The sequence below is a fragment of the Aliivibrio sp. S4MY1 genome, from assembly GCF_028765545.1.
Classification (GTDB): Bacteria; Pseudomonadota; Gammaproteobacteria; order Enterobacterales; family Vibrionaceae; genus Aliivibrio.
Map to the genome: position 1 here is coordinate 170,803 of NZ_JARACP010000001.1, position 57,671 is coordinate 228,473.

Below are 57,671 nucleotides of genomic sequence, written 5' to 3' on the forward strand. Positions count from 1 at the left end.
AATGGCTTTGGTTTGTTCGCCTTGGTTAAGGATTGCTTGGTCGAATATTTTTAATAGCATGCTATTAAGTTCTGCAACACGTCGTAAAGTACGGTAGAACTCTTTCATCATGCGTTCGACACCACGATTGCCTTCACCGATAAAACCTAAATGTTCAGCGACAGAAGCTTGGTGGCCAAAGGTGAGTCGATTATCGTAACGTTTTAGCTCAATATGTAAAGCAAAGCGAACGCGCCATAAGAACTCTTGGCATTCTAATAACTCTCGATACTCCGCGTCTGTTAAGAAACCAGCTTGGCTCATCTCAAGTAGAGACGTTGCTCCAAAATGACGTCGAGCAATCCAACTCAGGGTGTGAATGTCTCTTAACCCTCCTGGGCTTGATTTAATATCGGGCTCTAAGTTGTAAGTGGTGTCGTGATAGCGGCTGTGACGTTTTTTTTGCTCATCAATTTTAGCTTGATAGAAGGATTCACTTGGCCAGAAACTATCAGAGTGAATATTCAATTTTAATTGATGAGCAAGTTCTTTATCGCCGCAGATATAACGTGATTCTTGTAAGTTTGTCGCTACGGTTAAGTCGCTTTTCCCAATCTCTATACATTCAGACAAAGTTCGGACACTGTGGCCGACTTCTAGCTTTAAATCCCAAAGTAATGTAACGAAATGACTGACTTTTTGACAAGATTTTTCATCAGTATTTCCTTTGGTAAGCAATAGAATATCAATGTCAGACAAAGGGTGAAGTTCGCTGCGCCCATAACCACCAACGGCAATGAGCGAGGTGTTTGAGGTGTCATTAAATGCAAAGAAAGTCCAAAGGCGAGACAGTAATTGGTCAAAATAATCAGCACGTTGTAGCACTAAGTCTGACACCGGTAAGCTTTGATGGAAACAATCAATTTGATATTGAGAGAAAAGTGTTAGCTGTTTTTTTAGCTCTGTAATCGTGAGTTGCTGATCAGATAAAGCAAGAGGAGATGTATAGTTCATAGCAATCCCTGCCGATGTAAAAACAGAAGACCGGAGCCTTCTGTTTATTTTAATGTTTGATTATTTATTGTTCATGTGGCGAGGTATGGTTTCTTCAGCACGAAGTGTTAATACTTCGCAACCAGTTTCTGTAACCAAAATAGTATGTTCCCACTGAGCGGTATTCTTACCGTCGCCTGTATAAACCGTCCAACCATCATTATCGTCTTGTAGGCAACCAAATTTACCTAGGTTGATCATTGGTTCGATAGTGAAGGTCATTCCTTCTTTTAAAATGGTTCGGTCATTATTTTTATAATGAACAATTTGTGGTTCTTCATGGAATTCAGAGCCAATGCCATGACCGCAATAATCACGAACAATTGAACATTTAGGTGTTGTACCTTTAATGTATTTTTGGATAGCGGTACCAATCTCACCAAGTTTTACACCAGGTTTCACTTTACGCATACCGACATATAAGCTTTCTTGAGCAATTAAACATAGACGTTTATCGGTAGCGCTAACGTCACCAATTAAAAACATCTTAGAAGTATCGCCATGATAACCATCTTTAATTACAGTTATGTCGATATTAAGAATATCACCGTCTTTTAAAACCGCAGGTTTTACGAAGCCATTGTATTGCTCATCTTGTGTTGCTGGAATGCCGTGACACACAATATGGTTGATTGATGTACAAATAGATTTAGGGAAACCATGGTAGTTCAGTGGTGCAGGGATAGCCCCTTGAACTTCAGTAATATGTTTATGGCAAATTTGGTCAAGTTCCTCAGTGGTAACCCCAGCTTTTACATAAGGTTCAATCATCTCGAGTACTTCTGCGGCCAGTTGACCGGCTATGCGCATTTTTTCAATTTCAGCGGCGTTTTTAATTTTTACTGACATGGGCTTTTCTCTATCTAAAAATAAATCGTACTAAACGATAATTGTTCTTAGTTTACCTAGCCAATCTTTATCTTTCAATTATAAGGTGAACTGAGAGCGTGGATCAGTCAAATGTTCGTTTAATCGTAGTGAATTATGTGAAAAGGGTAGATTTTAGCAGCGTTTTTATGGTATAAAGCGCGCCGGATTGGTGAACAATTTGTTCTCAATACCGACTATACTTTAATTTTAAATCACACACATACCGTCACGCTGTCCGGGGTGCTCAACTTTTTTGATTTTTTATCAAATGGTTAGGGTCGGATTACAAGCGGGGTATGTGGAGGCTTAACCCCATTTAATAGAGGAATTCTCAAATGGCAACTGTATCAATGCGCGATATGCTTAAAGCTGGTGTTCACTTCGGTCACCAAACTCGTTACTGGAACCCAAAAATGAAGCCATTCATCTTTGGTGCTCGTAACAAAGTTCATATCATCAACTTAGAAAAAACTGTACCAATGTTCAACGAAGCTTTAGCAGAACTTGCTAAAATCGGTAACAAAAAAGGTAAAGTTCTTTTCGTTGGTACTAAGCGCGCTGCATCTGAAGCTGTTAAAGAAGCTGCAATCAACAGTGACCAGTACTACGTGAACAACCGTTGGTTAGGCGGCATGCTTACTAACTTTAAAACTGTTCGCCAGTCTATCAAACGTTTAAAAGAATTCGAAGTTCAAGCTCAAGACGGTACTTTTGAGAAGATTACTAAGAAAGAAGCGCTAATGCGTACACGTAGCATGGAAAAACTAGAGAAATCTCTAGGCGGTATCAAAAACATGAACGGTCTTCCAGACGCGTTATTTGTTATCGATGCTGATCACGAGCACATTGCAGTTAAAGAAGCAAACAACCTAGGTATCCCAGTATTTGCTGTTGTTGATACTAACTCAAACCCAGATGGCGTTGACTACATTATCCCAGGTAACGATGACGCAATCCGCGCTATCCAACTTTACCTAAACGCTGCTGCTGATTCTGTAAAGTCTGGTCGTAACCAAGACGTTGCAGCTGTAGCTGAAAAAGACGGTTTCGTAGAAGCTGAGTAATATTTCGATTCGTCGAAAATATTATTTGCTCCTAGTGAGTCTTTTGGTTTCGTAGTAAACTAAAAATAGTTAGCAGGGGCCCAATTTGGCCCCTGATTTTTAACTTTATACCTATTTATATTGAGGAATTGAGAATGGCAACTGTAACTGCTGCTCTAGTTAAAGAACTTCGTGAACGTACTGCTGCTGGTATGATGGAATGTAAGAAAGCACTTGTTGAAGCTGAAGGCGACATCGAGCTAGCGATCGAAAACATGCGTAAATCTGGCGCAGCAAAAGCGGCTAAAAAAGCAGGCAACATCGCTGCTGAAGGCACAATCATCATTAAAGAAGAAGCTGGCGTTGCTGTTCTTCTTGAAGTTAACTGTCAAACAGACTTCGTTGCTAAAGACTCAGGCTTCCTAGCATTTGCTAATGAAGTTGCTGAAGCTGCTCTAGCTGAACGTCTAGAGATCGAAGCTCTTCAAGCTAAATTTGAAGATGCTCGTATCGCTCTAGTAACTAAAATCGGCGAAAACATCAGCATCCGTCGCGTTCAACTAGTTGAAGGCGTTGCTTTGGCTGCTTACCGTCACGGTGAGAAAATTGGTGTTGTTGTTGCTGGTGAAGGCGAAGCTGAAACGCTTAAGCACATCGCTATGCACGTTGCTGCTTCTAAGCCTGATTACGTTAACCCATCTGACGTACCTGCTGAAGTAGTAGCAAAAGAGCAAGCTGTTCAAGTTGAAATCGCTATGAACGAAGGCAAGCCTCAAGAAATCGCAGAGAAAATGGTTATCGGCCGTATGAAGAAATTCACGGGCGAAGTTTCTCTAACAGGTCAAGCTTTCATCATGGAACCTAAGAAAACTGTTGCTGAAATTCTTAAAGAAAAAGGCGCATCAGTATCTAACTTCGTACGTCTAGAAGTTGGTGAAGGTATCGAGAAAGCGGCTGAAATGAGCTTTGCTGACGAAGTAGCTGCAGTACAAAAAGGTTAATCCTTTCGTATTGTTGATAAAAAAGACCGTGGCCATGCTGCGGTCTTTTTGTGAATACTCAATAAATAGCAAGTTATGATGATAATTGTGCCCTTTTGTGTATTTAAGTTCTAATATCAAAAGGCTACAGTTATTTCGACAACTCTTAGTGAAAAGGTAAGAACCATGACGACGAACCCGAAACCAGTATATCAGCGTATTCTATTAAAACTTAGTGGTGAAGCACTTCAAGGCGAAGAGGGTTTTGGTATCGACCCTGCAACACTTGAGCGTATGGCTCAAGAAGTAAAAGAACTGATTGAACTTGGCGTACAAGTTGGTGTTGTAATCGGCGGTGGTAACCTTTTCCGTGGTGCTGGCCTTGCAGAAGCAGGTATGAACCGTGTTGTAGGTGATCACATGGGTATGCTAGCAACGGTAATGAATGGCCTTGCAATGCGTGATGCGCTTCACCGTGCTTACGTGAATGCCCGTGTTATGTCTGCAATCCCTTTAAAAGGTGTATGTGACGATTACAACTGGGCGGATGCAATCGCTCAACTTCGTCAAGGTCGTGTAGTGATCTTCTCTGCAGGTACTGGTAACCCATTTTTTACGACAGATTCAGCTGCGTGTTTACGTGGTATTGAAATTGAAGCTGACGTAGTATTAAAAGCAACGAAAGTAGACGGTGTATTCACTGCTGATCCAGTATCTAACCCAGACGCTGAATTGTATGATAAACTGGATTACAGCACAGTTCTTGAAAAAGAATTAAAAGTTATGGACTTAGCTGCATTTACTCTAGCTCGCGATCACGAAATGCCAATTCGTGTGTTCAATATGAACAAACCTGGTGCATTACGTCGCGTTGTTATGGGTGAAACTGAAGGTACTCTAATCAGTAACGCTAAATAATAGTCTGAAATAAAAATAACAATTAAGGTGAAGTTGTGATTAACGAAATCAAAAAAGACGCTCAAGAGCGCATGGAAAAAAGTGTAGAAGCACTGAAAAACAATCTATTAAAGATTCGCACAGGCCGTGCTCACCCAAGTCTTCTTGCTGGTCTTTCAGTAGAATACTACGGTGCTAAAACACCTATTAATCAAGTTGCTAACATCATTGCTGAGGATTCTCGTACTCTTGCAATTACTGTTTTCGATAAAGAACTTGCTGGCCTTGTTGAAAAAGCAATCATGATGTCAGATCTTGGCCTAAACCCAATGTCTGCTGGTACAGTAATTCGTGTACCACTTCCACCGTTAACTGAAGAGCGTCGTAAAGACCTAGTTAAAATCGTTCGTGGTGAAGCTGAAAATGGTCGTGTTGCTGTTCGTAACATTCGTCGTGACGCTAACGGTGACGTTAAAGCGCTTCTAAAAGAGAAAGAAATCTCAGAAGATGACGATCGTAAAGCACAAGATGAGATCCAAAAATTAACTGATGCTGCCGTTAAGAGTATTGATGAAGTACTGGCTGTTAAAGAAAAAGAGTTAATGGAAGTATAATTTACTTTCATTACTCATTGTTCAGACTGATGTTTTTATTTAAATAATGATATGATATCCGTGATGAACACGATAAGAAGCGCTATGTGTAGACATTAGCGCTTTTATTTTTAAGGGAGTTATATGGCCAGTCAAATGAATAACGAGCCTCTATCATTAGAAGTATTACCCAAGCATATTGCGGTAATTATGGATGGTAATGGACGCTGGGCGAAAGCTCAGGGAAAGCCTCGTGTATTTGGTCATAAAGCGGGTGTTGATGCGGTAAGAAAAACCATATCAGCAGCCAGTAAATTAGGAATCCATGCCATAACGCTTTTTGCTTTTAGTAGTGAAAATTGGCGTCGTCCTAAAGAAGAAGTTAGTGTTCTTATGGAGTTGTTTATCACGGTTCTTTCACGTGAAGTAAAACGTCTTCATAAAAATAATATTCAATTACGTGTTATAGGTGATACTTCTCAATTTAGTTCTCGTCTTCAGAAGAAGATCCTAGAGGCTGAAGCTGTAACTGCTGAAAATACAGGTTTAGTGCTAAATGTTGCTGCGAATTATGGCGGCAAATGGGATATCACCCAAGCAGTAAAACGTCTTGCTTACCAAGTAGAGCAAGGCAACTTACAGGCAGACAATATTGATGAAGCTGCGATTGCATCTAAATTAATGATGTCAGATTTGCCTGATGTGGATTTGATGGTAAGAACCAGTGGTGAGTGCCGTATAAGTAATTTTATGTTGTGGCAAATGGCATACGCTGAGTTCTATTTCACTGACCAATATTGGCCTGACTTCAATGAGCAAAGCTTAGCTGATGCTGTAGCTTGGTTTGTGAGTCGAGAAAGACGATTTGGGTGTACCGGTGAACAAATCCAAGCTCTAATGAACGAAAAGGATCAATAAAGTTTGAAACAGCGTATTATTACCGCTCTTATCTTAGCCCCTTTGGTTATTGCTGGCATTTTTATGTTACCAATGCAGGGCTTTCTTATTGCTATTGCTGCAATTACCTTAGTAGGATTTTGGGAGTGGACTCAGTTTACTGAATCAAAATCTCGTTATATAGCTTTAATTCCTTCTGTTACGGTCTTAGCGGTATCTCTTTTCTTATTGCCTACCTCTACACTAGAACTTGCAATGCCAAGTGATGGCCACCAAGCAGTGCTGCTTATTGGTTCAATTTGGTGGTTAATTGCATCAGGGTTAGTACTTACTTTTCCCAAAAGTAAAGCATTGTGGCAAAACAACCTTCCTTTAAAATACATTTTTGGTTGGCTAACCATGATCCCGTTTTTATGGAGTATTTTATTACTTCGCGCGGATCACTATATGTTAGATAGCTATTATGGCGCTAAACTTGTCTTACTCGTTTGTTTATTAGTATGGGCAGCAGATAGTGGTGCTTATTTTGCTGGTAAGTCATTTGGTAAACGTAAAATGTCACCATCAGTGAGTCCAAACAAAACCATTGAAGGGTTAATTGGTGGTATTATTACGGCTATTATTATTGGCTGGACTGCAGCATCTGCATTTGATATTCGTTTTGAAAGCACCGCGGCGATGCTAGGTATTTTTATAGCAACCATCATTATTTCGGTCTTAGGCGATCTTGTTGAAAGTATGTTTAAGCGCGCATCTGGGATCAAGGACAGCGGAACCATTATCCCTGGTCATGGCGGCATTTTAGATCGTATAGATAGCCTAACAGCTGCATTCCCAGTATTTGCTTTCTTGTATTTTCTATAGGTCAATAGCTCTTCTTTAATGAAGAGTGAAATTAAGGTCACGGTAATTTATGCGGTAGATATTATAATCTACCGTTTTTCTATTTTTTCAATGGCAAATTATTATGCGAAAGTTAACCATTTTAGGAGCAACAGGCTCCATTGGCAGTAGTACACTTTCAGTCGCAAAACATAACGCCGAACAATTTGAAGTTGTGGCTTTAGGTGCAGGCTCTAATGTTGAGAAGATGCTGGAACTTTGTTGTGAATGGCAACCAAAATACGTTGCAATGGCATGTCAATCTGCAGCTGATGAATTAAAAGAACAATTAAAAGTACATCAGATCGCAGCAGAAGTATTCTCCGGTGAAGAGGGTTTGTGCCATATTGCCCAGCTTGATGAGATTGATACCGTAATGGCAGCGATTGTCGGTGCGGCAGGTTTACTTCCAACTATGTCAGCAGTTAAAGCGGGTAAGCGTATTTTACTTGCAAATAAAGAAGCTTTAGTGATGTCGGGCCAATTATTTATTGATGCGGTTGAACAATATGGTGCCGAGTTACTGCCTGTAGATAGTGAACATAACGCTATTTTTCAATGCCTTCCGGAATCTATTCAAACCAATTTAGGCCGCTGTGATCTTGATGCTCATGGTGTGAGGTCTATTTTGTTGACAGGCTCAGGCGGTCCCTTCCGTTATACCGATGTCGCTGAGCTTGATGCGGTTACGCCTGAAATGGCAATTGCGCATCCAAACTGGTCAATGGGGCCTAAAATTTCGGTTGATTCAGCAACCATGATGAATAAAGGTCTCGAGTATATTGAAGCTCGTTGGTTGTTTAACGCGAATAAAGAACAATTAAAAGTCGTTATTCATCCGCAATCAGTCATTCATTCAATGGTGCAATATAAAGATGGTTCCGTTCTCGCGCAAATGGGACTACCAGATATGAGAACACCCATTGCATGTACCATGTCTTACCCTAAAAGAGTAAATGCAGGTGTTGAGCCATTAGATTTTACCAAAGTTGGTGAGTTTAGTTTTATTGCTCCTGATTTTTCTCGTTATCCATGTTTAAAGTTGGCGATTGATGCTTGTTACTTAGGTCAGCATGCGACTACTGGATTAAACGCAGCAAACGAACAGTCGGTTGCTGCTTTTTTGAACGGTGAAATTAAATTTACCGATATCGCTCGAATTAATGAGTTGGTTTTGAACAAAGTATGCGCAAACTTCCAAAACCTTGAGCTAGATAGCTTGGAAAGCCTGATTGACCTAGATAGAATGGCGCGTCATTATGCCGATGAGGCAATTAAAAAGGTTTAACTATGTCAGAACTTCTATGGAATTTAGCATCATTTATTATTGCACTAGGTATTCTTGTTGCCGTGCATGAATACGGCCATTTTTGGGTTGCGCGCCGTTGTGGTGTCATTGTTGAGAAGTTTTCCATTGGTTTCGGTAAAGCGCTTTGGAGCAAAAAAGGCAAAGACGGCACTGAATACAGTATCTCAATGATCCCGCTTGGTGGTTATGTGAAAATGCTGGATGAACGTGTTGATGAAGTTCCAGAAGAGTTAAAAAACCACGCATTTAATAATCGTCCATTATGGCAGCGCAGTGCCATTGTTGCCGCTGGGCCAGTAGCAAATTTCTTATTTGCAATTGTGGCATGTTGGTTAGCATTCATGATTGGTGTGACCGCGCTTAAACCCGTCGTTGGTCATGTCGATAATGGATCTATATTTTCTCAAGCAGGAATTGCACCTGGTGTGGAACTAAAAGCCATTTCAGGAATCCAAACCTCCGATTGGGAAGCTGTGAATATGGCCATTGTTTCTCATATTGGTGATGAATCAATGACGGTGACTTACAGCGATAAAGAGAATATCGGTGTTGATGTGACAAAGCGTCTTGATTTAACTAACTGGGCGTTTGACCCAGAAAAAGACTCTCCAATGTTGTCACTTGGTTTTCTTCCATACCGCCCAGCGTTAACTCTTGATGTTGCAAATGTTAGTAGTAACAGTGCTGCTGAAAAATCGGGTTTATTAGTTGGTGACCGCTTACTTTCAGCCAATGGTCAAACGTTAACTGAATGGCAAGGTATGGTCGATGTGATACAAGCAAATCCAAATAAAGCCGTTACTATCGCCGTTATGCGTGATGGTAAAGAGATGGCTTTAACTCTGACCCCAGACAGCAAAGAAATGGCTACGGGAGAGGTAATAGGCTTTGCTGGTGTTTCTCCGATATTTGAAGAGTGGCCAGAAGGCTACCGCTATGAGAAACAGTATGGCCCAATCGTTGCTTTTGGGAAAGCGATTGAAAAAACAGGCAATATTATTGATTTAACGTTAACGATGACAAAGAAATTGTTCACCGGTGACGTCGCTTTAAATAACTTAAGTGGCCCTATTTCTATTGCTAAAGGAGCAGGGACAACAGCCGAATATGGGTTAGTATCATTTTTAGGATTTTTAGCCCTAATTAGTGTTAATTTAGGTATCATTAACTTATTACCTCTTCCGGTTCTGGATGGCGGACATTTACTCTTTTTTGCTATTGAAGGCATTACGCGTAAACCAGTACCAGAGCGAGTTCAAGAGATTGGTTATAAAGTAGGTACAGTAATGATTATGTCATTAATGGCTGTCGCTTTATTTAACGACTTTATGCGCCTTTAAGTAGTAGCAGGGAATTATAAAACGTATTATGGCGATGAAAAAATTGTTGATTGCTTCACTGCTGTTTAGCAGTGTAGCAGCGCAGAGCGCAGAAACATTTGTAGTGGATGATATACGCTTCGAGGGATTACAGCGTGTCGCATTAGGTGCAGCATTACTTAAAACTCCAGTTCGAATTGGCGACTCAATGAGTCAGCAAGACGTATCTCAAGTCATTCAAGCTTTATTTGCTTCAGGTAATTTTGAAGATGTAAAAGTATACCGTGATGGTAATGCATTACTAATCAAGGTTACTGAGCGTCCGACGATCGCGAATATCTCCTTTTCTGGCAACAAAGCCATTAAAGAAGAGCAGATGCAGCAGAACTTAGAAGCGTCATCGATTCGTGTTGGTGAAGCACTTGATAGAACAACCTTAAGTAATATTGAAAAAGGGTTAGAAGATTTCTATTACAGTGTTGGTAAGTATAACGCGACGGTTCACGCGGTTGTTACTCCACTTCCACGTAATCGTGCTGACTTAAAGTTTGTTTTTACTGAAGGTGTTTCGGCAAAAATCCAGCAAATTAACTTTATTGGTAATGAAGTATTTACCGATGATGAGTTATTGGGACGGTTTAATCTAAACGTAGATGTGGCTTGGTGGAACTTCTTAGCTGATGAAAAATATCAGAAACAAGTTCTTGCTGGTGATATTGAAGCGTTACGTTCATATTATCTCGATCGTGGTTATTTAAAGTTTCAAGTTGATTCAACTCAAGTATCTATCTCTCCGGATAAAAAAGGCGTTTATATCACACTGACGATAAAAGAGGGTGAACCTTATACTGTTAGTGGCGTTAAATTCCAAGGCGAGTTAATCGGTAAAGAAAAAGAGTTTCAAGAACTGGTTCCTTTTGAAGATGGCGACGTTTATAACGGTTCTGCAGTTACTCGTTTAGAAGAAAATATTAAACGTATTTTAGGTGAAGCAGGTTACGCTTATCCTCAAGTTCGTACCATGCCTGAATTTGACGATGAGAACCAAACGGTATCTTTAGTAATTAATGTCGAAGCGGGCAACCGTATGTATGTTCGCGATATTAAATTTGTCGGTAACACCTCGACTAAAGATGAAGTATTGCGTCGTGAAATGCGTCAAATGGAAAGTGCTTGGTTAAACTCAAAGTCGATTGAGACAGGTAAAAATCGTTTGAATCGTCTAGGTTTCTTTGAAACGGTTGATGTACAGACTATTCGTGTTCCTGGCTCTGATGATCAAGTAGATCTGGTTTATTCTGTAAAAGAAGCCAACTCAGGTAGCGTAAACTTTGGTGTCGGCTACGGTACTGAGTCAGGAGTCAGCTTCCAAGTCGGTCTTCAACAAGATAACTTTATTGGTTCTGGTAACCGTGTTGGTATCAATGCGATGATGAACGATTACCAAAAGAACATCAGTTTAGATTATCGTGACCCTTACTGGAACCTTGATGGTGTCAGTTTAGGTGGTAAGATCTTCTATAACGAATTTGAAGCGTCTGATGCAGGTATTGTTGACTATACCAACCAAAGTTACGGTGGTAATTTAACATGGGGTTTCCCATTTGATGAGCTGAACTATTTTGAGATTGGTGTTGGCTATACTCATAATAAAATCGGTAACCTGGATGAGAATGAACAAGTAAGTAAGTTTAAAGAGTCGGTTGGTGATGCTTATGATGATAAAAACAACGAATTAAACTTAAATGATTTTGATGTCACCTTATCGTGGACGCGTAATAACCTGAACAAAGGCTACTTCCCAACGGCAGGTAACTATCAACGTGCATCATATAAAATATCAACACCAAATTCTGATGCTAAATACTTTAAAGCGCAGTATGAAGTGCGCCAATACTTCCCATTAACCAAAAAGCATGAGTTTGCTTTATTAATGCGTGGTAAGGCGGGTTATGGTAACGGTTATGGACAAACGGATGGCAATGATAATCTGTATCCATTCTACGAGAACTTTTATGCCGGTGGTTTTACAACCTTACGTGGTTTTGGTTCAAACTCAGTAGGTCCTAGAGCGGTATACGCTCAAGGTTCAGGTTCTGCTGGAGGTAATAATCCTGAATATATCGTAACGGATGATTCGACGGGTGGTAATGCGACAGCGTTAGCGAGTGTTGAATTGATTGTACCAACCCCATTTGCTGGTGAAGAAACTCAAAGTCAAATTCGAACTAGTGTGTTCTTTGATATGGCAAGTGTGTGGGATACAGAAGCGCAATATGACGGTAAAATCGCAAGCGGTAGTCAATATTATTACGATTATTCAGATCCAAGCAACTTCCGTTCTTCATACGGTGCTGCGTTGCAATGGATGTCTCCAATGGGACCTTTGGTATTCTCAGTAGCAAAACCGGTGAAAATTTATGAAGGTGATGATGAAGAATTCTTCAGTTTCACCATCGGTCGAACTTTCTAAGCATTGATAGCTCTAATAGAAAAGTGTTAATGTAAACGGTATTAGTTTATATATGATAATAATTAAGTAAGGATATGATTTTGAAAAAATTAGTGAAAGCAGCCGCTTTAGGCGCAGTACTGGTAAGTGGTTCTTTTTTTGCTAATGCAGCAGAAGCAGCAACTAAAATTGGTTATGTGAACATGGCTCAAATCGTTCAACAAATGCCACAGCGTGAAGCAATTTCTGAAAAACTTCGTGCTGAGTTTAAAGATCGTATCGATGAGTTGCGTAGCCTTGAATCTAAAATCAAAGATAAAGTTGAAACGATCAAGCGTGATGGTGAATTACTTGGTGCATCAGGTCAAACTAAACTAGAGCGTGAAATCGCGTCACTTCAATCTGATTACAAACTAAAAGCACAAGCTTTAGATGAAGATAACCGTCGTCGTCAGGGCGAAGAGCGTCAAAAACTGATTATGCAAGTTCAACAAACCGTTGAAAAAGTAGCAAATAAAGAAGGTTACGATATGGTTGTTGATGCAGCGACACTGCTTTGGGCAAAACCAGAAGACAACCTATCAGAAAAAGTTATTAAAGCAATTAAATAAGGTTCACCATGACACGTATTACGCTTGCTGAATTGGCAGAAAAACTTGGTGCAACAGTTCATGGAAATGGAGATGTTGTTGTTCACTCTATCGCTTCAATGAGTAAAGCTTCTGAAGGGGATATTACATTTCTTTCAGATGCTAAATACCGCAAGCACTTAGCAGAATGCAAAGCATCTGCGGTGATAGTAAAAGAAGCCGATATTGCATTTTGCCAATCAAACGCATTAATAATGAAGGACCCGTACCTAGGGTTTGCATTAGCGGCGCAAGCGTTAGATACAACACCTGCACCAGCAACAAACATTGCCGCATCAGCTTACATCGCTGATGATGCCATTATTGGTGAAGGCGTTGCTATTGGACATAATGCAGTGATTGAATCAAAAGCAGTGATTGCTGATGGTGCAATTATCGGTGCGGGTTGCTTTATTGGACAAGAAGCTAAAATTGGTAAAAATACGAAATTATGGGCAAATGTCTCTATTTACCACCGTGTTGAACTTGGTGAATCGTGTCTTGTGCAATCAGGAACCGTGATTGGTTCAGATGGTTTTGGTTATGCGAATGACCGCGGTACTTGGGTTAAAATCCCACAGTTAGGAACAGTGATCATTGGCGACAATGTTGAAATTGGAGCTAACACAGCGATTGACCGTGGTGCGATTGATAATACGGTAATAGAAAGCAATGTAATCATTGATAACCAAATTCAAATTGCCCATAACGTACAAATCGGATCTGGTTCAGCAATGGCTGGTGGTACTATAGTTGCTGGCAGTACTAAAATTGGTAAGCACTGTATTATTGGCGGTGGCTCTGTAATTAATGGTCATATCGAAATTACTGATGGTGTTACTATCACCGGTATGGGTATGGTGATGAGAGGCATTGATGAAAAAGGCATGTATTCATCAGGCATTCCACTGCAAACCAATAAAGAATGGCGTAAAACAGCGGCTCGAGTTCATAAAATTGATGAAATGAACAAGCGACTAAAAGCCGTTGAGAAAAAGCTAGTTGATTAATATTGGCTTTACTACATTCTAATTAATAAGTATTGGTCTGCATTTTGCAGACCTTTTTCTATCTATTATTACTCTATTTGAGCTACACTATTGTTCAGATACGATATTGTTTTACAGGAATACTATTTTGACTCGTGAAAATAAAACATTAAATATTACTGAAATCCAAGAGTTACTACCTCACCGTTACCCATTTCTATTGGTTGACCGAGTGACTGATTTCGAAGAAGAGAAATACTTACACGCGATCAAGAATGTGTCTGTGAATGAACCTCAATTTACAGGTCACTTCCCACAAATGCCTATTTTTCCTGGTGTATTAATTCTTGAAGCGATGGCTCAAGCAACCGGTTTATTGGCGTTTAAATCATTCGGCGCACCTGCTGAAAATGAACTGTATTACTTTGCAAGTATCGATAAAGCAAAATTCCGTAAGCCAGTAGTACCTGGTGACCAATTAGTTCTTGAAGTTGAATTCATTAAAGACCGTCGTGGCATCGCACTATTTAACGGCGTGGCTAAAGTTGACGGTGATGTTGTTTGTTCTGCTGAACTTAAGTGTGCAAGACGAGAGTTTTAATTATGATTCATGAAAGCGCTAACATTCATCCATCAGCCGTTATTGAAGGTAATGTAACGATTGAAGCTAATGTATCTATTGGCCCATTTACTTACATTTCAGGCAATGTAACGATTGGTGAAGGCACAGAAGTGATGTCTCATGTTGTTATCAAAGGCGATACAACAATAGGCAAAGAAAACCGAATTTTTGCTTTTGCAATTATTGGTGAAGAAAGCCAAGATAAAAAATACAGTGGCGAACCAACAACGGTTGTCATTGGTGATCGTAACGTTATCCGTGAAAGTGTTCAAATTCATCGTGGTACGGTTCAAGATCGTGGTGTAACAACAATTGGTAGCGATAACCTACTTTGCGTAAATGTTCATATTGCGCATGACTGTATTGTTGGTGACAACATCATCATGGGCAACAATGCGACATTAGCTGGTCATGTAACAATTGAAGATTACGCGATTGTTTCTGCGCTATCTCCAGTTCATCAGTTCTGTACTGTTGGTGCTCATAGCTTTATTGGCGGTGCTTCTGTTGTTGTTCAAGATGTACCTCCATTTGTTATGGCACAAGGTAACCATTGTAAGCCGTTTGGTATTAATATCGAAGGCCTAAAGCGTCGTGGTTTTGAGAAGCCAGAAATTCACGCTATTCGCCGAGCTTATAAAGCCCTTTACCGTAATGGTAATACGCTTGAAGAAGCGAAAGTAGAAATAAACAAAGAAATTGAAGCATTTCCAGTGCTTCAAGGCTTCTTAGATTTGTTTGAGAAATCAACGCGCGGTATTATTCGTTAATCACGGCGTTTAGAAAAATATAAGCATATTATAAAGGCCTATCAATGTAGGCCTTTTTTATTTTGGAGCAAAAATGACCAAACCATTACGAATCGGTATTGTCGCTGGTGAGCTTTCAGGTGATACGCTAGGCGAAGGCTTTATTAAGTCAATTAAAGCACAATACCCAGATGCTGAGTTTGTTGGGATCGGCGGACCAAAAATGATAGCTCAAGGCTGTAATTCTTTATTTGATATGGAAGAGTTAGCCGTAATGGGATTGGTTGAAGTGCTTGGCCGTTTACTTCGTCTATTGAAAGTAAAAGCAGAGTTAGTGCGCTACTTTACTCAAAATCCACCCGATGTATTTATTGGTATTGATGCCCCTGATTTTAACCTTCGTCTTGAAAAAACGCTAAAAGACAACGGAATTAAAACAGTTCATTACGTTAGTCCATCGGTATGGGCGTGGCGTCCAAAGCGTATTTTTAAAATTGATGCGGCAACGGACTTAGTGTTGGCTTTTCTGCCATTTGAAAAAGCATTCTATGATAAATACAATGTGGCTTGTGAATTTATTGGTCATACCCTTGCTGATGCCATTCCAATGCACAATGACAAAATAGCGGCAAGAGATCTTCTTGGGCTAGAGCAAGATCGCCAATGGCTTGCAGTTTTGCCGGGGAGCCGAGGTGGTGAAGTCGCATTAATTGCCAAACCATTTATTGAAACCTGCCAGCGTATTCATAAACAACACCCTAAAATGGGATTTGTTGTGGCAGCGGTAAATGAAAAACGCCGTGAGCAATTTGAGACAATTTGGAAAGAAACAGCGCCAGAATTAGAATTTACTATTATTCAAGATACCGCTCGTAACGTAATGACTGCAGCTGATGCCGTATTGCTTGCTTCTGGTACGGTTGCTCTTGAATGCATGCTCGTTAAACGCCCAATGGTGGTTGGCTATCAAGTAAATAAACTGACTGGTTGGATCGCTCAAAAACTATCGATTACAGAGTTTGTGTCATTACCGAATGTACTCGCAGGTAAAGAGTTAGTTCAGGAGTTTATTCAAGAAGAGTGTCACCCTGATTTTCTTTATCCGGCAATGGAAAAAGTATTAAGCGGTGATAATCATGAACTGATTGAAAAGTTTACCGAGATGCATCAGTGGATTCAAAAAGATGCGGATAAACAGGCAGCTAATGCTGTTTTACGTTTAATTAATAAAGAAATTACAGAATAACCTCATGACAAAAAAAACAGACTCAAAAGAATTACCACTATTTGAATACCCTGAAGGATACCAGTTATTTGCCGGTGTTGATGAAGTCGGGCGTGGGCCATTAGTTGGTGCTGTTGTTACTGCGGCTGTAATTTTAGATCCAAATAATCCGATAGAAGGGTTAACAGATTCAAAGAAACTGACAGATAAAAAACGAGAACTACTGTTTCCTGAAATTCAAGAAAAAGCCTTAGCATGGTCACTAGGCCGTTGTGAGGCACATGAAATTGATGAGTTGAATATTCTGCAAGCGACAATGGTTGCGATGCAAAGGGCTATTGCTGGGTTGAAGATAACGCCTGATTTTGCCTTAATTGATGGCAATAAAGTCCCTGATTTACCAATGGCAGGTTTAGCGGTTGTTAAAGGTGATTTACGGGTTCAAGAAATCAGTGCTGCATCTATTATTGCAAAAGTAACTCGTGACAGAGAGATGGAAGAGCTAGATAAAGAATTCCCTCAATATGGATTTGCCAAGCACAAAGGTTATCCAACTAAAGCACACTTTGCCGCGATTGAAGAGCATGGTGTGATTGCTGAACATCGCCGCAGCTTTAAACCCGTTAAGCGTGTGTTAGGAATTGAATAATGTCTGAACCTAAATTCGTACACCTTAGAGTACACAGTGATTTCTCATTAGTGGATGGACTTTCAAAAGTACCCCCATTAGTGAAAAAAGTGGCTGAGCTAGGAATGCCAGCAATGGCATTAACAGATTTCACCAATTTATGTGGCTTAGTTAAGTATTATTTTGCTGCACATGGTGCTGGTGTTAAACCTATTATTGGGGCCGATTTTAAAGTTCAGTCACCAGAGCTTGGTAAGGAACTGTTTAATTTAACCATCTTAGCTAAAAATAATGAAGGGTATAAAAACCTAACATTATTGATCTCAAAAGCGTATTTACGCGGACATGTTCAGCATACACCGGTAATAGATAAAGAGTGGTTAATCGAGCATAAAGAAGGCTTAATACTTCTCTCTGGTGGTAAAAGCGGTGATATTGGAAAAGCCTTATTAAAGGGCAATAAAGATCTCGCTCGTGACTGTGTCGCGTTTTATCAAGAACACTTTTCAGAACATTACTATTTAGAGTTAACGCGAACAGGCCGACCTGACGAAGAGAGTTACTTGCACTTCGCTGTTGAGTTAGCCGAAAATGAAGGCCTACCAGTTGTTGCCACCAATGATGTTCGTTTTATTAAAGCCGATGACTTTGATGCGCATGAAATACGCGTGGCAATTCATGATGGTTTTACTTTAGAAGATCCTCGCCGCCCAAAACTCTACAGTGAACAACAATACCTGCGATCAGAAGAAGAGATGTGTGAACTCTTTTCTGACATACCAGAAGCACTAGAAAACAGCGTTGAAATAGCAAAGCGCTGTAACGTAACGGTACGTCTGGGTGAATACTTTCTGCCTAACTTCCCAACAGAAGGGATGAAGATTGAAGATTTCCTCGTTAAGAAATCTCAAGAAGGTTTAGAAAGACGTTTGGCCTTTTTATTTCCTGATGAGAAAGTGCGTTTAGAGCGTCGACCTGAATATGATGAACGTCTACAGATAGAGCTTGATGTTATTAACCAAATGGGATTCCCGGGTTACTTCTTGATCGTAATGGAATTTATCCAGTGGTCAAAAGATAACGATATTCCAGTTGGTCCCGGTCGTGGCTCAGGTGCGGGTTCTTTGGTTGCTTATGCTTTAGACATTACCGATCTTGATCCTCTTGAATACGACTTACTGTTCGAACGTTTCTTAAACCCTGAACGTGTATCCATGCCCGATTTTGATATCGATTTCTGTATGGATAAACGTGATCAAGTTATTGATCACGTAGCGGAAATGTATGGCCGTGATGCGGTATCTCAGATCATCACTTTTGGTACTATGGCTGCTAAAGCGGTAATTCGAGATGTAGGTCGAGTACTTGGACATCCTTATGGTTTTGTTGACCGTATTTCTAAGTTAGTACCGCCAGATCCAGGAATGACGCTAGCCAAAGCGTTTGATGCTGAACCACAACTGCCCGAACTCTATGAGGCGGATGAGGAAGTTAAAGCGCTGATCGATATGTGTCGTATCCTTGAAGGGTGTACACGAAATGCAGGTAAGCATGCGGGTGGCGTTGTTATTTCACCAACGACGATTACAGATTTTGCACCATTATATTGTGATGCAGATGGTAATTTCCCTGTAACGCAATTTGATAAAAATGACGTTGAAACCGCTGGATTAGTTAAGTTTGACTTCTTGGGTTTAAGAACGTTGACCATTATTGACTGGGCGCTAGGCCTAGTTAACCCAAAGCTAGCAAAAGAAGGAAAAGATCCAATTCGAATCGAATCGATTCCTTTGGATGATCAGGCGTCATTTAATGTATTACAAAACTCGGAAACGACCGCGGTATTCCAACTAGAATCCCGTGGTATGAAAGATCTTATCAAACGTCTACAACCAGACTGTTTTGAAGATATTATCGCATTGGTGGCACTATTCCGTCCGGGGCCATTGCAATCAGGCATGGTAGATAACTTTATTGACCGTAAGCATGGTCGAGAAGAGGTTTCATATCCGGATGCAACGTGGCAGCACGAGTCGTTAAAAGAAACGTTAGAGCCAACTTACGGCATTATCTTGTATCAAGAGCAAGTAATGCAGATTGCACAGATCTTAGCGGGCTATACGCTAGGTGGCGCGGATATGCTTCGTCGTGCAATGGGTAAGAAAAAGCCAGAAGAGATGGCAAAGCAACGTGGTACCTTTAAAGAAGGTGCAATTGCAAATGGCGTTGATGGCGAGTTGTCGATGAAAATCTTCGACTTGGTAGAGAAGTTTGCAGGTTATGGCTTTAACAAATCTCACTCTGCGGCTTATGCACTCGTTTCTTATCAAACCTTATGGTTAAAAACGCATTATCCAGCGGAATTTATGGCTGCAGTAATGACGGCTGATATGGATAATACGGAAAAAGTCATCGGCTTGGTTGATGAATGTTTCCGTATGAAGTTGAAAGTATTGCCACCAGATGTGAATGCGGGTTTATATCGTTTCAATGTCGATGAAGATGGTGCCATCGTTTATGGTATTGGTGCAATCAAAGGCGTTGGTGAAGGCCCAATTGAAAATATCATTGAAGCACGAAATAAAGGCGGGCATTTCCGTGATTTATTCGATTTTTGTGCTCGCATTGATACAAAGAAAACCAATAAGCGTGTTGTAGAAAAATTGATCCGCTCAGGCGCATTAGATCGACTTGGACCGCATCGTGCAGCATTAATGGCTTCATTAGAGGATGCCATGAAAGCGGCAGGCCAGCATCATCAAGCTGAAGCTTTTGGTCAATCGGATATGTTCGGGGTGTTAACTCAAGCGCCAGAAGAAGTAGAGCAAGCGTATATTCATGTACCAAGGTGGCCTGAAAAAGTATGGCTTGAGGGAGAGCGTGAAACATTAGGTCTTTATTTAACTGGACACCCTGTGAATGCCTATATTAAAGAGTTGTCTCGATATACTACTTGGCGATTGAATGATGCTCACGTTACGAGACGCGATCAAACAGTAACAGTTGCAGGTTTAGTTATTGCTGCTAGAGTAATGACCACTAAACGAGGTAATCGTATTGGTTTGATGACATTAGATGACAGATCTGGCCGAATGGAAGTGATGTTGTTCTCAGATGCGCTTGATCGATACGCTGATTTACTAGAAACTGATAAAATAGTGCTCGTTTCGGGACAGGTCAGCTTTGATGATTTCAATGGTGGGCTTAAAATGTCAGCCCGTGAAGTGATGTCATTGGGAGATGCACGAGAAAAATACGCTCGTGGGCTATCCGTTTCTGTTACCGATGCGCAAATTAACAACCAATTTTTTGAACGCTTTAGTCAAATACTAGAGCCGAACCGGGCAGGGACTGTTCCGGTAAATGTATATTATCAGCGAGCGGATGCTCGTGTTAAGTTGGTCTTAGGAACAGAATGGCGAGTGACGCCGACAGACCAACTGATGGATGATTTGAAATCGTTGCTTGGCGAACAGCAAGTCGAGCTTGAATTTAACTAGAATAAATAAGGCTACTAATTTGAGTAGCCTAGAACTAACAAGGATTCTTTAATGAGCCTAAATTTTCTTGAATTTGAAAAACCAATTGCAGAACTAGAAGCTAAGATTGAAGCGCTGCGTGATATTTCTCGTCGTGGTGGAGATAATACGCTTGATCTAGAAAAAGAAATTAAGCAATTAGAAGATAAATGTTTAGAGCTTAAAAAGAAAACATTTAGTGACCTAGGTGCATGGGAAGTTGCTCAACTTGCTCGTCACCCAGAGCGCCCATATGTATTAGATTACATCGAACATATGTTTACCGAGTTTGACGAATTAGCTGGTGATCGTGCTTTTGCTGATGATAAAGCGCTTGTCGGTGGTATTGCTCGTTTAGATGGCCGCCCAGTGATGGTTATTGGTCATCAAAAAGGCCGTGGCACAAAAGAAAAGGTAATACGCAATTTCGGTATGCCAAAACCAGAAGGCTACCGTAAAGCAAAACGATTAATGCAAATGGCAGAGCGCTTTAAAATGCCTATCATTACGTTCATCGATACCGCTGGTGCTTATCCAGGTGTTGGCGCGGAAGAGCGTGGCCAATCTGAAGCGATTGCAATGAACTTAAAAATCATGTCTGAGCTAAGCGTTCCAGTTATTTGTAACGTGGTTGGTGAAGGTGGTTCAGGCGGTGCACTAGCCATTGGTGTAGGTGATTATGTGAACATGCTCCAGTATTCTACTTACTCTGTAATTTCTCCAGAAGGTTGTGCTTCAATCTTATGGCGTGATTCAGATAAAGCGCCACAAGCTGCTGAAGCGATGGGCCTTGTCGCTCCTCGTCTAAAAGAGCTAGAGTTGATTGATACGATTATCGATGAGCCACTAGGTGGTGCGCACCGAGATCATAAAACGACCGCTGCAAATATTAAGGCTCGTTTGATTGAACAATTGAATGAGCTTGAAGGTTTTGATGAAGAGGCATTGCTTGATCGTCGTTACCAACGCTTAATGAGTTACGGTTACTGCTGATAATTTTTGTCAGATAGAGTAAAGTGAAAGCGAGCCTGAGTGCTCGCTTTTTTATTATCTGGATATACTGTTTATGCTTTATTCTCAATTCTCATCTCAATTAGCTTCTTATCCTGTCGCTACACCACTTCTTGTTGTTGCCTTAAGTGGTGGTATTGATTCTATGGTGCTTCTTCGGTTGGCATCTATTTATGCTAAAGATAAGCAATTAGAGTGCATTGCCGTTCATGTTAATCATGGTTTAAGTCAGCATGCATTTGATTGGGAAGCCGTATGCCAAGCGCATTGTGATTCGTTATCAATCCCATTGTATATTGAGCGAGTGCAGCTTGTTGTTAGTGCTCAAGATAGTTTGGAAGAGGTAGCAAGAAAAGCACGCTATAAAGCATTAGATAAGCATATGCAGGCCAATAGCTTATTACTTACGGGTCAACATCAAGATGACCAAGCCGAAACCTTTTTTTTGGCACTAAAAAGAGGCAGTGGACCGGCTGGATTATCCTCTATGCCATCAATCACGCCTTTATCTCAAGGTTATAAGTGTCGGCCATTACTTTCTGTTTCTCGAACTGAGATTGAGCAGTACGCACAAGAAAACCAACTTGAATGGGTTGAAGATGAAAGTAATAACGATACGCGGTTCGACCGTAATTTTTTACGTCATGATGTTGTGCCTAATTTAGTCCAACGTTGGCCAAGTTTTACTTCAGCGGTATCTCGTAGTGCTCAGTTGTGTGCCGAGCAAGAAAGTCTGCTAAATGAATTACTTTCCCCAAAGCTGGTAGAGTTTCAAAATGCGTATCAAGGTATTTCTATTTTACGATTGATCCATGAATCACCATTAGCTCGTAATATGTTATTAAGATTATGGTTAAAGCAGTTTGCTATTCCTTTGCCAAGCCAAGTACAACTTGGTGTGCTATGGAACGAAGTGGCACAAGCAAAAGAAGATGCGAACCCTACATTAGCGCTTGGTTCTGTTCAACTTAGACGCTCTCAAGGTTATTTATATTGTTTGCCTCATTATGAAGAACTGTCTGGGTGGAGGAGTGAGCTAAAGGATAAGTTACTATTACCAGACGCCCTTGGGAAACTGACATTGTTACCAGTAGCGGCAGAGGATAAAGCCGCTACCATTACCTCTTCAAATCAAGAGGGTTTGTTATTAAGAGCACCTTCAGAAAACGAGAAAGTTGAAGTACGTTTTAATGTGGTAGGTTTAACGCCTCATCCTGAAGCTCGTCAGCACAGTCGAAAAATGAAAAAATTATATCAAGAGTATGAAGTACCCAGTTGGCAAAGAACTCGAATGCCGATGGTTTTTTATAATGATGAACTGGCTGCTGTTGCGGGCCTATTTGTTTGTCAAAAATTTTCAGGCGAAGAATGTGAGCTACACTGGCATAAAACTGAATTTGAATAGACATTGATGACTAACTTGGCAAAATAACCAAAAATAATAAGGAGCAATGGAATGAAAAAAATGATTGGATTGGCGCTTGTCGCTTTATTTGCATCAGCACCAACACTAGCAGCAGGGGATGCGGCAGCAGGAAAAGCAAAATCGGCGATATGTGCTTCTTGTCATGGCGCTGATGGTATTGCGGTTATTCCAGGTTATCCAAACCTGAAAGGTCAAAATGCTCAATATATTGAATCTTCATTGAAAGCGTATAAGAATAAGCAACGCAGTGGCGGTAATTCAGCAGTAATGCAACCGATGGCAGCGATATTAAGTGACACTGATATGGCAAATTTAGCCGCCTATTATTCGGCAATGAAGTAATCTAAATAAGTAATGTGATTCCTAGGTTGTATGTTCGCTTTGGCTCAACGATAATGGGCAGATACTATTTATGAATGTTAAGGGACTAATATGAAAAAGATCGAAGCCATTATTAAGCCATTTAAACTTGATGATGTGCGTGAAAGCCTTGCTGATGTCGGAATTACAGGTATGACTGTCTCTGAAGTTAAAGGTTTTGGTCGTCAAAAAGGTCATACAGAGTTGTACCGTGGCGCTGAATATATGGTTGATTTTTTACCTAAAGTGAAATTAGAAATCGTAGTTACTGATGACGTGGTTGATCAGTGTGTTGATGCGATTATTGAAACGGCGCAAACGGGTAAAATTGGTGATGGTAAAATCTTTATCACAGATGTGAGTCGAGTTATTCGTATCCGTACAGGTGAAGAAGACGAAGACGCAATTTAATACCCACATAAACATGAGTATCTGCTAATCTAGTTAGCATTATTACTATTTAAGGAAGGAGTGATGATTCACTCCTTTTTTTGTTTATGAAAATGAAAACCCGCTTATTATCATGTGCTGCGATTGCTGTTGGTTTAACGTTGACGGCAAAGGCATTTATTTTCACTGTACCTACAGATCCTGAATTTATTGAGATCTCCTCAGCACCAGAGCAAGTCGCTCCTCAATATAAATCCGGTTGTGCTCAGTTTGATGTTTCTGCACCGATTGACCGTAATGGTCAATTGAATGTATTGGTGTGGAATATTTATAAGCAACAGAAAGTGGATTGGGAAAAAGCATTAAAGGCATTGTCTGAATCATCAGATTTAGTGTTGTTGCAAGAAGCCAGTCTAACCCCCGAACTAAAGCAATTTGTGATTGATAGATCGTACTCAGCAGAATTAGTGCGTGCCTTTGATGTGTTTGATACTAGCGCAGGTGTATTAACGTTAGCAAAATCGCCGGCAACCAAAGTGTGTGCGCATACCGCAATAGAGCCTTGGCTTCGCTTGCCTAAATCGGCGCTGCTGTCTGAATATAAACTCTCGAATGGTAAAAACTTAATGGTTGTTAATCTTCATGCGATTAACTTCACGTTGGGTACTGAAGACTATAAAAATCAAATAGAGTCGCTCTCTAAGGAGGTTGAAGGGTATCAAGGTCCTTTGATTGTTGCAGGTGATTTTAACTCTTGGAGTGATGCAAGGTTAAGCGAACTAACCCAGCAAACCGAATTATTGAATTTAAAAGAAGTGATCTTTACACCAGATGAAAGAATGCGTTTTATTACAGGCTTACCGTTAGACCATATTTTTTATCGTGGGTTAAAAGTAAAAGAAGCGTACTCAATAAAGAGTAACGCTTCTGATCATAATCCCTTACAGGTAAGTTTTAGCCTGAAAACGCCGTAACAAAGCCCCACAACGTAAAGCAACTAACCCAAGGTAGAATTGCAATGATGAGCGCCTTTGAGCGCTCTAAGTCTGTCCATGCACCTAAAGCGGCATAGCTTAACGCAATATACCAAGGCATTAGTAGCGGGAAAGAACTCGCATAAGCAGACCAATGATCTGTCATTGGTAATTTCATTAAGCCATTTAAGCTGTTTAAATCGGCAGCGTAAGGCATGATATTCGCGTGGTTAAGTAATAGGCTAGCGTAACTTGCAATATCACCAATTAATGCAGGGAACATCACAATGGTGCTGCCTGCTACCCATTTGAAGTAACCGTGCTGATATTGGCTCTGTTTTGTTGCCAGTTTGAACCACAATGCTAATAGTAGAATAGTCGCAGTTCGGCCCATAACATCGTTAATCACTTCGCCGGCAAGTAATATCTCTTTAGTTAACCATTCAGGTTGAACTTGCCCACCAATACTTTCTATTTGGGCGGTTAAGTTAGTGGTTACCCATTCGAAATTCACTAAATCGAAATAGGTTCCCCAAAACATGAATGGTGCGAAGACCAATAAAATATAAGGCAGCCATGCCCATTTGCCACGCTCGTATAGCGCGGCAAAACAGTCAGCAGGTGAGCGGAATATATCGACCAATAAGATCAATGGATTTGAAGACGGTGTCATACGTTTACCTTAGTAACATCAACGTAAAGTTTTAATTTTTGACCTGGCTTAATGTAAGAGCCACGTTCGATGTTATTCCATTTCATAATATCTGTCACAGAGACACTGAATTTCTGTGCGATAGAGCTTAGGTTATCCCCTTGTCTGATTTGATAATGTACAGTTCGGATGATTGCGCCATCAGAGCTGTTTTTCCAAATCACTAAGTTCTGACCTACGCGTAATGAATCTTTTGGTGCCATGCCATTCCATTTTGCTAAATCACGGTATGAGATTGAGTTATCACGCGCAATGCTCCATAAACTTTCACCGTCTTTTACTTTATGACTTAGTTTATATTTACCTTTGGCTTTTGCTTGTGTTTTCTTTAAGCGCTGAGGTGCACTTAATGCATACGTTTTATTACCTTGAGAAGCGGTTGGAATAAGTAAGTGTTGCCCAACACGAATACTAGAACCATTTAAATCATTGGTTTGCTCTATGATTTTTGTGGTTGTGTTGTGTTTTACTGCAAGCTGACTAATCGTATCACCAGGTTGTACTTTATAGCGTACAATTTTCATGGTTTTACCGCCATTTTTCTTTAGGTTAGCATTAAATTGCGCTACATTTTCGATAGGTAACAATAGGTGGTATGGACCATCTGGAGAAGTTGCCCATTGGTTATAAGCCGGGTTATAACCTTGCAATTCAGTAATTGAAATACCGGCAAATTCTGCTGCAATAGCAAGATCTAGTTGTTGTTTAGGATCAACCATTTCTAAAACAGGTTTGTTTGGAATAGGTGGTAGCTCTACGCCATATTTCTCATGGTTTTTAATGATATCTGCTAATGCTAGTAGTTTTGGCACATAGCCACTGGTCTCTTTTGGTAAATCTAATGAGAAGAAATCGGTTGGTTTACCTAATCTTTTATTTTTCTTAATGGCTCTTGATACGCGGCCTGCACCACTATTGTATGACGCGATAGATTGCTGCCAGTTACCATCAAAGCGACTGTCAAAATATTCCATATAGTCTAAAGCAGCGTTTGTGGCTGCTGGTACATCACGACGACCGTCATACCACCAATTACGCTCTAGCTTAAAGCGATCGGCAGTTCCGGGTACAAATTGCCATAAACCGGCCGCACTGCCGTGAGAATACGCAAATGGGTCAAACGAACTTTCAACAACAGGAAGCAAAACAAGCTCCATAGGTAAGTCACGTTTTTCAATTTCAACGGTGATCATATACAAGAAGGGCTTCGCGCGCTTTGCAACGGTACGCAAATGACTTGGGTGCTTGATGTACCAATTACGGTAATAATCAATCGATTCATGCTTTGGAATAGGCATATCTAATTGCATAGCAATGCGTTGCCAAACATCTTCTTGTTCTTGTGGTGTTGGTGCCTGCTTCTCAACTGGTGTTGTTTTTACTGGTGTAGTATCTGGTTTTGAAGGCGCAACTATCGATGATGAAGTTCCTGAGGTGTTGTCAGTTTGATTTTCTTCAGGTGAGGGTACAGTTTGACAGCCTGCAAGTAATGCCAATCCAATCCAGTGGAGTTTAAATTTCATTGTGTATTGCCTTCAGTGTGTTGCGCCAACCTCTTTGACGAGATTGGCATTCATATTTTTTATTTGGAGACGGATAATACGTTGCAACCACACTTCAAACAAGTTTCCTACTTAAAACTCATCTTTCCATCTTCTTAATGCGGCAAAGGTCTCAACTTCTGTATTGTCGTTAACCTTGTTTGCTACGGCGTGTTTAACCGCAGGCTCATTGGTTCTTAAGAAGGGATTGATTAGCTTCTCACGTTGAAGTGTTGATGGAAGTGTCGACTTACCATGAGCTCTAAGTCGCAATACTTTTTCTCTGTATTGCTGTAGGTAATCATTATCTGGCTCAACAGCAAGGGCAAAAGCTAAGTTTGATGCAGTGTATTCATGAGCACAATACACTTCAGTTTCATCGGGTAGGGCAGCTAATTTTTGTAGTGAATTAAACATTTGCTCTGCGGTTCCTTCAAATAATCGTCCGCAGCCAGCAGAGAATAAGGTATCACCACAAAATAGTTTTTCATCACCGACATAAGCTATATGCCCTTTGGTGTGGCCTTCAACGCCAAGTACCATGAACTTTTCATCAAATATTTCAACAAAGTCACCGTCGCTAACTGGGTGTGTTAACGTCGGAATCGGTTCATTTTCAGGGCCAACAACATTAACGCTTGGAAATTGTCGGACAAGTTCAGATACACCACCAATGTGGTCATGATGGTGGTGAGTAATTAAAATAGCATCTAAAATAAAGCCATCAGCGTTGATTACTTCTAAAACAGGGGCTGCATCACCTGGGTCAACTACAACACAGTGATTATCATTGTTGTGAATTAACCAAATGTAATTATCATTAAATGCAGGTATGCTTTTGATAGTTAGCATTAACCGTTCTCCAAATTCGATGTCATAAAATAGTTATAGGTAACGATATTGATTAAGCCAGCACTGCTTGATAAAAAAATTGAGAAACCACATTCATGGTCAGATATTCCTCACGGTACATGGATAAGTGAGTTGATTCAGTCACGTCTTGATGAATGGTGTCCGAAACTGTTTGGCTATCATATGCTTAAAATTGGTGGTTTGAGTGCTGAACTCGAGAGTCGCTTTTGTAATATTAAACACCAAGTAAACCTAGATAACAAAAATTCATTACGAAATATTACGTCTGATTTACCTCAACTTCCTTTTTTAGAAAAAAGTATTGATGCTTGCGTGCTTGCTCATCAGCTTGATTATTCATCAGATCCTCATCAATTATTGAGAGAGGTTGATCGGGTATTAATTAATGATGGCTATGTTATTTTAACTGGGTTTAACCCAATGAGTGCGATAGGGCTTGCTAGCTTATTCCCATGGCGGAAAAATAACTTACCGTGGAGTGGGCGAATGTTTACACCACATCGAATCAAAGATTGGCTTAGTGTGTTAAATTTTGAAGTAGTCTACAGTGACTGTTTTGCATTAGCGCCTTTAACTCGCTATCGCACAATATGGACTTGGTTTGAAAATTTAGGCGGGGATTCTGTTAAACCAATCAGTGGTATCTATTTTATCGTAGCTAGAAAGCGTACCTATCCATTGCGACCGATTAAATCTGCTTGGAAAAAGAAGCCGAAATTGGCTCCTATTTCAGTCGCTCAAACACATCAGAGTAAAGTTAAGTCAGATTAGCCAGGATAACCCGCATCATCTTTAGTCGGGTTTTCTGCTGCTGTTCTCGCTAGTTCATCACACATTTCATTTTCACGATGACCAGCGTGACCCTTAACCCAGCGCCAATCTATAGTGTGGCGTTCTGCTTCTGCATCTAATTGCTTCCAAAGGTCTGCATTAACAACCGGTTTCTTATCCGCTTTTTTCCATCCACGTTTTTTCCAACCATGAATCCATTGTGTGATCCCTTGGCGCACATATTGGCTATCGGTTGTTAATACCACAGAACAAGACTCTTTAAGGGTACGTAAAGCAATAACCGCTGCTAACATCTCCATACGGTTATTTGTGGTTTGATTAAACCCTTCAGAAAAGGTTTTTTCGGTCCCTTTATAGCGCATTACAATACCGTATCCACCTGGACCTGGGTTACCTAAACAAGAACCATCTGTGAAAATTTCAACCTGCTTCATTATCTCTGTTATCATTAGAAGAATTTAGAAATAGTCTGACACAAATGAGCCTATGAATACTAGCGACAATTCCCCGAATCGAATTATTGTTCTCGATACAGAAACCACAGGTATGAATTTTTCCGGTGGCCCAGTTTATGAAGGTCACCGTATTGTTGAGATTGGTGCCGTCGAGATCATCAATCGAAAATTAACCGGTAATCACTTTCATGTATACATTAAGCCTGATCGATTAATTGATCTTGAGGCAATTGATGTTCATGGTATTACTGATGAGTTTTTGTATGACAAACCAGAATATAAAGATATTCATGATGAATTTTTAGCCTTCATAAAAGGTGCGGAGCTGGTTGCTCATAACGCCCCCTTTGATGTTGGCTTCATGGATTATGAATTCAGTAAATTAAACAAGCTTATCGGTACTACGGATCAGTATTGTAAGATTACCGATACCTTGGCCATGGCGAAGAAAATCTTCCCAGGTAAGCGTAATAACCTCGATATTCTTTGTGAACGCTATGGAATTGATAACTCACATCGTACGCTTCACGGCGCTTTACTCGATGCCGAAATTCTAGCTGATGTTTACTTATTAATGACGGGTGGACAAACAAGCTTGAGTTTTAATGCTGGTAATCAATCCGATTCCTCAGAAGAAAGCATTAAAAGATTGAATTCAGGAAGAAAAGGATTAAAGGTTTTGCGTGCTACGGCCGATGAAATAGAAGCGCATGAAAAGCGCTTAGATATCGTTGGTGATGCCTGTTTGTGGCGTAGTTAGGAGTGTAATATGTGGCGGTTATTGATCATTGTACTGTTTTTCCCAATGTTTTCTTGGGCAAAGAGTACTGAAATGTCGTGGCTGGATAACCGTTTTCGTGTTGATCCAACCATAAAGCAAGTCTCTTTTTTAGTTTATAGAGAAAAAGCATCACAAGCCGTAACGCTCGTTCGTCCTGATGGCACTAAATACTACGCATGGGAACACCCAGAGCATGTGGCTTGGTATGAAGAAAATGGCATGGATATTATCTCTATCGAAAATCCAATGCCGGGGCCTTGGCAGGCGATAGGTAAGATCACACCTAAAAATAAAGTTAAGATATTATCTAACCTTACTTTGAATGTAGATTCGTTACCTAAAAAGCTATATCAATCAGAAAGTTTGAAGTTTACAGCCAGATTATTACAAGATGGTAAGCCATTAGTATTACGAGATTTTTTAAATCGTATCAAACTCAATGTGACGTTTACTCCTTACCTTGCTAATGAAAAAGAATTGGTGAAAGAAGCACGGCCACTAGCTGAAGTTCTAGGGACTTTTGAAGATGATGGACAAGATCTTGATGAAGTCGCAGCAGATGGCGTATTTACGGTAAATCTGCCTATTAATGTTAAACCTGGAAAATACTGGGTTCGAATTCAATCTCGCAATGGTGTATTTCTACGTACAGTAGAGCAAGACGTATTAGTTTACCCTGCGCCGATTCGGGCGAGTTTTACCCAAGCACGTAATCAAAGCCTTTCTCACTCTATGAGTGTTGATACCGAAGGTGGCGTTATTAAGAGCGGTTCACTTGCGGCTCATATTGAGCAAATCGACCCAAATAAAGTGGTAACGATTACTCAATCTCAAGCTGAAAAAGAGGAGAGTAAACTGTATTTCGATTTACCTAATAGTTATCTTCCTGGCAAAAATACGTGGTCAGGATGGGTGTATGCCACCGATCTTGCGACTTCTCGTCCGCTTCAGTTTTATCTTGGTAAACACAACTATGGCGTTACTGAGCCTATCGATTTAAAAGCAGCGTATGAAGCAAGGCTGAAAGAAGAAGCTGCTCAGCGTAAGATTGAAGAACAGAAAAAGCTAGAAGAAGATCGTGCCGAGGCGCGTAAGTGGTTTTGGATTTATATTGGAGTTGGTAATTTACTTATCATTGTTCTTATTTTTGGCGGTATTTTGGGTTGGAAAAAAATAAAATCAATTAAAGAGAAAAAAGCGGCAGCGCCTAAGTCAGAAAAATTGTCGATGCCACCACCTCCTAAGGTTTAAGTTGCAGTATTAAATATAAGCTAAATCAATATAAGGCCGCAGAAATGCGGCTTTTTTATTGATTCTTTATGATGTTACACTCTAAGTTTGATGTGTGTCCCATGGAATCATATTGCATTTGCTTTTTTATAATATTTGTAATTTATATTTCAATTGAATATAATTCGCTCAATTATTGATAGGGGAACTATTTTGGATAAGTATAAGGTAACGTTAGAAGCGGCTTTTAAAGATCAATTAATAAAAAATAATAAAGTGACACTGAGTCATTTAATTGGTTGTGGCCTGCTAGGTGTTGATAATAACAGCGTTGATTATTTATCCATTGAAGAGATTATTTACTTAAAGTTAGTTGTTAACTTGAATAGTTCACTTACAGCTTAAAATTAAAATAGTGTTAAAATAAAAAGGCCAGAGTAGTGACTCTGGCCTTTTACTATCTATTAAGATTAATCTATTACGCTATTTTGCTGTGCTCAAATTCATTCGTTTGAGGTTTTACAATAAGTTCGCTTGGATCAAAGTCTTCAACACTAATTGTTGCTAAACGACTTTTCTCAGCTTTACGTAGTAAAAGCGCCTCTTTGTCCGAGATAATGTTTAATTCTAAACCGACTTTAGCAACACGGTCTAACTGCATAAATGGTAGGCGTTGTTTTGATTCTTTACATACTCGGTCATAAATGGGCTCAGCAGTTAAGATATCAATTAATGCTTCTTCCATTTTTCCTACTGGATTAAATCGGCTTGCTTCCAAGAATAACCCACGACCAATTCGGCTACGTGCACCTGATGGTTCTTGAAGAATACGAGCCAGTTTATGGTCTAGTTTGTCACTTGGACGCTGACGACGTAACCCAGTTGGTAATAGGATAAAACGCATTGCACCTGCAACAAATCGATTAGGGAAGTTAGACAGCAGCCCATCAATTGCTTGCTCTGCTTGGTGTAGTGAATCTTGAACACTCCAATGTACTAACGCTAAATCTTCTTTTTGACGACCTTCATCATCAAAGCGTTTTAATGTTGATGTCGTTAAATAAAGTTGACTCAATACATCACCGAGACGAGCAGACATACGCTCACGACGTTTTAAACTACCACCTAGTACAGCCATTGAAATATCTGACAGTAAGGCAAGGTTAGTACTGTAGCGGTTTACTTGTTGATAATAACGCTTTGTTTCATCACTAAATGGGGCTTTAGAACCACGACCATCAGTTAAACCAAACCACAGTGAGCGAACAAAGTTGCTGATACCAAAACCAATATGGCCAAATACGGCCGCATCAAATTTTTCAAGAGAAGCTTGTTTATCTTCTAAATAAGCCGCACCCATTTCTTCTAGTACGTAAGGGTGACAGCGAATCGCGCCCTGACCATAAATGATCATTGAACGAGTCAGAATATTTGCACCTTCAACCGTAATTGCAATTGGAGATCCCTGGTAACCTCGAGCCAAGAAGTTTGAGTTACCTAAACAAATCCCTTTACCGCCAGCAATGTCCATTCCATCAATGGCAATACGTTGCGCACGATGAGTACAGTGGTATTTTACAATTGCAGAGATAACCGATGGTTTTTCACCTTGAACGATACCAGCTACCGTTAGGTTACTTGCAGCATCCATCATGTAAGCGTTACCCGCCATACGTGCCAATGGCTCTTCAATCCCTTCCATTTTACCAATCGGTAGTTTGAACTGACGACGAATTCGCGCATAAGCACCTGTTGCAAGGGCTGCTGTTTTTGCACCACCTGTTGCGTTTGATGGTAGCGTAATACCGCGGCCAACTGACAAGCATTCCACCAGCATACGCCAACCATGTCCTGCCATTTTTTCACCACCGATAATGTAATCCAATGGAACAAACAGATCATTACCTTGGGTTGGACCATTTTGGAATGGCACATTAAGAGGGAAATGACGACGACCAATCTTCACGCCTTCTAAATTGGTAGGGATAAGCGCACAGGTAATACCAAGGTTCTTTTTATTCCCTAATAAACCATCAGGATCTTGAAGCTTAAATGCTAGGCCTAATACCGTAGCTACAGGCGCAAGGGTGATGTAACGCTTATTCCAAGTAATGCGCATGCCGACAACTTCTTTGCCTTCCCACATTCCTTTGGTTACGATGCCAAAATCAGGAATAGATCCCGCATCAGAGCCCGCTTCAGGACTTGTTAACGCAAAACATGGGATCTCTTTACCTTCAGCCAAGCGAGGTAAGTAATGGTTTTTCTGATCTTCTGTACCATAGTGTTGCAGTAGCTCACCTGGCCCTAATGAGTTAGGCACACCAACGGTAATAGAAAGTACACCAGAAACGCTGGTCAGTTTTTGTAATACGCACGATTGCGCATACGCAGAAAACTCTAAACCGCCGTATTTTTTCTTAATGATCATGGCGAAGAACTTATGGTCTTTCAGATACTGCCAAACTTCAGGTGGCAAGTCGGCAAGTTCATGTGTTATTTCATAGTCGTTTACCATGCGACACACTTCAGTTACAGGGCCATCCATAAAGGCTTGTTCTTCAGCTGATAAGGTATTTTTGGGAATATTATGTAGAAATTTCCAATCAGGGTTACCTTTAAATAGCTCAGCTTCCCACCAAACGGTTCCCGCTTCAATCGCGTCTTTTTCCGTTTGTGACATTTCAGGCATTACGCCTTTAAACATAGCCAATGCTTTATTACTGAAGAGGGATTGCCTTACTGAAGGAATATTTAATGGTACCGAAATAGCTAAGAAAACAGCCCATGTAATAGGGCCGGCGTAACCTAGCCCAGAACTGACGGCAAGGATCCCTGCGGTTACTAAGGTTGCAGTTCGCAAAGATTGTCGATGGTAACTTAATGCAGCAAGTGCAATTACAGTTGCTAATAGTGTCAGGGCCATGTGATTCTCCTTTTCCGGCGCTGCTCTGTTTGTAGGAACAGAGGTGATTGCGATACTCGGTCGCAATGTTATTGTTAGAGTGTTATCTGATAAGAGGTCTAACCAGTTAAGGTAAGTGTAGTGCCAATGTTAATAAAAAGTAAATAACAATAATGGTCAAAAAGTGATCCAGCTTGAGTAATTAATAAACAATCTGTTTTTTTCACTGCTTGAGATCTAATTTTTTTAGAGAAATAGGGAGGAATTTATAGGCGAGTAGAAGAAATATAGGGAGGATCTCTTTTAAAGATTTCGTGGGATAGGTACACTGAGAACAACCCCAAATTAGGGAACATAATAAAAGAGAGTATCCTATGTCTTATCAAGATCTGATCCGTTCTGAATTAACAGAAGCCGCTCAAGTACTGAATGACTTTTTAGCTGATGATAAAAACCTTGCTCAAATTGAGTTAGCTGCCAAAACCATTGCCGATTCATTTAAACAAGGCGGTAAAGTATTGTCTTGTGGTAACGGTGGCTCTCACTGTGATGCAATGCATTTTGCTGAAGAGTTAACAGGGCGTTACCGTGAAAATCGCCCAGGTTACCCAGGGATTGCGATTTCAGATCCAAGCCATTTATCGTGTGTGAGTAATGATTTTGGTTATGACCATGTTTTTTCTCGCTACACTCAAGCTGTAGGCTCTAAAGGCGATGTTTTATTTGGTTTATCGACGTCAGGCAATTCAGGTAATATCTTAAAAGCCATCGAAGCGGCTAAAGAAAAAGGCATGAAAACCATTGCGCTTACTGGCAAAGATGGCGGGAAAATGGCCGGTTTAGCTGATGTGGAAATTCGCGTTCCTCATTTTGGCTATGCGGATCGTATCCAAGAAATCCACATTAAAATTATCCATATCGTGATTCAATTAATTGAAAAAGAAATGGAAAAATAATTCATCGAAAGCCAATGTCGAGCTTATAACTGTTTGATGTTGGCTTGATTGCGAATAAAGGAGTAGCGCAAATATGTGTGAATTACTCGGAATGAGTGCAAACGTACCAACCGATATTTGTTTTAGTTTTAAAGGTTTAGTTCAGCGTGGTGGCAATACCGGACCGCATCGCGACGGTTGGGGAATTACTTTTTATGAAGGGAAAGGATTTCGCACATTTAAAGACCCAAAACCAAGCTGCCATTCAAAGATAGCGAAACTTGTTCAAGATTACCCTATCAAAAGTAAAGCGGTTATCAGTCATATTCGACAAGCAAATCGCGGTGACGTTAACCTAGAAAATACACACCCTTTTACGCGAGAGTTATGGGGGAAGTATTGGACGTTTGCTCATAATGGTCAGTTGACTGGGTTTGATGAGTTGTCGACAGGACGTTTTCGACCTGTGGGTGAAACAGACAGTGAGCGTGCTTTTTGCTGGTTATTAAATCAGTTAGAGGATAAATACCCAGAGCCGCCGCAAGATATGATGCTAATGTTTGAGTTTGTCTCTGAGTGCTGCGACCACCTTCGAGGATTAGGCGTATTTAATATGCTTTTGAGCGACGGTGAGTATTTAATGACTTATTGCTCGAATAACTTACATTGGATCACAAGACGTGCACCTTTTGGCCAAGCGTCCTTGATTGATGAAGATGTCACAATTGATTTTCATAAAGAAACGACCCCAAATGATGTGGTTTCTGTCGTTGTAACTCGCCCATTAACAGATAATGAAGAGTGGCATAAAATGAAAGTTGGCGAGTACGCGTTGTTTCATTTTGGAGAATTGATTGAAGGCAATCACGATACGGTACCAGAAATGGCGCCACCACCATCGGAATGCTCAATTAATGCGTAAACTTTATATAAAAAATACCATTGATAGATAATATCGATGGGCATTTTTATATTATTCCGTCTCTAATCCTGACGGTCCCAATACGCTCCCATCCAAAATAGCTTTACCATCTTGCATTATCAATCGTTCTTCAACTAACCACTTAGCTACCATTGGGTAGATTACATGCTCTTGAGCTTGCACGCGTGATGCAACCTCTTCTGCGGTATCATTATCAAAAATAGGCACCTTTGCTTGAAGGATCACGGGACCCCCATCTAACTCAGGAGTAACAAAATGAACACTGGTGCCATGTTCTTTATCACCAGCATCAATTGCGCGTTGATGAGTGTGTAGCCCTGTGTATTTTGGTAACAGTGAAGGGTGGATATTAAGCATTTTTCCTTGGTAGCGAAGGACAAAATCTTCACTTAAAATACGCATAAAACCAGCAAGAATAATCACATCAGGTTTATGAAGATCGATAAGAGTCGCTAGGGCTTGATCGTACTGCTCGCGATTCTCGTATCCTTTTGCACTTAATGAGTGAGCATTAATCCCTGTATTTAGTGCTCGCTGTAATCCATAAGCGTCACTTTTATTTGAAATGACCGCAGCAATACGGGCATTTGGAATTTTATTACCACAAGCATCAATAAAGGCTTGTAGGTTGCTGCCACTTCCTGAGACTAATACAACAATATTTTTCATTATAATTATCTTATTTTGTTTAATACTAAGTAATGATAACCATTCGAGCACAAATGGCAGATATAAAAAAGGTGATCGAATAATTGATCACCTTTTATTTTTTCTTTATGAACGAGTTCAAAGTTTGTTGAAATCGATTAGCGGATCTCTACTTGCTCTTCGCCTTGTTCTGCTGCGGCAACTTCACCAATTATCCAAGCATTTTCGCCTTCAGCATTCAGTAGAGCTACAGCTTGTTCTGCTTGATCTTTTGGAAGCGCGATAACCAGTCCAACACCACAGTTAAAGGTACGGTACATTTCGTAAGTATCAACGTTCCCTTTTTCTTGTAGCCAGTTGAAGATTGCAGGCCATTCCCAGCTGTTGCCATTAACAACGGCTTTTGTTCCTTTTGGAAGTACGCGTGGGATATTCTCCCAGAAACCACCACCTGTAATATGAGAGATGGCATGAATATCATACTCAGCAATCATTTTTAGTGCTGATTTAATGTAGATTTTTGTTGGTTCGATTAGATGAGCGGCAATAGTTTTACCATTCAGTTCTTCGTTAAGATCGGCATTTGATACCTCAAGGATCTTACGAATTAATGAGTAACCATTTGAGTGTGGACCGCTTGATCCTACTGCGATTAGAGCATCACCAGCCGCTACTTTCGTGCCGTCGATAACGTCTTCTTTTTCAACAACACCAACACAGAATCCAGCAACATCGTAATCTTCGCCTTCATACATGCCTGGCATTTCAGCGGTTTCGCCACCGATTAATGCACAACCTGCTTGAATACAGCCTTCACCGATACCGGTGACTACTTCAGCTGCTACATCAATATCAAGTTTACCTGTTGCATAATAATCAAGGAAGAACAGTGGTTCTGCACCTTGAACAATCAGGTCATTAACACACATAGCAACTAAGTCGATACCGATAGTATCGTGCTTGTTTAAATCTAATGCTAAACGCAACTTAGTACCAACACCGTCAGTACCAGAAACAAGAAGAGGTTGCTTGTATTTAGTCGGAAGTTCACATAACGCACCAAAACCACCAATGCCGCCCATTACTTCTGGGCGACGAGTGCGTTTCACTACGCCTTTAATTCGATCAACAAGTGCATTACCAGCATCAATGTCTACGCCAGCATCTTTGTAGCTAAGAGAAGTTTTGTTGTCGCTCACGGAGGTGTCCTCGCCATAGGTTGGATTTCAAAAATCCGCGCCATTCTAACAGCACAATGTAAAAAGGGAAACGTTTGCGTAAGGAAAATTGCATAAATTTTGTAATAAAAAATAATAAGTTCGGTAAATGCTTTTACGAGGTATAAAATATTTTCTTATAACGTCATTTTTCAATTCAAAATTATGTATAATTAGAAGGTTTGATTAATGTATCAGTATCTGGAGTCAGAAATGAAAGTTGTTGAAGTAAAACATCCGCTAATAAAACACAAAATTGGTTTAATGCGTGAAGGCGAAATCAGCACTAAGCGTTTTCGTGAATTAGCAACAGAAGTAGGTAGCCTACTAACGTATGAAGCAACATCAGATTTTGAAACAGAAAAAGTAACTATCAATGGCTGGAATGGCCCTGTTGAAGTTGACCAAATTAAAGGCAAAAAAGTAACAGTAGTACCAATTCTTCGTGCAGGTCTTGGCATGATGGATGGTGTTTTAGAGCACATTCCAAGCGCACGTATCAGTGTTGTTGGTATCTACCGTGATGAAGAAACATTAGAACCAGTACCATACTTCAATAAATTGGCCTCTAATATCGATGAGCGTATTGCTCTTGTTGTAGATCCAATGTTAGCAACTGGTGGTTCTATGATTGCTACGCTAGATCTTTTAAAAGAGAAAGGTTGTAAGCACTTTAAAGTTCTTGTACTTGTTGCTGCTCCAGAAGGTATTGAAGCGCTAGAAAAAGCACACCCAGATGTAGAGCTTTACACTGCGGCTATCGATGAGAAGCTAAATGATAAAGGTTACATCGTACCTGGTCTTGGCGATGCTGGTGATAAGATTTTCGGTACTAAATAATTTATAATTTTCTAGCTTAGAAAGTTAAAAGTTAAGAATGTAAAGAGGCTTGATGAGATAATCATCAAGCCTTTTCTTTAATTAGGATCTAGATTTATTTATCTTCTTCCATTTGTGCGTTATCAACAACGTGGCTTTCGCCTAAATCATTAGGAAGAATTAAGTTAAGCACAATCGCAACGATACCACACAGACTCACGCCTTGAAGGTTAAAGTCACCAATACCTACCGCCATACCACCGATACCAAACACAAGCGTTACACCAACAATCGTAAGATTGCGTGCTTTATGCAAGTCGACTTGGTTTTTAATAAGAGTATTTAAACCAACAGTAGCAATCGAGCCAAACAGTAAAATCATAATCCCGCCCATAACCGGTACAGGGATAGTTTGAAGCATTGCGCCTAATTTACCAACCAAAGCAAGAACAATGGCACATACCGCAGCCCATGTCATGATTACAGGATTAAAGGCTTTAGTTAGCATAACTGCGCCAGTTACTTCACTGTAAGTTGTGTTTGGTGGAGCACCGATTAATGATGCGGCCATTGTTGCTATGCCATCACCTGTGATTGTGCGATGTAATCCTGGTTTTTTAAGGTAATCTTTTCCGGTAACATTTGAGATAGCTAACATATCCCCAACGTGCTCGACAGCAGGAGCAATAGCAACTGGGATCATAAATAGAATGGCATTAATATTAAATTCAGGAAATGTGAAATTAGGCAGTGCAAACCAAGCGGCTTGATGAACAGGAGTGAAATCAACCACACCAAAAATAAGGCTTAATGAATAACCCACAATAATGCCAGATAGGATTGGTAGCAATTTGAAAAAGCCTTTAGAGAAAACACTCACTGCAATAGTGGTAAATAATGAAGCCGCCGCAATCCAGAAAGCAAGTTGCCCATCAACTAATTGAAATGCACCATCGCCCGTTTTACCTAAAGCCATATTTACAGCTGTTGGCGCAAGCCCTAAACCAATAACCATGATGACCGGACCAACAACCACTGGAGGCAGTAATTTATGAATAAAAGCAACGCCTCTCACTTTAATCACGGCGCCTAAAATGACATACACAAATCCAGCAACCATTAAGCCACCCATAGTCGCAGGAATGCCCCATGTTTGGGTGCCATAAATAATTGGAGCGATAAAGGCAAAGGAGGAGGCAAGGAAGATAGGGACAGATCGACGAGTAACTAATTGGAAGAGAAGGGTACCAACACCAGCACCGAACAGAGCAACATTAGGGTCTAAGCCAGTAAGAAGGGGAACAAGAACGAGTGCACCAAATGCAACGAACAGCATTTGAAAACCTTGGAACAAATTGTATAGCATTTCCATTTCCAGTAATGAATTTGAGGGATTCTATCACTATTCCATTAATAAATATCTTGATTTAGCTCGTGAAAAAATAAAACTTTTCTGCCTTGTATCACTCTAATAGCTTGAAAGTTAGATCTGAGTCAATTCGAATCCTTGCTGAATAAGGGGATAGCCCTTATTATCAGCAGTAAATTATAAAAGTAATTATAGGTTGTTTGATGTTACGTATTTTGTGTTTATTAATTTGTATGATTACAGGGCCTGTTTTTGCTCAACAGCAAAACGATCTCTATCATACAGAAGTGCAATTAACAGGATCAGAAGAAGCAGAAAGTATTGCTAAGCAAGATGGTTTAGTTAATGTTCTGATCAAAGTGTCCGGAAAAACGGATATTGCTCAAAATGAAGTAATAAAGAAAGCGCTAACACAGAGTAATCGCTATGTAACACAAATGAGTTTTGTTGAATACGATGACGCACCTCGTGCAATGAAGTTAGGCTATAACTCAAAGATGGTGTTGAGCTTATTAACTCAAGCAGAGCAAAGTATTTGGGAAACACCGCGTAAATCAGTCTTGGTTTGGGTGGTGAATGAATATAATTACCAAAGAAGCATTATTTGGGAACAGTCAAACAACAGCCTAATTACGCGAATTAAAGATGCCGCGAATGAGAGAGGCTTACCTGTCATGTTCCCTGTTGGGGATTTTGACGATGTAACTTCAATCGAGATCCCTGATTTATGGGGTAACTTTAAAAAACCAATTGCAGATGCGAGTGAGCGTTATAACCCACAAGCCATATTGGTGGTAAAAGTGCGTGGCAATAGTTCAACATGGACTTTATTTGATACAACGCCTCAATATTTAGTTACAGCATCAAAAAAACCGATTGAAGGTCGTGTATCTGGCTCTGTTCAATTGGCTGATATGGTTAATGAGGTGAGTGATTACTTTGCTAAAACCTACACTAAAAACTTAGGGGCAGTGGCGAGTGATTCAGAAACGGTTTCTATTCAAGGCATTCACACAACACGTGCTTTTTTCAGTATTGAGAAACAATTAAAGCAAATGAATTCAGTGGCAAGTGTGCAAGTAAATACCATTCAAGGGGACAAAGTGACCTATACATTAAGCTTGTTGGGGGATTACCAACAGTTTAATGATGAGCTTTTGAGTAAAAACGCTCGTATTTCACTTATTCCAGAAGAGCCCGTTGTAAATGATGAAATTGAAAAGACGGTTGTCATCGAAGGTGCCAGTCAGGACGTCGCGCAGGAGTCTGAGAAACCAGTAGCAAATAATGACGCTTTAGTTGAATTAGAAGAAGTGAAAGAAACAACAGAAGCAAAACCCGTTGTTCGTGAGTATCAACTCAACGCAAGTTAATACATTTGAAGTATCGATAATTATAAATAAAAAAGGTGACTATATAATGTAGTCACCTTTTTTGTATTTGTAAGCCCACTATTTCTCGGTATATTTGGCTTTTTCTATTTTTTCGACTTCAGACAGACGTTTGAGTTTTAACCCTAATTCCTTGCCTCGTAAGCGAGCATAATAAATATTACCAACAAAAGCACCAGAGGTAATGATAACTTCAATTAAAGCGAGATAACGCTCTCCCTCATCAAGCCAAAGAATTGTTAAACCATGCAAGAAGTAAAACATTAAAATAAAGTTTGCCCATGCATGAGTGTAAGGTTTCCCTTGAATAATCCCTTTAAGTGGAAAAAGCATTGGTATTATCCACGCCACCATAATGCCATAAGGGTTTATTAGTGGATGAGGTGAAAGGGTACTGTGCCAAAGTGCGACAAAACCTAACAGTGCTAAATTGCAAAATAGTGCAAGAAAACGATAGCGCTTTGTTTCTGCGCTCATTTCAACTGAATCCATGTTAGCTTCCTGCTTCCTACTATAAAATCTCTAGAACTTGCTCAGGCGGACGACCAATTTTTGCTTGATTACCATGAACGACTATTGGGCGTTCAATCAACTTTGGTGTTTGTACCATTGCTTCAAAAAGTTGCTCGTCGCTTACCGAGCTATCTTCTAGGTTTTGTTCTTTATATTCAGCTTCTTTTGTTCTCATCATGTCACGAACTGAAGTAAACCCTAGCTGAGAAAACAAGGTTTTTAAGGTTGCTACACTTGGTGTTTCTTCTAAATATTTCACAATTTCAGGGGTAACGCCTTGTGCTTCTACGAGTGCTAACGTTTCACGGCTTTTTGAGCAACGAGGGTTATGATAAATAACAACAGACATACTATTTCCTTATTGATTATAAAGCGCTAAAACGCTCTCTTGATAGACGAAGCTGATCGATTCTTGCGTCGTATCTTGCTTGATCTAAACTACCATACTCAACCAATTGGCTTGCTTGAGTATAATTACTTAATGCTTTGTTCCACATTCCTTTAAGTGCGTAAACTTCCGCTCTGGCTGCTAATTCACCATCAGAACTGCCATTATCATGATATGCCTTAGCTAATAGCTGCCATCCCGTTGGATCGCTAGGATTATCGTGGGTGTAGCGTTGTAATACTCGAACTGCTTCTGCTGGTTTATTGGATTCAGAGAGGGCGTGAGCATAATTAATAGTTAACACCGCATTATTTGGTAGTTGAACCAACCCATTTTTTAGACGCGTAATGGCTTGTTCATTCTTTTTTGTGTACAGATCTAAGTCTGTTGCAGCATCAATATAAAACGTATTAAGGGGGGCGCTCTTTAATAAGTTATCGATCAATGGTTGTGCTTTATCGTATTGCTTTGAATCAATATAAACTAACGCTTTACCGTAATTTAAGGCATTTTTTATATCGACGTTATGAGTTTTTGATTTACGAGAAAACCAATCAAGTGCGGCATTACTATCAATGCCAGCGAAACGAGCCACAATGCGTGAGCGAGCCAGATGGTAATGCAGAGAAGTATTGACTCTACGCATTGGATATTGTTGCGCTCTTTCTCGACTGTCAGTAATACGAGATGTCGGTAGTGGGTGAGTTAACAGCATCGGTGGCGGTGTACTTGCATAGCGATATTGATCCGCTAAGCGAGAGAAAAAACGAGGCATAGCAGAGACATCAAACCCTGATTTTGCGAGCGTATCAATACCAAATCGGTCAGCTTCTTTTTCATTGCTACGGGTGTAGTTAATAGAGCTTTGCATTGTACCAGCAGTGGTTGCTGTAATCGCTGCAATACCAGCCTCAGGTGCAGCAATGGCTAATAATAATGAACCAACAAGCGCAGCCATTGTTGCAGGTGAGCGCCTTGCTTGCTCTTCCATACTTCGAGCAAGGTGGCGTTGAGTAATGTGTGCGATTTCGTGAGCGACAACTGAAGCTAATTCACTTTCTGATTGGGCATATAAAAATAGGCCAGAGTGCAGAGCAACATAACCACCAAAAAAAGCAAAGGCGTTAATGTCTCTGTTATTGATCAGAAAGAAATGGAATGGGGTTTTAACATCACTGGCGTTAGCGACAAGACGATGCCCAAGATCTTGAACATATTCAGCTAAAACAGGGTCATTAATCACAGGTTGGCTAGCTCTAAGCATACGCATATAGGCATCGCCGTAGATTAACTCTTGATCAATCGTTAGGGTTGAAGCCGCGGTTGTTCCTATATCAGGCAAGTCTAAATCGTTCTTTGCCATTGCAGTGAGAGGGCTTGTTAGTAATGAAGTGATCAGTAAACAGCTGGCCAGTTTTTTTAATTTGAACATGTCGTCTTTACAAATCCTTTTTAATAACACTCAGTTATGTTTATGAAAGATATAATAACTCAATATACAGTTAATAAGAGCACCAAAATATAAATTGGTTTCTTTTTTGTAGAAATTATGTGATTTATACTTATTCAAATCTATCATATCTATAGAGGTGAAGAATGGAAACCCGAACCTTAGATTTATCACAACAACGTTGCCCAATGTCGCTACTGTTAGCCAAGCGAGCAGCGCAAAGCTTGGATATAAATGGAAAATTAGAGATTAAAGTCGTCGACAAAACATCGTTAGCCGATATCATGAAGTATTTTGAGCTCAATGCATTTGCGATTAACGTAGAGTATGAAGCATCATTCGTATTTTTAACCGTCACTAGGAAGTAGAATATAATATGTTAGATATGGTAACAAAGTGGTATAAGCGCCGCTTTTCAGATCCACACGCGGTGAGCTTAGTTGCGATTCTTATTGTCGGCTTTATTACTATTTATTTCTTTGGTCATCTTATTGCCCCTTTATTAGTTGCCATCGTGTTAGCGTATTTACTTGAATGGCCGGTAGTAAAATTGACTCGATTAGGGGTACCAAGAACACTTTCGGTTATTTTAGTGATAATTTTATTTATCAGTTTGATGTTGATGGCTGTTTTTGGCCTTGTGCCGACTATTTGGACTCAAGTTGGGAACTTAATAAATGATCTTCCTTCGATGTTTAATGGTTTGCATAACTTCTTGTCTAGCTTACCTGAGCGCTATCCTGAGTTTATTCAACCTCAATCGATTGAAACCTTATTAGATACCATTCGTGACAAGGTCTTAGGGATGGGAGAGAGTTTAGTTAAAGGCTCACTGTCTTCATTAGTTAGCCTTGCTGCATTAGGTGTGTATTTAATTCTTGTGCCTTTGCTTGTGTTCTTTTTGCTAAAAGATAAAGACGAAATGGTAGCAACAATGAGCCATATCCTACCTCAAAATCGCCGTTTAGCGACTAAAGTATGGGTCGAGATGAATGAACAGATAAGTAATTACATTCGCGGCAAAGTGGTTGAAATCATTATTGTCGGAGGCGTGAGTTACATTACGTTCTTTATTATGGATCTTCGATATGCATTGTTATTAGCAGTGATGGTTGGTTTTTCTGTATTGATTCCATATATTGGTGCAGCAGCAGTAACAGTGCCAATTGCAATTGTTGCTTTGTTTCAGTGGGGATTAACGCCTGATTTTTATTGGTTAATATTCTCTTATGCGATTATTCAAGCATTAGATGGTAACGTATTAGTACCTGTTCTTTTCTCTGAAGCGGTAAATCTGCATCCGGTTGCTATCATTGTATCAGTATTGGTTTTTGGTGGTTTCTGGGGTTTCTGGGGGGTCTTCTTCGCCATTCCACTTGCTACTTTAGTGAAAGCCGTATGGAAAGCATTGCCTGCAACAGATGAGACATTTAATAAGCAGGCGTAACGTGATCAATTGCGCTGGTAGTCTTTAAAATTAGAAAGGCGATGCTATTTATGAGCATCGCCTTTTTTCAATGATTAAACGGTTATTTCTCGTTTAATTATTTATTGTTTAAATAGTCCAATACCACTTCATGGTGCGTTTTGGTTTTGAATTTGTTAAACACGTATTCAATAACACCTTCTTCATTAATTAGAAAGCTAATACGGTGCAACCCATCGTAAACTTTTCCCATGAATTTTTTCTCGCCCCACACACCGAATGCGTCTGCTGCTGCATGGTCTTCATCTGATAATAAGGTGAAGTTTAAGCTGTCACGCTCAATGAATTTACCTAAGCGTTTCACAGGGTCAATACTGACGCCCAGTGTTACGACATTATGCGCATCTAATTCTGCTTTAATATCACGTAGACCTTGAGCTTGAACCGTACAGCCAGGTGTCATCGCTTTAGGGTAAAAATAAAATAAGACTTTTTTGCCTTTTAAATCAGATAGAGAAATTGACTCTCCATCTTGATCAAAAAGAGATACGTCTGGTGCAGGAGAGCCTGCGGCTAATGGCGTGATCATGATATTTCCTTTTGGCTGTGTTTTTCTAATTGGTTTTATAAAAATTTATTTTCCCGCTGACGCCTAATGAGTCACACAGTGCTTCAAATTGCTCTTGAATCTCAATGATGTGACATTCTTGAAAGATTTCAGCAGTAATTTGAATTTGAAACGTATTTTGGTTTTCGCCCTTTTTAAGCGTTTGAGCACTAAGCGTTTTTAAATCAATATCACGATTGGCTAAGAAGTCTGTGAATTTTTCGGTTAATCCAGGACGATCTTCTGATTCGACAAAGGCATCAATAGTATAAAAAATATCTTTCTCTTGATGAGGTGATGTTCGCTTCATCATGGTGATTAAATCGTGTTGTTGACCAAGTAAAGGCAAAGTATTTTCAATACGAGAAATCGCATTTGCTGTACCGGAGAGCAGCATGATCAGCGTAAATTCATTACCAAATGACGCGATACGACTATCAACGATATTGCAGCTTGATTCGGTGACAAGACGAGTCACCTTATTAGAGATACCCGGTCTGTCTGTACCAACCGCGGTAATTACAAGGTACTGAGGCATAAAAAACTCGTTATTGAAAAAGATAACCTAATACTAACACGCAAGTGATTGTGTGATAAGCAAGCAATAGTAGACAATCGTCAAAAAAAAGACTCTACAACAGAGGCTCTTATGTAATATCCTTGAGGTATATTGATTGAATGATTCTGCTCATAGCATAGAAGATGAAAACCATAGGGTGTTTACTGTGGTCAAGGACGATGACTCTTTGCTATGAAATTAATGAATAACAGAATTAATTCGCACATTCAGGCTAAGAAAAAAGGGAGAAGGATATGTTCTCAGGTAGCATTGTCGCATTAGTTACACCATTAGATACCGATGGTGAAGTAGATTACAACAGCTTAAAAAACCTAGTAGATTATCATATTAATGCCGGTACTAATGGTATTGTTGCTGTTGGTACAACCGGTGAATCCGCGACATTAAGTGTAGAAGAGCATGTCAAGCTAGTGATGAAAACACTAGAGTTTGCTGATGGACGAATTCCTGTTATTGCTGGTACAGGTGCTAATGCCACTCATGAGGCAGTAACATTTAGTAAGCTTTTCCACGACTCAGGTGTTGCTGGCTGTCTAAGTGTGACGCCTTACTATAACAAGCCAACACAAGAAGGCTTGTTCCAACACTATAAAGCAATCTCAGAAGCGACGGATATTCCACAAATTCTTTATAATGTACCGGGCCGCACAGCGGTAGATTTATTGCCTGAAACAGTGGCTCGTTTGTCAGAGCTTGACAATATTGTCGCATTAAAAGATGCGACGGGTGATTTAGATAGAGTTGCACTTACTCGTGAACTTTGTGGTGAAAAATTCATCCAACTTAGTGGTGATGATGCGACGGCACTTGATTTTGTTAAATTGGGTGGCCACGGTGTTATTTCGGTAACGTCAAATATTGCAGCAAAAGATATGGCAACCATGTTCGCATTGGCGGCTCAAGGTAAATTTGAAGAAGCGGAACTGATTAACCAACGCTTAATGCCACTACATAAAGATTTATTCGTTGAAGCAAACCCAATTCCTGTAAAATGGGCTGCGCATCGTTTAGGTATGATTACTCACTCAGATATTCGTTTACCATTGACGGAACTAAGCTCATCATTACAACCTGTGGTTGAACAAGCCTTAATTAATGCTGGTGTGCTGAAGTAATAGGATTAAAAATGAAAGTGAAGACTCGCTTTGTTGTTGGATCATTGATGATTGCTGTTCTATCAGCGTGTTCAAGCAGTCCAACAGAGCGTCGCCAAGCCAAGCAAGATTTTAAATACTTGGATACACCACCATTAGAAGAGTGGAAGCAACCTGCAGAGGCAAAACCTGAGTTTTACCCTCAGTATGATATTCCAAAAGGTGAGTACAGTGGTGGAGTTGGGAAAGACGTGGATATTCGTCCTCCTCAGCAAGTGCTAGAGTTGATCCCTGGTGCTCGTATTGAAGAGCAAAAGGGTGAAGTGACCGTATGGCTTGTGAAAGAAGAAGACGTAGATAAACTATGGCAAACAGTATTAACGCTAATTGAAAAACGTGATATTGATATTGTTTCGCAAAGTGACGATAAAATAGAGACCGATTGGCTTAAATGGAATTCAGAAGATGAAGACCATGAGTTTGGTGCGCGCTACAATATTGAAAAATTGAGTGAAAATAATCGCTCAGGCTTTCAAATTACGCTAATTGATTGGCAAGTTGACGGTAAGCAAACCGAAGTAACGCAAGCGAACAAAGCCCGCTACAACATTTTGATGACCAATTTAGTGACGTCAGCTTATGATGAGCAATTACGTGAAGAAGCGCGTATTCGTGCTGAAGAATTAGTTAAGCGTATCCCAATATCTATGGGGCAAGACAGAAGTGGTTTGCCTGTTATTATTGCTCGTGCGCCGTATAATATCTTCTGGGAGCGTCTTGGAGAGTTATTGCCTATGATGGGATTAACCATTGAAGACAGAAATCGCTCTCAAGGTACGATTGAAGTGAAATACAAAGAGCCTGATGATGAGTTCTGGGAAGAAATTGGTACAAAACCACTTTCTTTTGAGGGTAGTACATACAATTTATTACTCGGTGATTTAGGCAATCGTACTTCAATTAACGTAACAGATGCAGCAGGTAAGCCTGTTGATGAAGCAACATTAGATTCTGTGGTTCCTGTTCTTGCCGCTATGATTGAAAAATCAAATAAAATGCCAAAAGAGAAAGCAATAGAGGAGTGATCCTCATTAACGTTGCTTAATAATAAATAAAACAAAGGCGCTCAGATTATTGAGCGTCTTTTTTTTCATCACTTTGTACATCGTCGGTTTCTTGCTTAGTGTGTATTTTTTGTTTTGTTTCTTCTTTTTCATTCTCTTGAGGAGTCGTTGTTTTTTTCGTGTGTTTGAATTTCATATTTGCGGTTGCTTTTAAAGCAGCAAGGTTACCAATGACCACACTCAAAACAATCACTATGATAACCCAAGGGTTCATTAACCATTCCATATTTAATCCTTACTAATATTAGTAACGTAGCGTACAAACAGTGTATCAATATGTTTAATGATAGTGTCTTTTCCTGCTAAGTCGACGTCTTTCCATACTTGTAAAAGAATATCAGGCGTTAGCATTGTCATTAACTCAGCTCCCTTTTCTTTATGGCTAATATGCCAAGGTTCGACAGCCACGCCTTTTCTATCTGCGTTATAAGGGAAAAAGAAGCCATGTAGTGAGGCATTTTCTTGCAACCACTTGCTAAATTGAGCTTGGTGACCTGTAGTGTATTCCCATGGTTCAAGTTGCAGATTTACACCTTCAGGAAGCGTATTTTCAGCATAAATATCAAGATCGGTTCCCCAATGGTGACGGCTAGCTCCCGGAAGGGCAGACCAACGCATAATTGCGTGAATTTTATCTATATCGCTCATGGCGCTAGTATCTAACGGCAGTCCATCATTGCCAGAAATAGGACGAATGCCATTAAATTTATTATTCCAAATCATAAGCTGGCGTTCAAAATCACGAAAACTACTGGCAATAGTCAGAGAGAAACCTGCGTCCAGTGCTGCTTTTTCTAATGATTCAAATGAAGAGACGCAATCATGATGAAGTTGACGATGAGGGGTAACAAAAGAAAGGTGCTGGCTTGATAAGCCTGTCAGTTCTTGATAAGTCATAAAGTACCAATGCAATGATGAGAGGAGCTTCCTCCCATCATAACGCCAATCGATGATTACGCGAGTAGATTATTTAAGACTTCTTGATACATATCAGTTAGTTTTTCTAAATCATCAACCTTTACACACTCATTTACTTTATGGATAGTGGCATTAACAGGACCAAGTTCAATCACTTGCGAACCCATTTGAGCTATAAAACGGCCATCCGATGTTCCACCTGTGGTGAGCAATTGGGGCTTTTGTTGGTTAACCGTATCAACAGCATCGACTACAGCGGTGAGAAGAGCACCTGTATCGGTTAAGAAAGGAAGGCCATTGATAATCCAATCTAAGTCATACTCTAAATCGTGTTTATTTAATGTTTCAATAACACGTTGCTGTAAGCTTTCAACAGTTGATTCTGTACTGAATCGAAAGTTAAACATGACTTCAACATCCCCAGGGATCACATTAGATGCTCCTGTACCGCCATTCATATTTGGAATTTGAAAACTGGTTGGGGGAAAGTAATCATTACCTTTATCCCATTCAGTCATTACCAATTCAGTTAATGCAGGCATTGCTTGATGAATCGGGTTTCGTGCGATGTGAGGGTAAGCAACGTGACCCTGAATACCTTTAACGGTTAAGTTGCCAGTAAGCGAGCCTCGACGGCCATTTTTAACCACATCACCAACATAATCAGTACTGGATGGTTCACCTACAATACACATATCAATAATTTCATTACGCTCTTGTAGTGTATCTACTACGCGAGTGGTTCCATTAATGAATGGGCCCTCTTCATCGGATGTGATCAGAAAAGAAATCGATCCTTTATGGTCTGGATGCTCAGTAACAAAACGCTCAACAGCGACAACCATACAAGCCAGTGAGCCCTTCATATCGGCAGCACCACGTGCGTACAACATGCCATCAATAATGGTTGGTTCAAATGGGTTGGTATTCCAATGATCTAGTGATCCGGTTGGTACCACATCGGTATGGCCTGCAAAAGTAAATAGCGGCGCTTCTGTGCCACGACGAGCCCAAAAGTTGGTGGTGTCTTCAAAAACCATGATTTCAATGCTAAAACCAAGTGCCTCTAAGCGTTTAATCATTAGTTCTTGGCAGCCAGCATCTTCAGGGGTGATGGATTGACGACTCAATAGATCTTTTGCAAGCGCTAGTGTTGGGGTATCTGACATTATGTATTCCTTTACTTCATTCTTAAACGGTCACTGTAATAATACAGCAAATTAAACAGTAAACAGTGCTTCGTATTGGGCGGGTTTAAAACCTAAATGGTATTCATTATTGTGAATCAATACGGGACGTTTTATCATTGCTGGCATCTCTAGCAATAATTCAATTGCAGTCTCTTCATTGAGGGACGCTTTTTGTTCGTCACTCAGTTGACGGTAAGTCGTGCCTCGTTTGTTTACCACGTTCTCCCATCCCAATTGTTGAACAAGCGTAGTAACCATTTCTTTATCAATGCCATCAGTACGGTAATCGTGATAAGTAAAGGTGATGTCGTTAACGTCTAACCATTTTTTACATTTCTTAATGGTATCGCAGTTTTTAATTCCGTAAATTGCAGTCATGACTTTCTTCATTATGTTATAAATTATGGTCTATTTATAACGAGATTTGAGCAAATACGCCAGAGCTGAGCGTTATTTAGTATTCTATTGGTTATAATTTGAAGTGACTCGTCTTTTTCTTTGCCATAATTCTTATCTTTGTTGAGAAAATATACAATTTTAAAACAATATCAAAAATGGAATGAATGATGGGAAATGCAGTAAAAGTAGGTGACATAGGCTGTGATCATGATGGATTTCATCCAACTCCAGTACTTATTGGATCGGGAACAGTAAAAGTTGATGGTGTACCAGCTGCACGTGAAGGGGATCCTTTAGCACCACATTCAAAACCCAAGCATCCACCTCACCCAAGATCAATATCTGCAGGGTCTAGTTCAGTATTTATAGATGGAAAAGCGGCAGCAAGAAGTGGTGATGCGGTTGGCTGTGGTGGGACAGTAGAAGGGGGAGGGACCGTTAACATTGGGTGATTATTGGTATGTATAATGAAATTGTTATGAAAACTAATTACAATAAATGCATTTTTATGTGTTTTTTGATGGAATTGTGCGATTATTTTCGTAATTAGTTGATCAATCTCAACATCATAAATATTGAATGATTAATAATTGATCTTATTAAATCAGGAGGTATCAATGGAGTTGAATCCAGTGTTTGCCAGACGCTTATATTTAGCGTTATTGGTGCATAATTTAGAAAGGCCGAATGTGCCTAAGCTTGTTGAGCTAACCGGTTGGCCTCGTCGTACGATTCAAGATGTATTGAAAGCCCTGCCTGGTATTGGTATAGAGTTAATGTTTATTCAAGATGGTCGACGTCACAACGACGGATATTATCGCCTTTCAGATTGGGGGCCGTATGATCCTGACTGGGTGTGTTCGCGAGAAGATGAAATTGCATCAACCTTATACCATTAGTCTGCTATTTTTAGGCTTACTAAAGAGTGAATAAAACGCCAACATTATTGTTGGCGTTTTTGTTTGCGTAAGATTTTGTTTTGGTATTATTATTTACTACGATGGTATAAGCATTATGGACAAATATAAGCAGAACCAAGCATGGTCACTGATGTGTTAAATGCCATTGGATCTTGAAGTACAATAATATTTGCGTTTAATGCTTGAGCTTCATTTTTAATATCATTAACTGCTGCGATCATAAGATCCTTGTTTGATATAAAAAAGAACGTGTACCAATGGCCTTCACTTCCTGTCACCGTTCCCACTTCAGTACATTTTTGATCTTGAATAATGCTGTCATTATAATGCAAAGTAATAGCTTCAGACTCAGTATCTATTGGTTGTGTTGTGATAGCGCAGCCACTGAGTAAAGTCAGGCTTAAAAGAGCAGAAAGAAATAATTTCATATTAAGAATCCAAGTAGAGTAGAGTTGCCGCTACTCGTGATTTCACATTCAACTTTTTCAATAAACTTTTCATGTGTACCTTTACGGTAGCCTCAGAAATAAACAGTTTATCGGCCACTTGCTTATTACGCATACCTTTGGCGACATTTTGTAAGATCTCAAGTTCACGAGCGGTTAAACTTTCCAGTTTATCATCACCGTTAGTTTCTTGTTCTAAGCACGCTCTTACTTGCTCAGAATAAGCCTTTCCACCTTTCATTGCCTCTTTTAATAAAGCGATTAATTCATCTGGTTCACTGTCTTTTAATAGGTAACCGTCGGCACCGGCCTTCACTAAAGTTTTAATGTCTTGTTTATTATCAGATACCGTTAAGATAACAATAGGGCAAGTTACGCCTTCGTTACGTAGAGCATGGAGGGTGTCTAAACCAGACATCCCTTTCATGTTGAGATCTAATAACACTAAGTCAGGCTCATCTTTAGAGATTAGTGCAACTGCATCTGTACCGTTACTGGCTTCACCTGTGAGTGTAAATTCTTCTTCAAAAGAGAGTAGTTGACCAATACCACGACGCATTAACGGATGATCATCAACGATAACAACATTCCACATAGTTTGTACCTCTATTATTTATTGGTTAAGTGGAAACGTTACGTTCACTGTACAACCGTGTTCTAGTTCGGAGTTTATGGATAGGTGGCCACGAACGCAATGTGCTCGTTCTTGCATTATCCTTAATCCATAATGATTAATTTTTTCTTCTGCAGGATTAAATCCTACGCCGTCGTCTTCAATGTTAATATAGCCTTGCTCACCTTCTTGAAAACAAGTAATGATAATATTATCAGCTTTTGAGTGTTTGATGGCATTTAATGTTGCTTCTCTAATTAATTGCAATAAATGAACGTGCTGTTGTGCATTTATGGGCAAAGAAGGTAGCTCATTATTCAAATGAATTCGTATCTTTGTTTGTGAAGCTAATGTGGTGGTAATTTCTTTTAATGCCTCACCAAAGTGCGCTTTATTAATGGTTAGTCTAAAGGTATTAAGTAATTCTCTTAATTGAGTATAGGCACTTTTAAGACCCTCATCTAATTCAGTCAGTGTTGTATTGGTACTTTGGCAATTACACTTGGCCAATTGTCGCTTTAATAATGTAGTTTGTATTTTTAAGTATGAGAGTGATTGAGCAAGTGAATCATGTAACTCTCTAGCAATCGCCGATCGTTCTTCTAAGAGAATTAATTGGTGAGTTTGTTTTTGAGCTTGATTATAAAATACGCCACGCGCAAGAATATTCGCAATGTTTATGATTAATTTTTGATCTGGGCAAGGTAAAGTAAATTGCCACATTAAATAGCCGAGTTGTTCTCCATCAATACTGAGTTCTTGTAAACTCCAAGGTGAGTTATTTGACTCACCACTGGTTATCTCCCAATCCCCACCGGATTCTTCTTCTACAATTAACCTTGCACTTATGATGCCTTCAATATTTACAAAAGTATCTAGGATATTTTTAAACGCTTGTTCATCTAATTGAGACGCAGAAAGCTGTTGAGAGCATTGATAGAGAGTGGTGAGCGAGCGGTTCGCTTGGCTTAACTTCTTCGTTTTATCTTCAACTCGGTTTTCAAGTTCTCTGTAACTGAGATCAATTTGTTTTGCCATATGGTTAAACGAATCGCTTAATTGTCCTAATTCGTTATCACTTTTTAGATCTACTTGAACTGAATAGTTTCCTTTCGTCATGGCTTTACTTGCTGCAACAAGATGATGCAGTGGGCTTACAATTCTGCGTTGAGTAAAAAAGATAATGAAAATACTCAAAGAGACAATTAAAGATAAACCTAAACCGCCAATAAGAGAAAGTAGTTGTAATTTACGTTCTGAGAATTCTTGCAGTCGAAAAACAAAATGGTCAATTTGATCAACAAAAATGGAGACTTTATTTAAGTAGATCTGTTTGTTGTCACTGAGTAGTGAGGGTTGTAAAGATTGCCACTGCAAGAGAATATCTTGATAAGAAAGCTCAATATCGTCTGGTACAAACCATTGCTCTAACGCTTTAAAAGAGGGCGATTTTATAGATTGAGAGAGCTTACTGAGGTGTTCTACAAGCTCTGGAGAATTGGTTTCAATATCATAGGCCAAACGATAACTTTGCATACGCAACGAGCCTGCAATATTAACGGCTTCGGCATCTTTTAAGCTAGAAGATAAGGTGACTAATGCCAAGCTAGTTGTCACTACTGAGATTAATACAATCAGTAACATTACTTGTGCAATGGTTTTTGTTAAAATTGAGGTTTTAGTGTGTTTCATCTTTGTTAATTGTGGCCTATGATTAGTTAAAGGCAAATGAGCTCTATTTTGTTGTTTTTATTTATTTTAAAAATTGATCTAGAACAAGAATGCCCCTTGTTTAACCATTATGGGGTATATCAATAAATATGACAAAATTTAAAATTCACCATATAGAAATGTTAATGGAATTCTGGAGTTATGAATAGATGAGTCAGGATAATATGATTGATCACTCTAAGCGAGGTATTTTTCGTCGCTTCTCCACAAAGAAAACAGAGAGTCCATTAACACAACAGCGCCTACCTTGGGTTAAGAATGAGGTTGATTTCGTATCTCAATGTACTCGTTGTGAAAAATGTATTACAGCTTGTGAAGAGCAAATAATTGTTAAAGGTGATGGTGGTTTTCCTATTGTGGATTTTACCAAGGGAGAATGCACTTTTTGTGAAGCTTGTGCAACTCAATGCCCAGAGCATTTATTTGATTTACGCATTACCCCTGCTTTCACTCATCAAATATCTATAAATAAAGAGTGTCTGGCAAAACAGTCGGTAGAGTGTCGTAGTTGTAGTGATATGTGTGAGACACAAGCCATTCGCTTTCAGCTGGTATTGGGTAGCGTAGCTCAGCCTCAAATTAATTTTGATGCTTGTAATGGATGTGGTGGTTGCGTAGCCGCTTGCCCTACTTCTGCTATTAGCATGACACTGGAAGAAACAAAATAATGTTAGAAAATTTACCTGAAAATGAAGTTCATATTTCAAGTTTAGTGGTTCATGTACGCCCTGAATTATTAGAAGTGACAAAAGAAAAAATATTAGCGTTACCGAATACGGAAATCCACGGTGAAAGTGAAGAGGGCAAGTTAATTGTTGTGCTTGAAACTGAAAATCAGGGATATATCACCGATTCAATCGATAAAATAAATGACTTCGAAGGAATACTAAATGTCGCTTTAGTTTTCCACCAAATCGAGCACTTTGATTCGCAATGTGAGGATGAATCATGAAAATGACAAGACGTGCGTTTGTTAAAGCAAACGCCGCAGCATCAGCTGCAGCCGTAGCAGGAATTACTTTACCTGCATCGGCAACTAATTTAATCGTTAGTTCTGACCAAACAAAAATTAAATGGGATAAAGCGCCTTGTCGTTTTTGTGGTACTGGTTGTTCTGTACTTGTGGGTACTCAAAATGGTCGCGTTGTTGCGACTCAAGGCGATCCAGAAGCGCCAGTAAACAAAGGTCTTAACTGTATCAAAGGCTACTTCCTATCTAAAATCATGTACGGCAAAGATCGTCTACAAACGCCAATGTTGCGTATGACAGATGGTCAATACGATAAGAACGGTGATTTTGCCCCTGTTTCTTGGGATGTCGCGTTTGATACGATGGCTGAGAAGTGGAAAGCCGCTCTGAAAAAACACGGTCCAACCGGTGTTGGTATGTTTGGTTCAGGTCAGTGGACAGTAATGGAAGGCTACGCAGCCGTTAAATTGATGAAAGCAGGCTTCCGTTCAAATAACATCGATCCAAATGCTCGTCACTGTATGGCTTCAGCGGTAGGTGCGTTTATGCGTACATTCGGTATCGATGAACCAATGGGTTGTTATGATGACTTTGAACACGCAGACTCTTTTGTTCTGTGGGGCTCAAACATGGCAGAAATGCACCCAGTACTATGGACTCGTATTTCAGACCGTCGTTTAAGTAATCCGCACGTTAAAGTGAACGTATTATCTACTTACTACCACCGTTCATTTGAGTTAGCGGATAAAGGGTACATTTTTGAACCTCAATCAGACCTTGCGATTGCTAACTTCATCGCTAACTACATCATTCAAAACGATGCAGTAAACTGGGACTTCGTAAATAAACACACGAACTTCAAGCAAGCAACAACAGACATTGGTTATGGTCTTCGTGATACTGATCCACTACAAATGAAAGCGGAAAACCCTAACTCTGGAGCGATGAGCTCGATCAGTTTTGAGGAATATAAAGCGTCAGTTGCACCATACACAGCAAAAAAAGCATCTGAAATGTCAGGTGTATCAGAAGACGATCTGATCACTCTCGCTAAGCAATACGCGGATCCAAATACAAAAGTAATGTCTTTATGGACAATGGGTATGAACCAACACACTCGTGGTGTTTGGATGAACAGCCTTGTTTATAACATTCATCTATTAACGGGTAAAATTTCAACGCCGGGTAACAGCCCATTCTCATTGACTGGCCAACCTTCAGCATGTGGTACCGCTCGTGAAGTAGGTACATTCTCACATCGTCTACCTGCAGACATGGTTGTTGCTAATCCTAAGCACCGTGCAATTTCAGAAAAAATCTGGAAACTACCAGAAGGCACATTAAACGGCAAACCTGGTGCACACGCCGTTGTTCAAGACCGCATGCTTAAAGACGGCAAGATTAACGCTTATTGGGTAATGTGTAATAACAACATGCAAGCGGGTCCAAACATTAACACGGAACGTTTACCTGGTTACCGTAACCCAGAAAACTTTATTGTATGTTCTGACCCATACCCAACTGCAACAGCTCAAGCATCGGATCTTATTCTTCCAACAGCAATGTGGGTAGAAAAAGAAGGTGCTTACGGCAATGCAGAGCGTCGTACTCAAGCTTGGTATCAACAAGTACAAGCGAAAGGCGAAGCTAAATCTGATTTATGGCAAATCATGGAATTCTCAAAACGCTTCACAGTAGAAGAAGTGTGGGGCGAAGAGCTGCTTGCAAAAGCGCCTGAATTCCGTGGTAAAACTATGTATGACGTACTTTACAAAAATGGCAACGTTGATGCTTTCCCATTATCTGAAGCTCAAGAGCTAAACGATGATGCAAAAGCTCAAGGTTTCTACGTTCAAAAAGGTCTGTTTGAAGAGTATGCCGCATTTGGTCGTGGCC

At 40.0% G+C, this 57,671-nt stretch carries 60 protein-coding genes (2 of these 60 only partly in view); 38 read left to right on the forward strand and 22 right to left on the reverse strand.

What is annotated here, in order from left to right:
- Positions 1-993 carry the beginning of a bifunctional uridylyltransferase/uridylyl-removing protein GlnD gene (glnD, locus tag PVK71_RS00875; RefSeq protein WP_274417407.1) on the reverse strand. It extends 1,629 nt beyond the left edge of the window, so only the first 993 of its 2,622 coding nucleotides appear in the window; it begins with the start codon at positions 991-993; the stop codon falls past the left edge of the window.
- A gap of 60 nt (positions 994-1,053) precedes the next feature.
- Positions 1,054-1,881 (reverse strand): type I methionyl aminopeptidase, encoded by an 828-nt coding sequence (gene map, locus PVK71_RS00880; RefSeq protein ID WP_274417406.1) that lies wholly within the window; start codon positions 1,879-1,881, stop codon positions 1,054-1,056.
- 356 nt (positions 1,882-2,237) lie between these two features.
- On the opposite strand from map, the gene rpsB reads away from it, so the two are divergent.
- The 21 genes from rpsB to PVK71_RS00985 all read left to right on the forward strand — a co-directional run bounded on the left by rpsB (position 2,238) and on the right by PVK71_RS00985 (position 24,795).
- Entirely contained in the window at positions 2,238-2,966 is a 729-nt protein-coding gene (gene rpsB, locus PVK71_RS00885) for a 30S ribosomal protein S2 (protein ID WP_274417405.1), read from the forward strand.
- A gap of 134 nt (positions 2,967-3,100) precedes the next feature.
- Positions 3,101-3,946: a translation elongation factor Ts gene (gene tsf, locus PVK71_RS00890; protein ID WP_274417404.1), complete on the forward strand. Its 846-nt coding sequence runs from the start codon at positions 3,101-3,103 to the stop codon at positions 3,944-3,946.
- Between the two features lie 165 nt (positions 3,947-4,111).
- A complete protein-coding gene (pyrH, locus tag PVK71_RS00895) occupies positions 4,112-4,843 on the forward strand; it encodes a UMP kinase (protein WP_130044037.1) in 732 nt (243 codons plus the stop codon).
- 35 nt (positions 4,844-4,878) lie between these two features.
- Complete coding sequence (gene frr / locus PVK71_RS00900) at positions 4,879-5,436, forward strand: ribosome recycling factor (protein ID WP_130044038.1); 558 nt, start codon at positions 4,879-4,881, stop codon at positions 5,434-5,436.
- A gap of 135 nt (positions 5,437-5,571) precedes the next feature.
- The gene (locus PVK71_RS00905; RefSeq protein ID WP_274417559.1) at positions 5,572-6,333 is read left to right on the forward strand and encodes an isoprenyl transferase; all 762 of its coding nucleotides are present in this window, start codon (positions 5,572-5,574) and stop codon (positions 6,331-6,333) included.
- Between the two features lie 3 nt (positions 6,334-6,336).
- The gene (locus PVK71_RS00910; protein WP_274417403.1) at positions 6,337-7,176 is read left to right on the forward strand and encodes a phosphatidate cytidylyltransferase; all 840 of its coding nucleotides are present in this window, start codon (positions 6,337-6,339) and stop codon (positions 7,174-7,176) included.
- Positions 7,177-7,279: 103 nt separating this feature from the next.
- Positions 7,280-8,482: a 1-deoxy-D-xylulose-5-phosphate reductoisomerase gene (ispC, locus tag PVK71_RS00915; protein WP_274417402.1), complete on the forward strand. Its 1,203-nt coding sequence runs from the start codon at positions 7,280-7,282 to the stop codon at positions 8,480-8,482.
- A gap of 2 nt (positions 8,483-8,484) precedes the next feature.
- Positions 8,485-9,843: a sigma E protease regulator RseP gene (rseP, locus tag PVK71_RS00920; protein ID WP_274417401.1), complete on the forward strand. Its 1,359-nt coding sequence runs from the start codon at positions 8,485-8,487 to the stop codon at positions 9,841-9,843.
- A 28-nt stretch (positions 9,844-9,871) separates the two neighbouring features.
- Positions 9,872-12,295 carry an outer membrane protein assembly factor BamA gene (bamA, locus tag PVK71_RS00925; RefSeq protein ID WP_274417400.1) on the forward strand — a complete coding sequence of 808 codons (2,424 nt, stop codon included), beginning with the start codon at positions 9,872-9,874 and terminating at the stop codon, positions 12,293-12,295.
- 74 nt (positions 12,296-12,369) lie between these two features.
- The gene (locus tag PVK71_RS00930) at positions 12,370-12,885 is read left to right on the forward strand and encodes an OmpH family outer membrane protein (protein WP_130044044.1); all 516 of its coding nucleotides are present in this window, start codon (positions 12,370-12,372) and stop codon (positions 12,883-12,885) included.
- Between the two features lie 8 nt (positions 12,886-12,893).
- Positions 12,894-13,913: a UDP-3-O-(3-hydroxymyristoyl)glucosamine N-acyltransferase gene (gene lpxD / locus PVK71_RS00935; RefSeq protein WP_274417399.1), complete on the forward strand. Its 1,020-nt coding sequence runs from the start codon at positions 12,894-12,896 to the stop codon at positions 13,911-13,913.
- Between the two features lie 127 nt (positions 13,914-14,040).
- Positions 14,041-14,493: a 3-hydroxyacyl-ACP dehydratase FabZ gene (gene fabZ / locus PVK71_RS00940; protein ID WP_130047701.1), complete on the forward strand. Its 453-nt coding sequence runs from the start codon at positions 14,041-14,043 to the stop codon at positions 14,491-14,493.
- Positions 14,494-14,495: 2 nt separating this feature from the next.
- Positions 14,496-15,284, forward strand: a complete 789-nt coding sequence (gene lpxA, locus PVK71_RS00945) for an acyl-ACP--UDP-N-acetylglucosamine O-acyltransferase (protein ID WP_130044047.1) — start codon at positions 14,496-14,498, stop codon at positions 15,282-15,284.
- A gap of 73 nt (positions 15,285-15,357) precedes the next feature.
- Positions 15,358-16,509, forward strand: coding sequence for a lipid-A-disaccharide synthase (lpxB, locus tag PVK71_RS00950; protein WP_274417398.1), 1,152 nt, complete (start codon positions 15,358-15,360; stop codon positions 16,507-16,509).
- A gap of 4 nt (positions 16,510-16,513) precedes the next feature.
- Complete coding sequence (rnhB, locus tag PVK71_RS00955) at positions 16,514-17,137, forward strand: ribonuclease HII (protein ID WP_274417397.1); 624 nt, start codon at positions 16,514-16,516, stop codon at positions 17,135-17,137.
- Positions 17,137-20,616, forward strand: coding sequence for a DNA polymerase III subunit alpha (dnaE, locus tag PVK71_RS00960; RefSeq protein WP_274417396.1), 3,480 nt, complete (start codon positions 17,137-17,139; stop codon positions 20,614-20,616). Before rnhB ends, dnaE begins: the two co-directional genes overlap by 1 nt.
- Before the next feature lie 51 nt (positions 20,617-20,667).
- Positions 20,668-21,627, forward strand: coding sequence for an acetyl-CoA carboxylase carboxyl transferase subunit alpha (gene accA / locus PVK71_RS00965; protein ID WP_130085985.1), 960 nt, complete (start codon positions 20,668-20,670; stop codon positions 21,625-21,627).
- 73 nt (positions 21,628-21,700) lie between these two features.
- Positions 21,701-23,050, forward strand: a complete 1,350-nt coding sequence (tilS, locus tag PVK71_RS00970) for a tRNA lysidine(34) synthetase TilS (protein ID WP_274417395.1) — start codon at positions 21,701-21,703, stop codon at positions 23,048-23,050.
- A 51-nt stretch (positions 23,051-23,101) separates the two neighbouring features.
- The gene (locus PVK71_RS00975) at positions 23,102-23,413 is read left to right on the forward strand and encodes a c-type cytochrome (RefSeq protein WP_274417394.1); all 312 of its coding nucleotides are present in this window, start codon (positions 23,102-23,104) and stop codon (positions 23,411-23,413) included.
- A 90-nt stretch (positions 23,414-23,503) separates the two neighbouring features.
- A complete protein-coding gene (glnB, locus tag PVK71_RS00980; protein WP_060991646.1) occupies positions 23,504-23,842 on the forward strand; it encodes a nitrogen regulatory protein P-II in 339 nt (112 codons plus the stop codon).
- Between the two features lie 86 nt (positions 23,843-23,928).
- Positions 23,929-24,795, forward strand: a complete 867-nt coding sequence (locus tag PVK71_RS00985; protein ID WP_443111697.1) for an endonuclease/exonuclease/phosphatase family protein — start codon at positions 23,929-23,931, stop codon at positions 24,793-24,795.
- On the opposite strand, the gene PVK71_RS00990 is transcribed toward PVK71_RS00985, so the two are convergent.
- From PVK71_RS00990 to gloB, 3 genes are all read right to left on the reverse strand, one after another.
- A complete protein-coding gene (locus PVK71_RS00990) occupies positions 24,776-25,468 on the reverse strand; it encodes a YIP1 family protein (RefSeq protein ID WP_130047693.1) in 693 nt (230 codons plus the stop codon). The two genes, PVK71_RS00985 and PVK71_RS00990, sit on opposite strands and share 20 nt — an antisense overlap.
- Positions 25,465-27,030 carry a LysM peptidoglycan-binding domain-containing protein gene (locus PVK71_RS00995; RefSeq protein ID WP_274417391.1) on the reverse strand — a complete coding sequence of 522 codons (1,566 nt, stop codon included), beginning with the start codon at positions 27,028-27,030 and terminating at the stop codon, positions 25,465-25,467. The genes PVK71_RS00990 and PVK71_RS00995 overlap by 4 nt, the downstream gene beginning before the upstream one ends.
- 111 nt (positions 27,031-27,141) lie before the next feature.
- Positions 27,142-27,900 (reverse strand): hydroxyacylglutathione hydrolase, encoded by a 759-nt coding sequence (gene gloB / locus PVK71_RS01000; RefSeq protein ID WP_274417390.1) that lies wholly within the window; start codon positions 27,898-27,900, stop codon positions 27,142-27,144.
- A gap of 51 nt (positions 27,901-27,951) precedes the next feature.
- Between gloB and PVK71_RS01005 the strand changes: the two genes are divergently transcribed.
- Positions 27,952-28,692: a methyltransferase domain-containing protein gene (locus tag PVK71_RS01005; protein WP_207215640.1), complete on the forward strand. Its 741-nt coding sequence runs from the start codon at positions 27,952-27,954 to the stop codon at positions 28,690-28,692.
- Here PVK71_RS01005 and rnhA read toward each other — a convergent pair.
- Positions 28,689-29,162, reverse strand: coding sequence for a ribonuclease HI (rnhA, locus tag PVK71_RS01010; RefSeq protein WP_274417389.1), 474 nt, complete (start codon positions 29,160-29,162; stop codon positions 28,689-28,691). The two genes, PVK71_RS01005 and rnhA, sit on opposite strands and share 4 nt — an antisense overlap.
- 37 nt (positions 29,163-29,199) lie before the next feature.
- On the opposite strand from rnhA, the gene dnaQ reads away from it, so the two are divergent.
- The 3 genes from dnaQ to PVK71_RS01025 all read left to right on the forward strand — a co-directional run bounded on the left by dnaQ (position 29,200) and on the right by PVK71_RS01025 (position 31,584).
- Entirely contained in the window at positions 29,200-29,928 is a 729-nt protein-coding gene (dnaQ, locus tag PVK71_RS01015) for a DNA polymerase III subunit epsilon (protein WP_274417387.1), read from the forward strand.
- A 9-nt stretch (positions 29,929-29,937) separates the two neighbouring features.
- Positions 29,938-31,200 carry a TIGR03503 family protein gene (locus tag PVK71_RS01020; protein ID WP_274417386.1) on the forward strand — a complete coding sequence of 421 codons (1,263 nt, stop codon included), beginning with the start codon at positions 29,938-29,940 and terminating at the stop codon, positions 31,198-31,200.
- Positions 31,201-31,392: 192 nt separating this feature from the next.
- Positions 31,393-31,584 (forward strand): hypothetical protein, encoded by a 192-nt coding sequence (locus tag PVK71_RS01025; protein WP_274417385.1) that lies wholly within the window; start codon positions 31,393-31,395, stop codon positions 31,582-31,584.
- 73 nt (positions 31,585-31,657) lie between these two features.
- Here PVK71_RS01025 and fadE read toward each other — a convergent pair whose 3' ends face one another.
- Positions 31,658-34,105, reverse strand: coding sequence for an acyl-CoA dehydrogenase FadE (fadE, locus tag PVK71_RS01030; RefSeq protein ID WP_274417384.1), 2,448 nt, complete (start codon positions 34,103-34,105; stop codon positions 31,658-31,660).
- Between the two features lie 353 nt (positions 34,106-34,458).
- Between fadE and lpcA the strand changes: the two genes are divergently transcribed.
- Both lpcA and PVK71_RS01040 read left to right on the forward strand, forming a co-directional pair.
- On the forward strand, positions 34,459-35,040 hold the full coding sequence (gene lpcA / locus PVK71_RS01035; protein ID WP_045102705.1) for a D-sedoheptulose 7-phosphate isomerase: 582 nt from the start codon (positions 34,459-34,461) through the stop codon (positions 35,038-35,040).
- Between the two features lie 73 nt (positions 35,041-35,113).
- A complete protein-coding gene (locus tag PVK71_RS01040; RefSeq protein WP_274417383.1) occupies positions 35,114-35,941 on the forward strand; it encodes a class II glutamine amidotransferase in 828 nt (275 codons plus the stop codon).
- 51 nt (positions 35,942-35,992) lie between these two features.
- On the opposite strand, the gene purN is transcribed toward PVK71_RS01040, so the two are convergent.
- Together purN and purM are read right to left on the reverse strand one after the other, a co-directional pair.
- Complete coding sequence (purN, locus tag PVK71_RS01045; protein ID WP_274417382.1) at positions 35,993-36,631, reverse strand: phosphoribosylglycinamide formyltransferase; 639 nt, start codon at positions 36,629-36,631, stop codon at positions 35,993-35,995.
- Between the two features lie 137 nt (positions 36,632-36,768).
- Positions 36,769-37,809, reverse strand: a complete 1,041-nt coding sequence (purM, locus tag PVK71_RS01050; RefSeq protein WP_274417380.1) for a phosphoribosylformylglycinamidine cyclo-ligase — start codon at positions 37,807-37,809, stop codon at positions 36,769-36,771.
- Positions 37,810-38,040: 231 nt separating this feature from the next.
- On the opposite strand from purM, the gene upp reads away from it, so the two are divergent.
- Positions 38,041-38,667 (forward strand): uracil phosphoribosyltransferase, encoded by a 627-nt coding sequence (gene upp / locus PVK71_RS01055; RefSeq protein WP_005420493.1) that lies wholly within the window; start codon positions 38,041-38,043, stop codon positions 38,665-38,667.
- A gap of 94 nt (positions 38,668-38,761) precedes the next feature.
- Here upp and PVK71_RS01060 read toward each other — a convergent pair whose 3' ends face one another.
- Positions 38,762-40,012, reverse strand: a complete 1,251-nt coding sequence (locus PVK71_RS01060; RefSeq protein ID WP_274417379.1) for a uracil-xanthine permease family protein — start codon at positions 40,010-40,012, stop codon at positions 38,762-38,764.
- A gap of 206 nt (positions 40,013-40,218) precedes the next feature.
- Here PVK71_RS01060 and PVK71_RS01065 point away from each other — a divergent pair, with 206 nt between their 5' ends.
- Positions 40,219-41,388 (forward strand): DUF2066 domain-containing protein, encoded by a 1,170-nt coding sequence (locus PVK71_RS01065; protein WP_274417378.1) that lies wholly within the window; start codon positions 40,219-40,221, stop codon positions 41,386-41,388.
- 78 nt (positions 41,389-41,466) lie between these two features.
- Here the strand turns inward: PVK71_RS01065 and PVK71_RS01070 are convergent, their stop codons facing one another.
- From PVK71_RS01070 to PVK71_RS01080, 3 genes are read right to left on the reverse strand one after another with little or no spacing between them, the layout of a single operon-like run.
- Positions 41,467-41,898 carry a DUF2069 domain-containing protein gene (locus PVK71_RS01070; protein ID WP_130044068.1) on the reverse strand — a complete coding sequence of 144 codons (432 nt, stop codon included), beginning with the start codon at positions 41,896-41,898 and terminating at the stop codon, positions 41,467-41,469.
- Between the two features lie 19 nt (positions 41,899-41,917).
- On the reverse strand, positions 41,918-42,268 hold the full coding sequence (gene arsC, locus PVK71_RS01075) for an arsenate reductase (glutaredoxin) (protein ID WP_274417377.1): 351 nt from the start codon (positions 42,266-42,268) through the stop codon (positions 41,918-41,920).
- Positions 42,269-42,284: 16 nt separating this feature from the next.
- Entirely contained in the window at positions 42,285-43,739 is a 1,455-nt protein-coding gene (locus tag PVK71_RS01080; RefSeq protein ID WP_274417376.1) for a beta-barrel assembly-enhancing protease, read from the reverse strand.
- Positions 43,740-43,903: 164 nt separating this feature from the next.
- On the opposite strand from PVK71_RS01080, the gene PVK71_RS01085 reads away from it, so the two are divergent.
- Together PVK71_RS01085 and PVK71_RS01090 are read left to right on the forward strand one after the other, a co-directional pair.
- A complete protein-coding gene (locus PVK71_RS01085) occupies positions 43,904-44,125 on the forward strand; it encodes a sulfurtransferase TusA family protein (protein ID WP_274417375.1) in 222 nt (73 codons plus the stop codon).
- 8 nt (positions 44,126-44,133) lie between these two features.
- Entirely contained in the window at positions 44,134-45,204 is a 1,071-nt protein-coding gene (locus PVK71_RS01090; RefSeq protein ID WP_274417374.1) for an AI-2E family transporter, read from the forward strand.
- Between the two features lie 97 nt (positions 45,205-45,301).
- Here the strand turns inward: PVK71_RS01090 and bcp are convergent, their stop codons facing one another.
- Positions 45,302-45,769, reverse strand: a complete 468-nt coding sequence (gene bcp, locus PVK71_RS01095; RefSeq protein ID WP_274417558.1) for a thioredoxin-dependent thiol peroxidase — start codon at positions 45,767-45,769, stop codon at positions 45,302-45,304.
- Between the two features lie 28 nt (positions 45,770-45,797).
- A complete protein-coding gene (locus PVK71_RS01100; RefSeq protein ID WP_130047679.1) occupies positions 45,798-46,328 on the reverse strand; it encodes a glycine cleavage system protein R in 531 nt (176 codons plus the stop codon).
- Between the two features lie 275 nt (positions 46,329-46,603).
- Here PVK71_RS01100 and dapA point away from each other — a divergent pair, with 275 nt between their 5' ends.
- Positions 46,604-47,485 (forward strand): 4-hydroxy-tetrahydrodipicolinate synthase, encoded by an 882-nt coding sequence (dapA, locus tag PVK71_RS01105; RefSeq protein WP_274417373.1) that lies wholly within the window; start codon positions 46,604-46,606, stop codon positions 47,483-47,485.
- An 11-nt stretch (positions 47,486-47,496) separates the two neighbouring features.
- Entirely contained in the window at positions 47,497-48,549 is a 1,053-nt protein-coding gene (gene bamC / locus PVK71_RS01110; protein WP_274417372.1) for an outer membrane protein assembly factor BamC, read from the forward strand.
- Positions 48,550-48,595: 46 nt separating this feature from the next.
- Here the strand turns inward: bamC and PVK71_RS01115 are convergent, their stop codons facing one another.
- The 4 genes from PVK71_RS01115 to PVK71_RS01130 are packed head-to-tail and all read right to left on the reverse strand — an operon-like array spanning position 48,596 to position 51,074.
- Positions 48,596-48,814 carry a DUF2897 family protein gene (locus PVK71_RS01115; protein WP_274417371.1) on the reverse strand — a complete coding sequence of 73 codons (219 nt, stop codon included), beginning with the start codon at positions 48,812-48,814 and terminating at the stop codon, positions 48,596-48,598.
- 2 nt (positions 48,815-48,816) lie between these two features.
- Positions 48,817-49,485: a M15 family metallopeptidase gene (locus PVK71_RS01120; protein ID WP_274417370.1), complete on the reverse strand. Its 669-nt coding sequence runs from the start codon at positions 49,483-49,485 to the stop codon at positions 48,817-48,819.
- A gap of 56 nt (positions 49,486-49,541) precedes the next feature.
- Positions 49,542-50,675: a succinyl-diaminopimelate desuccinylase gene (gene dapE / locus PVK71_RS01125; protein WP_274417369.1), complete on the reverse strand. Its 1,134-nt coding sequence runs from the start codon at positions 50,673-50,675 to the stop codon at positions 49,542-49,544.
- Between the two features lie 51 nt (positions 50,676-50,726).
- Positions 50,727-51,074 (reverse strand): ArsC family reductase, encoded by a 348-nt coding sequence (locus PVK71_RS01130; protein WP_274417368.1) that lies wholly within the window; start codon positions 51,072-51,074, stop codon positions 50,727-50,729.
- A gap of 188 nt (positions 51,075-51,262) precedes the next feature.
- Here PVK71_RS01130 and PVK71_RS01135 point away from each other — a divergent pair, with 188 nt between their 5' ends.
- Positions 51,263-51,547 carry a type VI secretion system PAAR protein gene (locus PVK71_RS01135; protein ID WP_274417557.1) on the forward strand — a complete coding sequence of 95 codons (285 nt, stop codon included), beginning with the start codon at positions 51,263-51,265 and terminating at the stop codon, positions 51,545-51,547.
- 165 nt (positions 51,548-51,712) lie between these two features.
- Complete coding sequence (locus PVK71_RS01140) at positions 51,713-51,994, forward strand: winged helix-turn-helix domain-containing protein (protein WP_130044082.1); 282 nt, start codon at positions 51,713-51,715, stop codon at positions 51,992-51,994.
- A gap of 113 nt (positions 51,995-52,107) precedes the next feature.
- Here the strand turns inward: PVK71_RS01140 and PVK71_RS01145 are convergent, their stop codons facing one another.
- From PVK71_RS01145 to narQ, 3 genes are read right to left on the reverse strand one after another with little or no spacing between them, the layout of a single operon-like run.
- Positions 52,108-52,443 carry a DUF4156 domain-containing protein gene (locus PVK71_RS01145; RefSeq protein ID WP_274417367.1) on the reverse strand — a complete coding sequence of 112 codons (336 nt, stop codon included), beginning with the start codon at positions 52,441-52,443 and terminating at the stop codon, positions 52,108-52,110.
- 1 nt (position 52,444) lies between these two features.
- Complete coding sequence (locus tag PVK71_RS01150; protein ID WP_274417366.1) at positions 52,445-53,056, reverse strand: response regulator; 612 nt, start codon at positions 53,054-53,056, stop codon at positions 52,445-52,447.
- An 18-nt stretch (positions 53,057-53,074) separates the two neighbouring features.
- Positions 53,075-54,766, reverse strand: a complete 1,692-nt coding sequence (narQ, locus tag PVK71_RS01155; RefSeq protein WP_274417365.1) for a nitrate/nitrite two-component system sensor histidine kinase NarQ — start codon at positions 54,764-54,766, stop codon at positions 53,075-53,077.
- Positions 54,767-54,954: 188 nt separating this feature from the next.
- On the opposite strand from narQ, the gene napF reads away from it, so the two are divergent.
- The 3 genes in view from napF to napA are tightly spaced (each overlapping or abutting the next) and all read left to right on the forward strand, a layout consistent with a single transcriptional unit that may run on beyond the window.
- Positions 54,955-55,473: a ferredoxin-type protein NapF gene (gene napF / locus PVK71_RS01160; RefSeq protein ID WP_274417364.1), complete on the forward strand. Its 519-nt coding sequence runs from the start codon at positions 54,955-54,957 to the stop codon at positions 55,471-55,473.
- Positions 55,473-55,757 carry a chaperone NapD gene (locus PVK71_RS01165; protein WP_130044087.1) on the forward strand — a complete coding sequence of 95 codons (285 nt, stop codon included), beginning with the start codon at positions 55,473-55,475 and terminating at the stop codon, positions 55,755-55,757. The genes napF and PVK71_RS01165 overlap by 1 nt, the downstream gene beginning before the upstream one ends.
- Positions 55,754-57,671: the 5' portion of a periplasmic nitrate reductase subunit alpha gene (napA, locus tag PVK71_RS01170; protein ID WP_274417363.1), read on the forward strand. It continues 572 nt past the right edge of the window; the window shows 1,918 of its 2,490 coding nt (coding positions 1-1,918); it begins with the start codon at positions 55,754-55,756; the stop codon falls past the right edge of the window. The genes PVK71_RS01165 and napA overlap by 4 nt, the downstream gene beginning before the upstream one ends.

Bases quoted from the DNA above. Each gene is read 5' to 3' on its own strand.
- PVK71_RS01040 (WP_274417383.1), top strand. From the start codon at position 35,114: ATGTGTGAATTACTCGGAATGAGTGCAAACGTACCAACCGATATTTGT.
- rpsB (WP_274417405.1), top strand. From the start codon at position 2,238: ATGGCAACTGTATCAATGCGCGATATGCTTAAAGCTGGTGTTCACTTC.
- PVK71_RS01150 (WP_274417366.1), bottom strand. From the start codon at position 53,056: ATGTGGAATGTTGTTATCGTTGATGATCATCCGTTAATGCGTCGTGGT.
- PVK71_RS01145 (WP_274417367.1), bottom strand. From the start codon at position 52,443: ATGAAATTATTTCTTTCTGCTCTTTTAAGCCTGACTTTACTCAGTGGC.
- narQ (WP_274417365.1), bottom strand. From the start codon at position 54,766: ATGAAACACACTAAAACCTCAATTTTAACAAAAACCATTGCACAAGTA.
- rnhB (WP_274417397.1), top strand. From the start codon at position 16,514: ATGACAAAAAAAACAGACTCAAAAGAATTACCACTATTTGAATACCCT.
- pyrH (WP_130044037.1), top strand. From the start codon at position 4,112: ATGACGACGAACCCGAAACCAGTATATCAGCGTATTCTATTAAAACTT.
- purN (WP_274417382.1), bottom strand. From the start codon at position 36,631: ATGAAAAATATTGTTGTATTAGTCTCAGGAAGTGGCAGCAACCTACAA.
- PVK71_RS00905 (WP_274417559.1), top strand. From the start codon at position 5,572: ATGAATAACGAGCCTCTATCATTAGAAGTATTACCCAAGCATATTGCG.
- PVK71_RS01085 (WP_274417375.1), top strand. From the start codon at position 43,904: ATGGAAACCCGAACCTTAGATTTATCACAACAACGTTGCCCAATGTCG.
- glnB (WP_060991646.1), top strand. From the start codon at position 23,504: ATGAAAAAGATCGAAGCCATTATTAAGCCATTTAAACTTGATGATGTG.
- arsC (WP_274417377.1), bottom strand. From the start codon at position 42,268: ATGTCTGTTGTTATTTATCATAACCCTCGTTGCTCAAAAAGCCGTGAA.
- PVK71_RS01140 (WP_130044082.1), top strand. From the start codon at position 51,713: ATGGAGTTGAATCCAGTGTTTGCCAGACGCTTATATTTAGCGTTATTG.
- PVK71_RS00930 (WP_130044044.1), top strand. From the start codon at position 12,370: ATGATTTTGAAAAAATTAGTGAAAGCAGCCGCTTTAGGCGCAGTACTG.
- PVK71_RS01070 (WP_130044068.1), bottom strand. From the start codon at position 41,898: ATGGATTCAGTTGAAATGAGCGCAGAAACAAAGCGCTATCGTTTTCTT.
- accA (WP_130085985.1), top strand. From the start codon at position 20,668: ATGAGCCTAAATTTTCTTGAATTTGAAAAACCAATTGCAGAACTAGAA.
- PVK71_RS01120 (WP_274417370.1), bottom strand. From the start codon at position 49,485: ATGACTTATCAAGAACTGACAGGCTTATCAAGCCAGCACCTTTCTTTT.
- PVK71_RS01090 (WP_274417374.1), top strand. From the start codon at position 44,134: ATGTTAGATATGGTAACAAAGTGGTATAAGCGCCGCTTTTCAGATCCA.
- PVK71_RS01065 (WP_274417378.1), top strand. From the start codon at position 40,219: ATGTTACGTATTTTGTGTTTATTAATTTGTATGATTACAGGGCCTGTT.
- napF (WP_274417364.1), top strand. From the start codon at position 54,955: ATGAGTCAGGATAATATGATTGATCACTCTAAGCGAGGTATTTTTCGT.
- fadE (WP_274417384.1), bottom strand. From the start codon at position 34,105: ATGGCCCTGACACTATTAGCAACTGTAATTGCACTTGCTGCATTAAGT.
- PVK71_RS01080 (WP_274417376.1), bottom strand. From the start codon at position 43,739: ATGTTCAAATTAAAAAAACTGGCCAGCTGTTTACTGATCACTTCATTA.
- lpcA (WP_045102705.1), top strand. From the start codon at position 34,459: ATGTCTTATCAAGATCTGATCCGTTCTGAATTAACAGAAGCCGCTCAA.
- dnaQ (WP_274417387.1), top strand. From the start codon at position 29,200: ATGAATACTAGCGACAATTCCCCGAATCGAATTATTGTTCTCGATACA.
- lpxD (WP_274417399.1), top strand. From the start codon at position 12,894: ATGACACGTATTACGCTTGCTGAATTGGCAGAAAAACTTGGTGCAACA.
- PVK71_RS01130 (WP_274417368.1), bottom strand. From the start codon at position 51,074: ATGACTGCAATTTACGGAATTAAAAACTGCGATACCATTAAGAAATGT.
- rseP (WP_274417401.1), top strand. From the start codon at position 8,485: ATGTCAGAACTTCTATGGAATTTAGCATCATTTATTATTGCACTAGGT.
- dapA (WP_274417373.1), top strand. From the start codon at position 46,604: ATGTTCTCAGGTAGCATTGTCGCATTAGTTACACCATTAGATACCGAT.
- map (WP_274417406.1), bottom strand. From the start codon at position 1,881: ATGTCAGTAAAAATTAAAAACGCCGCTGAAATTGAAAAAATGCGCATA.
- PVK71_RS01100 (WP_130047679.1), bottom strand. From the start codon at position 46,328: ATGCCTCAGTACCTTGTAATTACCGCGGTTGGTACAGACAGACCGGGT.
- lpxA (WP_130044047.1), top strand. From the start codon at position 14,496: ATGATTCATGAAAGCGCTAACATTCATCCATCAGCCGTTATTGAAGGT.
- PVK71_RS01020 (WP_274417386.1), top strand. From the start codon at position 29,938: ATGTGGCGGTTATTGATCATTGTACTGTTTTTCCCAATGTTTTCTTGG.
- PVK71_RS00975 (WP_274417394.1), top strand. From the start codon at position 23,102: ATGAAAAAAATGATTGGATTGGCGCTTGTCGCTTTATTTGCATCAGCA.
- PVK71_RS01165 (WP_130044087.1), top strand. From the start codon at position 55,473: ATGTTAGAAAATTTACCTGAAAATGAAGTTCATATTTCAAGTTTAGTG.
- lpxB (WP_274417398.1), top strand. From the start codon at position 15,358: ATGACCAAACCATTACGAATCGGTATTGTCGCTGGTGAGCTTTCAGGT.
- gloB (WP_274417390.1), bottom strand. From the start codon at position 27,900: ATGCTAACTATCAAAAGCATACCTGCATTTAATGATAATTACATTTGG.
- ispC (WP_274417402.1), top strand. From the start codon at position 7,280: ATGCGAAAGTTAACCATTTTAGGAGCAACAGGCTCCATTGGCAGTAGT.
- PVK71_RS00990 (WP_130047693.1), bottom strand. From the start codon at position 25,468: ATGACACCGTCTTCAAATCCATTGATCTTATTGGTCGATATATTCCGC.
- rnhA (WP_274417389.1), bottom strand. From the start codon at position 29,162: ATGATAACAGAGATAATGAAGCAGGTTGAAATTTTCACAGATGGTTCT.
- bamC (WP_274417372.1), top strand. From the start codon at position 47,497: ATGAAAGTGAAGACTCGCTTTGTTGTTGGATCATTGATGATTGCTGTT.
- tilS (WP_274417395.1), top strand. From the start codon at position 21,701: ATGCTTTATTCTCAATTCTCATCTCAATTAGCTTCTTATCCTGTCGCT.
- dapE (WP_274417369.1), bottom strand. From the start codon at position 50,675: ATGTCAGATACCCCAACACTAGCGCTTGCAAAAGATCTATTGAGTCGT.
- PVK71_RS01115 (WP_274417371.1), bottom strand. From the start codon at position 48,814: ATGGAATGGTTAATGAACCCTTGGGTTATCATAGTGATTGTTTTGAGT.
- dnaE (WP_274417396.1), top strand. From the start codon at position 17,137: ATGTCTGAACCTAAATTCGTACACCTTAGAGTACACAGTGATTTCTCA.
- tsf (WP_274417404.1), top strand. From the start codon at position 3,101: ATGGCAACTGTAACTGCTGCTCTAGTTAAAGAACTTCGTGAACGTACT.
- PVK71_RS00995 (WP_274417391.1), bottom strand. From the start codon at position 27,030: ATGAAATTTAAACTCCACTGGATTGGATTGGCATTACTTGCAGGCTGT.
- upp (WP_005420493.1), top strand. From the start codon at position 38,041: ATGAAAGTTGTTGAAGTAAAACATCCGCTAATAAAACACAAAATTGGT.
- PVK71_RS01060 (WP_274417379.1), bottom strand. From the start codon at position 40,012: ATGCTATACAATTTGTTCCAAGGTTTTCAAATGCTGTTCGTTGCATTT.
- PVK71_RS01135 (WP_274417557.1), top strand. From the start codon at position 51,263: ATGGGAAATGCAGTAAAAGTAGGTGACATAGGCTGTGATCATGATGGA.
- PVK71_RS00985 (WP_443111697.1), top strand. From the start codon at position 23,929: ATGAAAATGAAAACCCGCTTATTATCATGTGCTGCGATTGCTGTTGGT.
- bamA (WP_274417400.1), top strand. From the start codon at position 9,872: ATGGCGATGAAAAAATTGTTGATTGCTTCACTGCTGTTTAGCAGTGTA.